This is a genomic window from Hymenobacter sp. DG01 (assembly GCF_006352025.1).
Taxonomy (GTDB): Bacteria; Bacteroidota; Bacteroidia; order Cytophagales; family Hymenobacteraceae; genus Hymenobacter.
Window position 1 is genome coordinate 1 of the sequence record NZ_CP040936.1, and the last position, 57,671, is coordinate 57,671.

General features: G+C 57.8%; 43 protein-coding genes. 21 read left to right on the forward strand and 22 right to left on the reverse strand.

Features of this window, described 5'->3' with window-relative positions:
• Entirely contained in the window at nt 1-1,500 is a 1,500-nt protein-coding gene (gene dnaA, locus FGZ14_RS00005; RefSeq protein WP_139919969.1) for a chromosomal replication initiator protein DnaA, read from the forward strand.
• Between the two features lie 209 nt (nt 1,501-1,709).
• Here the strand turns inward: dnaA and FGZ14_RS00010 are convergent, their stop codons facing one another.
• Together FGZ14_RS00010 and FGZ14_RS00015 are read right to left on the reverse strand one after the other, a co-directional pair.
• Entirely contained in the window at nt 1,710-2,192 is a 483-nt protein-coding gene (locus FGZ14_RS00010) for a hypothetical protein (RefSeq protein ID WP_139919970.1), read from the reverse strand.
• Nucleotides 2,193-2,340: 148 nt separating this feature from the next.
• Entirely contained in the window at nt 2,341-2,769 is a 429-nt protein-coding gene (locus FGZ14_RS00015) for an OsmC family peroxiredoxin (RefSeq protein WP_139919971.1), read from the reverse strand.
• 174 nt (nt 2,770-2,943) lie between these two features.
• Between FGZ14_RS00015 and FGZ14_RS00020 the strand changes: the two genes are divergently transcribed.
• From FGZ14_RS00020 to FGZ14_RS00050, 7 genes are all read left to right on the forward strand, one after another.
• Entirely contained in the window at nt 2,944-4,443 is a 1,500-nt protein-coding gene (locus FGZ14_RS00020; RefSeq protein ID WP_139919972.1) for a GH3 auxin-responsive promoter family protein, read from the forward strand.
• A 118-nt stretch (nt 4,444-4,561) separates the two neighbouring features.
• On the forward strand, nt 4,562-4,864 hold the full coding sequence (locus FGZ14_RS00025; protein ID WP_139919973.1) for a hypothetical protein: 303 nt from the start codon (nt 4,562-4,564) through the stop codon (nt 4,862-4,864).
• Nucleotides 4,865-4,944: 80 nt separating this feature from the next.
• Complete coding sequence (locus tag FGZ14_RS00030) at nt 4,945-5,304, forward strand: hypothetical protein (RefSeq protein ID WP_139919974.1); 360 nt, start codon at nt 4,945-4,947, stop codon at nt 5,302-5,304.
• A gap of 43 nt (nt 5,305-5,347) precedes the next feature.
• Nucleotides 5,348-5,806 (forward strand): 3-oxoacyl-ACP synthase, encoded by a 459-nt coding sequence (locus FGZ14_RS00035; RefSeq protein WP_139919975.1) that lies wholly within the window; start codon nt 5,348-5,350, stop codon nt 5,804-5,806.
• Between the two features lie 42 nt (nt 5,807-5,848).
• On the forward strand, nt 5,849-7,024 hold the full coding sequence (locus tag FGZ14_RS00040; RefSeq protein ID WP_139919976.1) for a 1-deoxy-D-xylulose-5-phosphate reductoisomerase: 1,176 nt from the start codon (nt 5,849-5,851) through the stop codon (nt 7,022-7,024).
• A 131-nt stretch (nt 7,025-7,155) separates the two neighbouring features.
• Complete coding sequence (gene rseP / locus FGZ14_RS00045; protein ID WP_139919977.1) at nt 7,156-8,502, forward strand: RIP metalloprotease RseP; 1,347 nt, start codon at nt 7,156-7,158, stop codon at nt 8,500-8,502.
• 106 nt (nt 8,503-8,608) lie between these two features.
• Entirely contained in the window at nt 8,609-9,124 is a 516-nt protein-coding gene (locus FGZ14_RS00050; RefSeq protein WP_139919978.1) for a DUF6702 family protein, read from the forward strand.
• 161 nt (nt 9,125-9,285) lie between these two features.
• Here FGZ14_RS00050 and FGZ14_RS00055 read toward each other — a convergent pair whose 3' ends face one another.
• Nucleotides 9,286-11,298, reverse strand: a complete 2,013-nt coding sequence (locus FGZ14_RS00055; RefSeq protein WP_257883294.1) for an OmpA family protein — start codon at nt 11,296-11,298, stop codon at nt 9,286-9,288.
• A 313-nt stretch (nt 11,299-11,611) separates the two neighbouring features.
• Between FGZ14_RS00055 and lon the strand changes: the two genes are divergently transcribed.
• The 4 genes from lon (at nt 11,612) to FGZ14_RS00075 (ending at nt 17,653) form a co-directional block, all read left to right on the forward strand.
• Entirely contained in the window at nt 11,612-14,068 is a 2,457-nt protein-coding gene (gene lon, locus FGZ14_RS00060; protein WP_139919979.1) for an endopeptidase La, read from the forward strand.
• A 120-nt stretch (nt 14,069-14,188) separates the two neighbouring features.
• Entirely contained in the window at nt 14,189-15,250 is a 1,062-nt protein-coding gene (gene porQ, locus FGZ14_RS00065; protein WP_139919980.1) for a type IX secretion system protein PorQ, read from the forward strand.
• A 143-nt stretch (nt 15,251-15,393) separates the two neighbouring features.
• A complete protein-coding gene (gene hslU, locus FGZ14_RS00070; RefSeq protein WP_139919981.1) occupies nt 15,394-16,803 on the forward strand; it encodes an ATP-dependent protease ATPase subunit HslU in 1,410 nt (469 codons plus the stop codon).
• A gap of 121 nt (nt 16,804-16,924) precedes the next feature.
• Entirely contained in the window at nt 16,925-17,653 is a 729-nt protein-coding gene (locus FGZ14_RS00075) for an SDR family NAD(P)-dependent oxidoreductase (RefSeq protein WP_139919982.1), read from the forward strand.
• A gap of 54 nt (nt 17,654-17,707) precedes the next feature.
• On the opposite strand, the gene FGZ14_RS00080 is transcribed toward FGZ14_RS00075, so the two are convergent.
• From FGZ14_RS00080 to FGZ14_RS00100, 5 genes are all read right to left on the reverse strand, one after another.
• Nucleotides 17,708-19,075, reverse strand: a complete 1,368-nt coding sequence (locus FGZ14_RS00080; RefSeq protein ID WP_139919983.1) for a RagB/SusD family nutrient uptake outer membrane protein — start codon at nt 19,073-19,075, stop codon at nt 17,708-17,710.
• A gap of 22 nt (nt 19,076-19,097) precedes the next feature.
• The gene (locus tag FGZ14_RS00085) at nt 19,098-22,175 is read right to left on the reverse strand and encodes a TonB-dependent receptor (protein ID WP_139919984.1); all 3,078 of its coding nucleotides are present in this window, start codon (nt 22,173-22,175) and stop codon (nt 19,098-19,100) included.
• A gap of 429 nt (nt 22,176-22,604) precedes the next feature.
• On the reverse strand, nt 22,605-23,186 hold the full coding sequence (locus FGZ14_RS00090) for a hypothetical protein (protein ID WP_139919985.1): 582 nt from the start codon (nt 23,184-23,186) through the stop codon (nt 22,605-22,607).
• Between the two features lie 51 nt (nt 23,187-23,237).
• The gene (locus FGZ14_RS00095) at nt 23,238-24,833 is read right to left on the reverse strand and encodes a SusD/RagB family nutrient-binding outer membrane lipoprotein (RefSeq protein WP_139919986.1); all 1,596 of its coding nucleotides are present in this window, start codon (nt 24,831-24,833) and stop codon (nt 23,238-23,240) included.
• Between the two features lie 46 nt (nt 24,834-24,879).
• The gene (locus FGZ14_RS00100; protein ID WP_139919987.1) at nt 24,880-28,113 is read right to left on the reverse strand and encodes a SusC/RagA family TonB-linked outer membrane protein; all 3,234 of its coding nucleotides are present in this window, start codon (nt 28,111-28,113) and stop codon (nt 24,880-24,882) included.
• 1,434 nt (nt 28,114-29,547) lie between these two features.
• Here FGZ14_RS00100 and FGZ14_RS00105 point away from each other — a divergent pair.
• On the forward strand, nt 29,548-32,556 hold the full coding sequence (locus FGZ14_RS00105) for a SusC/RagA family TonB-linked outer membrane protein (RefSeq protein ID WP_139919988.1): 3,009 nt from the start codon (nt 29,548-29,550) through the stop codon (nt 32,554-32,556).
• A gap of 63 nt (nt 32,557-32,619) precedes the next feature.
• Entirely contained in the window at nt 32,620-34,041 is a 1,422-nt protein-coding gene (locus FGZ14_RS00110; RefSeq protein ID WP_139919989.1) for a RagB/SusD family nutrient uptake outer membrane protein, read from the forward strand.
• Nucleotides 34,042-34,133: 92 nt separating this feature from the next.
• On the opposite strand, the gene prfB is transcribed toward FGZ14_RS00110, so the two are convergent.
• The 8 genes from prfB to FGZ14_RS00150 all read right to left on the reverse strand — a co-directional run bounded on the left by prfB (nt 34,134) and on the right by FGZ14_RS00150 (nt 42,874).
• Nucleotides 34,134-35,211 (reverse strand): peptide chain release factor 2 gene (prfB, locus tag FGZ14_RS00115; RefSeq protein ID WP_180754432.1). Its coding sequence is split into 2 segments (ribosomal slippage): nt 34,134-35,150 and nt 35,152-35,211, totalling 1,077 coding nucleotides; the frame shifts between segments, so codons are not numbered across the junction.
• A 163-nt stretch (nt 35,212-35,374) separates the two neighbouring features.
• Nucleotides 35,375-36,439, reverse strand: coding sequence for a branched-chain amino acid aminotransferase (locus FGZ14_RS00120; protein ID WP_139919992.1), 1,065 nt, complete (start codon nt 36,437-36,439; stop codon nt 35,375-35,377).
• Between the two features lie 165 nt (nt 36,440-36,604).
• Complete coding sequence (locus FGZ14_RS00125; protein ID WP_139919994.1) at nt 36,605-37,153, reverse strand: cob(I)yrinic acid a,c-diamide adenosyltransferase; 549 nt, start codon at nt 37,151-37,153, stop codon at nt 36,605-36,607.
• Between the two features lie 89 nt (nt 37,154-37,242).
• On the reverse strand, nt 37,243-37,962 hold the full coding sequence (locus FGZ14_RS00130; RefSeq protein ID WP_139919996.1) for an ABC transporter ATP-binding protein: 720 nt from the start codon (nt 37,960-37,962) through the stop codon (nt 37,243-37,245).
• A 16-nt stretch (nt 37,963-37,978) separates the two neighbouring features.
• Entirely contained in the window at nt 37,979-41,032 is a 3,054-nt protein-coding gene (locus FGZ14_RS00135) for a lipopolysaccharide assembly protein LapB (protein ID WP_139919998.1), read from the reverse strand.
• Nucleotides 41,033-41,038: 6 nt separating this feature from the next.
• Complete coding sequence (gene gatC, locus FGZ14_RS00140; RefSeq protein ID WP_139920000.1) at nt 41,039-41,326, reverse strand: Asp-tRNA(Asn)/Glu-tRNA(Gln) amidotransferase subunit GatC; 288 nt, start codon at nt 41,324-41,326, stop codon at nt 41,039-41,041.
• Nucleotides 41,327-41,416: 90 nt separating this feature from the next.
• A complete protein-coding gene (locus FGZ14_RS00145; protein ID WP_257883295.1) occupies nt 41,417-42,220 on the reverse strand; it encodes a 1-acyl-sn-glycerol-3-phosphate acyltransferase in 804 nt (267 codons plus the stop codon).
• An 81-nt stretch (nt 42,221-42,301) separates the two neighbouring features.
• Nucleotides 42,302-42,874, reverse strand: a complete 573-nt coding sequence (locus FGZ14_RS00150) for an NUDIX hydrolase (protein ID WP_139920002.1) — start codon at nt 42,872-42,874, stop codon at nt 42,302-42,304.
• A 427-nt stretch (nt 42,875-43,301) separates the two neighbouring features.
• Between FGZ14_RS00150 and FGZ14_RS00155 the strand changes: the two genes are divergently transcribed.
• Nucleotides 43,302-43,547, forward strand: coding sequence for a hypothetical protein (locus tag FGZ14_RS00155; RefSeq protein ID WP_139920004.1), 246 nt, complete (start codon nt 43,302-43,304; stop codon nt 43,545-43,547).
• A gap of 175 nt (nt 43,548-43,722) precedes the next feature.
• Nucleotides 43,723-44,295, forward strand: coding sequence for a ribonuclease HII (locus tag FGZ14_RS00160; protein ID WP_139920006.1), 573 nt, complete (start codon nt 43,723-43,725; stop codon nt 44,293-44,295).
• 298 nt (nt 44,296-44,593) lie between these two features.
• Here FGZ14_RS00160 and FGZ14_RS00165 read toward each other — a convergent pair whose 3' ends face one another.
• The 3 genes from FGZ14_RS00165 to FGZ14_RS00175 form a co-directional block, all read right to left on the reverse strand.
• Nucleotides 44,594-45,037 (reverse strand): response regulator, encoded by a 444-nt coding sequence (locus FGZ14_RS00165; RefSeq protein ID WP_139920008.1) that lies wholly within the window; start codon nt 45,035-45,037, stop codon nt 44,594-44,596.
• 86 nt (nt 45,038-45,123) lie between these two features.
• Nucleotides 45,124-46,629, reverse strand: coding sequence for an ATP-binding protein (locus FGZ14_RS00170; RefSeq protein ID WP_139920012.1), 1,506 nt, complete (start codon nt 46,627-46,629; stop codon nt 45,124-45,126).
• A gap of 31 nt (nt 46,630-46,660) precedes the next feature.
• The gene (locus tag FGZ14_RS00175) at nt 46,661-47,026 is read right to left on the reverse strand and encodes a CZB domain-containing protein (RefSeq protein WP_180754433.1); all 366 of its coding nucleotides are present in this window, start codon (nt 47,024-47,026) and stop codon (nt 46,661-46,663) included.
• A 234-nt stretch (nt 47,027-47,260) separates the two neighbouring features.
• Between FGZ14_RS00175 and gcvT the strand changes: the two genes are divergently transcribed.
• Nucleotides 47,261-48,367 carry a glycine cleavage system aminomethyltransferase GcvT gene (gene gcvT, locus FGZ14_RS00180; protein WP_139920016.1) on the forward strand — a complete coding sequence of 369 codons (1,107 nt, stop codon included), beginning with the start codon at nt 47,261-47,263 and terminating at the stop codon, nt 48,365-48,367.
• Nucleotides 48,368-48,508: 141 nt separating this feature from the next.
• Complete coding sequence (locus FGZ14_RS00185) at nt 48,509-49,225, forward strand: 2-phosphosulfolactate phosphatase (protein WP_139920018.1); 717 nt, start codon at nt 48,509-48,511, stop codon at nt 49,223-49,225.
• A 159-nt stretch (nt 49,226-49,384) separates the two neighbouring features.
• Here the strand turns inward: FGZ14_RS00185 and aceA are convergent, their stop codons facing one another.
• Together aceA and aceB are read right to left on the reverse strand one after the other, a co-directional pair.
• Entirely contained in the window at nt 49,385-50,665 is a 1,281-nt protein-coding gene (aceA, locus tag FGZ14_RS00190) for an isocitrate lyase (RefSeq protein ID WP_139920020.1), read from the reverse strand.
• A gap of 151 nt (nt 50,666-50,816) precedes the next feature.
• On the reverse strand, nt 50,817-52,448 hold the full coding sequence (aceB, locus tag FGZ14_RS00195; RefSeq protein WP_139920022.1) for a malate synthase A: 1,632 nt from the start codon (nt 52,446-52,448) through the stop codon (nt 50,817-50,819).
• A gap of 311 nt (nt 52,449-52,759) precedes the next feature.
• On the opposite strand from aceB, the gene FGZ14_RS00200 reads away from it, so the two are divergent.
• On the forward strand, nt 52,760-54,217 hold the full coding sequence (locus FGZ14_RS00200; protein ID WP_180754434.1) for a helix-turn-helix domain-containing protein: 1,458 nt from the start codon (nt 52,760-52,762) through the stop codon (nt 54,215-54,217).
• Between the two features lie 45 nt (nt 54,218-54,262).
• Complete coding sequence (gene mltG / locus FGZ14_RS00205) at nt 54,263-55,318, forward strand: endolytic transglycosylase MltG (protein WP_139920027.1); 1,056 nt, start codon at nt 54,263-54,265, stop codon at nt 55,316-55,318.
• A 142-nt stretch (nt 55,319-55,460) separates the two neighbouring features.
• Here mltG and FGZ14_RS00210 read toward each other — a convergent pair whose 3' ends face one another.
• Nucleotides 55,461-56,930: a hypothetical protein gene (locus FGZ14_RS00210; RefSeq protein WP_139920029.1), complete on the reverse strand. Its 1,470-nt coding sequence runs from the start codon at nt 56,928-56,930 to the stop codon at nt 55,461-55,463.
• Nucleotides 56,931-57,104: 174 nt separating this feature from the next.
• On the opposite strand from FGZ14_RS00210, the gene dtd reads away from it, so the two are divergent.
• Nucleotides 57,105-57,551 (forward strand): D-aminoacyl-tRNA deacylase, encoded by a 447-nt coding sequence (dtd, locus tag FGZ14_RS00215; protein ID WP_139920031.1) that lies wholly within the window; start codon nt 57,105-57,107, stop codon nt 57,549-57,551.
• Nucleotides 57,552-57,671 lie beyond the last annotated feature (120 nt).

The following is a 57,671-nucleotide window of genomic DNA, read 5'->3' on the forward strand; positions in this document are numbered from 1 at the left end:
ATGCTGAAGGATTGTCGAACCGTATGGGCCAACTGTCTTCGCGTCATCAAGGCAACCATTGGTGAGCAGAGCTTCCGGACGTGGTTTCAACCCATTGTGCCGGTGCAGCTCCACAATAACGTGTTGTTGATACAGGTGCCCAGCACCTATTTCTACGAGTTTCTGGAGGAGCACTACGTGGAGGAGCTGAAGCGCGCCATCCACCAGGAGCTGGGGCCTGAGGGCCGCCTGGAGTACAGCATTGTGGTGGACCAGGGCAACGCCCAGCAGAAGCCGCGCACGCTCAACCTGCCTACTACCCGCAAAACTGCCGGTCCGGCTACGGTAGCCACGCACGCGGCTACCTCTATGGCTGCCAGCGCCATGACCTCCTCGGCCCGCAATACAGCCGCCGCCTCGGTAGCGCCCGCCCCGGCTCCGCCTACCCTGCGCAACCCCTTCGAGGCCAGCAAAACCATTGAGCGCGACTACCTGAAGTCGCAGCTAAATACTACCTACACCTTCGAGAACTACATTGAGGGTGACTGTAACCGCCTGGCCCGCTCGGCGGGTTTGGCCGTGGCGAATAAGCCCGGTACTACCTCCTTCAACCCCTTGATGGTGTACGGGGGGGTAGGGCTGGGCAAGACCCACCTGGTGCAGGCCATCGGCAACCACATCAAGGCCACGAACACGGATAAGTTTGTGCTGTACGTGTCGGCGGAGAAGTTCACGAATCAGTTTATTGAAAGCCTGCGCTCCAATGCCGTGCAGGATTTTGCCAATTTCTACCTGCTGGTGGATATTCTGATTCTGGACGACGTGCAGTTCCTGTCGGGCAAGGACAAAACCCAGGAGATGTTCTTCCACATCTTCAACCACCTGCACCAGGCCGGCAAACAGATTGTGATGACCTCCGACCGGCCGCCCCGCGACCTGGTGGGCCTGGAAGACCGTTTGCTTTCCCGCTTCAAATGGGGCCTGACCGCCGACCTGCAAAGCCCCGACTTTGAGACGCGCATGGCCATCATCCAGAACAAAATGCAGCAGGATGGCATCGACATTCCGCCGCAGGTAGTGGAGTACCTGGCCCACTCGGTGAATACCAACGTGCGGGAGCTGGAAGGTGTGCTGATTTCGCTGGTGGCCCAGAGTAGCCTCAACCGTCGCGAGATTGACCTGGAAATGGCCAAGCAGGCGCTTCGCCACATCATTGAGGAGGTAGAAGCCGAAGTAAACCTCGACTTCATTCAGAAAACCTGCGCCGAATACTTTGGGGTGCCTCTGGATCTGCTGAAAGCCAAAACCCGCAAAAAAGAGGTGGTAACGGCCCGGCAGGTAGCCATGTACTTCGCCAAGGAGCACACCACGCACTCCCTGAAAAGCATCGGTCACCACTTCGGCGGCCGTGACCATAGCACCGTCATCCACTCCGTGCAAACGGTTTCGGACCTGATTGATTCTGACAAAGCCTTTCGGGGCACCATTGCGGAGCTGCGCAAGAAATTTGCCGGCAAGTAAGCAGGGTTTCCTACCCCCAACAAAAAGCCCAACCGTTAGTAGCGGTTGGGCTTTTTGTTGGGGGTAGGAGTAGTACGCTTAACATACGCTCCGGTCCGCCGGCGAAGCCGTTCGACCGGTTGTCTTTGTGCTGACTTCCGACCAATGAGGGTTACAGCCGATGCCAGGGGTAGGCGGACGCCAGAACGGCGTCGGACCGGATCGGACGCTTACGCCTGGGTGTCGCGCAGGTCGATGTTGTGTTTGGCGGCGAAAGCCCGTACCTGCTCGCGCATGAGGCGCTTGCGCTTGGCACCCTTCACCTGGCGCAGGCTCATGGCATAGGTACCGCCTTCTTTGAACAGCAAGCGCAGCTGCTGCGGAACCAGCTCCAGGCTGGCAATACCCTCGGCCGGGAAGGCCTGCTTCGGCCGGAACAGGCCGTCTTTGTGCACGATGTAGGCGGGCGTAAATTCCAGATAGCTCTGTGTCCCGAACACCGGCGCGTTGTGCACCAGCACGTAGCCCAGATAAATCAGGCTGAACACCAGGAATACATAGTGCAGAAAGTGCATGTCGCTGGCGCCTTCGCCCGTTACGATAAGCGCTACCGTGTAGCCAATCCAGAGCAAACCCAGGAAAAGCTGGCCTAGAAACGGAATGCGCTGGGTGTTGGCGGGCTGAAGACGAATGCGGGTAGAGTTGGGATGCATAAGGGCGTTGAAGTCGCTGAGACTGGCAAAAGTAAGCAGTTCAGCCTTCGTTGTTTGCTTTTCCGGGTTGGTTTTATGGTGGCGCCCGCCGGAGAGGGTAGGCGCCACCGCAAAACCAACCCGGCAATACAGATGGCCAGAGGCCTGTTTATTTTAGCGTAGCCGAGGCCAGCTCCATTTCCGGCACGGCGCTGAGCACCTGCGAAACGGGGCAGTTTTTCTTGGCAGTTTGAGCGTACTGCTGAAACTCTTCCTGCGAAAGGCCTTCTACCTCGCCCTCCGTGGTCAGGCTGATTTTCACGATTTTGGGTACCTCGCCAGAGGTGTCCAGCGTTACCTTCGACTCAGTGCGGATCTGTTTTACCTGCTTGCCGTCTTTGGTCAGGATGCTGGTCAGGAACATGGTATAGCAGCCGGCGTGGGCCGCTCCAATCAGCTCCTCTGGGTTGGTGCCTTTCTGCCCTTCAAAACGGGCGCCCACCGAGTACGGGGCCGATACCGTGCCGCTCTGGGTGCTGATGGTGCCGCTGCCTTTAATGTCGCCGTTCCATTCGGCGTTGCCACGCTGGTTGATCATGAGGTGAGGGAATGAAGAGTGAAGAAGTAAACTTGTGTGCTTCCTACGAAAATAAGCGGCCAAGGATAAGCTCGGGGGTAGCAAACCTGTGTTGCGGGAGCTAGTACCTTTGAGTTCTTCTTTAGTTAAAAGCAAACCCGTTCACGCTTCCACTACCTCTCTCCTCCAACGTTCATGGGCCTGAAATCTACCCTGAGCCGGCCCCTGGCCGCTTTTGTTGCCCGGCAGTACCGGCAATGGCAGCAAGACCCCATCGGCACTCAGCAGCGCCTGCTCCAGGGGCTGCTGGCCCAGGGGCAGCGCACGGCCTTCGGGCGCGACCATCACTTTGCCGGCATCCGTACGGCCCAGGATTTTGCCTGGCAGGTGCCCGTGCGCGACTACGAGGGTCTCAGCCCTTATTTTAACCGGGTGAAGGCCGGGGAGCCGGACGTTTTGTGGCCGGGCAAGCCGCTTTACCTGGCCAAAACCAGCGGTACTACCTCCGGCGCCAAATACATCCCGATAACCAACGACAGCATTCCGAACCACATCAACGGGGCCCGCGACGCGCTACTTCACTACGTGCACGCCACCGGCAAAAGCCGTTTCCTGGATGGCAAGCTGATTTTCCTGTCGGGCTCCCCGGAGCTGGAAACGGTGGCTGGTATTCACACTGGCCGGCTTTCGGGCATTGCCAACCACCACGTACCCGCCTACCTGCGCCGCAACCAGCTGCCCAGCTACCAGACCAACATCATTGAGGATTGGGAAACTAAGCTCGACCGCATCGTGGACGAAACCCTACCCCAGCCCATGTCCCTGATATCGGGGATTCCGCCTTGGGTGCAGATGTACTTTGATAGGATTGTGGCGCGCACGGGCCGGCCGGTAGGGGAGGTGTTTCCGCAGTTCGATTTGTTTGTGTACGGGGGCGTCAACTTCGAGCCCTACCGTAAAAAGCTGTTCGAAACCATCGGTCGGCCGGTGGACAGCATCGAGCTGTTTCCGGCCTCTGAGGGCTTTCTGGCGTTTCAGGACGAGCCCGGTAACCCCGGTTTACTCCTGCTGCTGGATGCGGGCATCTTCTTCGAGTTTATTCCGGCCGAGCGGTTTTTCGAGAAGAACCCGCCCCGCTGCACCCTGGCCGATGTGGAGCTGGACAAGAACTATGCCCTGGTGCTCAGCTCCAATGCTGGCCTCTGGGGCTACAGCATCGGCGACACGGTGCGCTTCACTCAGAAATATCCCTTTCGCGTCGTTGTGACGGGCCGCATTAAGCACTTCCTCTCGGCTTTCGGCGAGCATGTTATTGGCGAGGAGGTAGAGCAAACCCTGCGCGAGGCCATGCAGCAGCACCCCGAGGTAGAGGTAGTAGAATTCACAGTGGCCCCCCGCGTCAGCGACGACCCTGCCGTGCCTTCCCGCCACGAGTGGCTCATTGAGTTTGCCCGTCCGCCTCACGATGCTGCCGCCTTTGCCGCCGCCCTCGATGCCGGCCTGCGCCGCCGCAACGTCTATTACGACGACCTGCTGCGCGGCAACATCCTGGCCCCACTGCAACTCACGCCCCTGCCGGCTGGGGCATTCCAGCGCTACATGAAAAGCCTGGGCAAGCTCGGTGGCCAGAACAAAGTGCCCCGGTTGAGCAATGACAGGGGGGTAGCGGAAGGGTTGTTGCAGAGCCAGCTTTAGTAAGGTAAGTTGCCGCTAGCCTTATTTATAAGTATTCATCTACATCGCTAAACCCATGAAAAAAGCAGTTTCTGTAGTTGTAGCTAGTTTTTGTGCCGTAGTTGCTCTGGTCGCCTTCATGAGTGCAGGCTCCCCGGCACCGGCCGAAGGGCGCATGGAAGAATATGCGGTAGTGAGCGTGTATCAGTATGGCAAAAACAACTTTGTTAGCGTAACCATTGGCTCCAAGCCCAGCCAGGAGAAAGTCTATCAGAAGGAAAAGAACGTGGAACGCCACGACCTGGCACCCGTACTGGCCGAGTTAGAAAAGCTGAATGCGCAAGGCTTTGAGCTCCTGAACGGTACTGCCGCCATGCACAGTGTACATGGTGGCGGTGGTGAGCCTTTCTATTCCTTCATCATGAAGCGGCGCCTGAAATAAACCGCCCGGATGCTTTTCGCAACCAATCGGGTGAGGGTCTATTCTTACAAATACGGCTGCTTTGCCAGCGCCTTGCCTTGATGTCTGCAATACTGTTAGGAGTGTCTTGCGGCTTATTTATAGGACTGTTTCTCTGGATAAACAGAAAAACAGGGCAGGAAATATTGAAAGAAGGTTTCCACACCTGGGCAGTAGTAATAGAGTATAAGACCGAATTTGTACGGGTAGCCGGTAGCTGGACGTGGCTGGCATACCCGCAGGTGGACTATATATCGGAGAGGGGCCAGTTAAAGCACAGTCGGTTAAAATATGCGAGCAGTGAGAGGCTTTTACTAAGTATAGGAGATGAGATTGAGGTAGTATTGCACAAGGGCGAGCTTTACTTCAAGCCCCTATTCAGTCAAAGTCTATGGGAGCTTCTCGAAGGTGAGACGTTCTAAAGCTCCCGTAAGTCTAGTCTTTCTCAGTGCCCTTCGTCGCAAAATGATAAGTCAACTAACCAAACCCCACCTCCACGCCCTGTGCCTCGCCTACGTGCAAGAGCGCATCGAAGCCTGCCAAGCGGCCATTCAGGCGGCCCAGGAATCGGCTAACTCCGAAACCAAGAGCAGCGCCGGCGACAAGTACGAAACCGGCCGCGCCATGGCCCAGAACGAGCGGGACCGGAACGCCGTGCAGCTCCAGCAAGCCCTGCAACTCCAGGGCGAGGTTCAGCGCATCAACCCCGAGCTGCCCTGCGACACGGTGCGGCCCGGCGCCCTGGTTTCTACCAGCATGGGATGGTTCTACATCAGCATCAGCGCCGGCAAGCTCACCCTGGACGGGCAGGATTACTTTGCGGTATCGGCGGCGGCGCCCGTGGCAGCGGCGTTGGCCGGCAAGCGGGCCGGGGAGCAGGCGGCGTTCAACGGGAAGCCGGTCCGCATAGAAGCCATAGCCTAAACCGCATGCGAAGTTAAGTCCAGCTTCGCGCTACTTTTGTACATGTCCTTCCCTACCCCCAAGCGCGTTACCCTGCTCGGCTCCACCGGTTCCATCGGTACCCAGGCCCTTGATGTGATGCGCGCCCAGCCCGGCCAGTTCACCGTCACGGCCCTGTCGGCGCAGTCGAATGCCGATTTGCTGATTCAGCAGGCCCGCGAGTTCCGGCCCGCCGCCGTGGTTATCGGCGACGAATCCAAATACCCAACCGTAAAAGCCGCCCTGGCCAGCCAGCCCGAAACCGAAGTGCTGACCGGCGCAGCAGCCCTGGCCGACGTGGCCGGCCGCGAGGATTCCGATGTAGTGCTCACGGCCATGGTGGGCTACGCCGGGCTGCTGCCCACGGTGCGCGCTATCCGGGCCGGCAAAACCATTGCCCTGGCCAACAAAGAAACCCTGGTAGTAGCTGGCCAACTGATTACCGAGTTGGTGAAAGAACACGGGGTAGGGCTTTATCCCGTCGATTCCGAGCACTCGGCCATTTTTCAGTGCCTGGTAGGGGAGGAGCAGAACCCCATCGAAAAGATTATCCTCACGGCCTCGGGCGGACCGTTCCGGGGCCGCACCCGCGAGCAGCTGGCCCTCGTGACGAAGGCCCAGGCCCTCAAGCACCCCAACTGGGATATGGGCGCCAAAATCACCATCGACTCGGCTTCCCTGATGAACAAGGGGCTGGAAGTGATTGAAGCCAAGTGGCTGTTTGGCCTGCACGACGACCAGATTGAGGTAATCGTGCACCCTCAAAGCATTATCCACTCCCTGGTGCAGTTTGAAGATGGCTCCCTGAAGGCCCAGCTAGGCCTGCCCGACATGAAGCTGCCCATTCAGTACGCCCTGGGTTACCCCCAGCGCCTGCCTAGCCAATTCCCGCGCTTCCGCTTTCTCGACTATCCCCAGCTTACCTTCGAACAACCCGATATCGATACTTTCCGCAACCTGGCCCTGGCCTTTGAGGCCATGCGGCGCGGCGGCAACGCGCCTTGCGTGCTAAACGCTGCCAACGAAGTAGCCGTAGCCGCCTTCCTGCGCGACGAAATCGGGTTCCTGGAAATGTCGGAGGTGGTAGAAACCAGCCTCGCCAGGGTTTCGTACCTTGCCGCTCCTAGCTTGGAGGACTACGTACAAACCGACATCGAAACGCGCCGCATTGCCCAGGAGCTGATTGGGGCCCGCGCCTGACACCCTGGCCGGTCCGGGCACTACTCCCGGGTTCGGTGCGTTGTTTGTGTTCTGTTCTTGGGGCTGTATCTGGCTATTATGCCAGGCATCAGCCTGCCACTTACCTAATCACCTAAAATACCCTACCCCCTTTGGAAGGACTTATCATGGCCGGGCAGATGCTGCTGGGCCTTTCCATTCTGGTTGGTTTGCACGAGTTTGGACACTTCGCAGCCGCCAAATACTTTAAAATCCGCGTCGATAAGTTTTATATCTTCTTCGACTTCCTGTTTCCGTTGCCGGGCGTAATGAACTTCGCCCTGTTCAAGAAGAAAGTGGGCGAAACGGAGTATGGCCTGGGTTGGTTTCCGCTGGGCGGCTACGTGGCCATCCACGGCATGATTGACGAAACCCAGGATGCCGACAGCCTCGCGGCCGAGCCCCAGCCCAACGAGTTTCGGGCCAAGCCGGCCTGGCAGCGCCTGATTGTGATGCTGGGCGGCATCATCATGAACGTCATCACCGGCATCATCATCTTCACGCTCATCACCTTTAAGTATGGTGAAAGCTACCTGCCGGCCGCAGAGGCACGCTATGGGGTAGTTCCCAACGAGTTGGGCAAGGAAATTGGCTTCCGGACCGGGGATAAGATTGTCAAGATCAACGGCCAGCCCTTCGCGGAGTTCAACGATGTGTACAGCCCCGAAGTAGTACTGGGCAACAACGCCTATTACACCGTGGACCGGGGCGGGCAGCTGCTCGACATCAACGTGCCCAACAACTTTATGGACCGTTTGGCCGATGAAGGCCAGTCGGCTTTCGTGCTGCCCCTCGACCCCTTCGTGGTAGATCAGGTGGTAGGGAGCAGCCCCGCCGCTAAAGCCGGCCTGCAGCCCAACGACCGGATTCTGAAGGTGGGCAACCAGCCCATCCAATTCTTTCCGGAGCTGCAAAAAGCTCTGAAGGATAACGCCGGCAAAGCCACTCCGCTGCAAGTAGAACGCGGCGGCCAGCCCCTGACGCTCACGGTAAATGTGGATGAGGATGGTAAAATCGGCTTCCTGCCGAAGTCGTTGCTCAAGTTTGCTACCCGCCAATACGGGCTGGCGGAGTCGGTGCCGGTGGGTACCAAGCAGGCCTTTGGGGTAGTGACTACGCAAGTGAAGGCCTTCGCCAAGATTTTCCGCGGCGAGGCTTCCTTCCGCAAGTCCATTGGTGGCCCCATTGAAATTGCTCAGCAATATGGCGGCAAGTGGGACTGGTTCCGCTTCTGGACCCTGACTGGGATGCTGTCTATGGTGCTGGCTTTCATGAACCTGCTGCCCATTCCGGCCCTCGATGGTGGCCACGTTATTTTCCTGCTTTACGAAATGATTGCCGGCCGTAAGCCTTCCGATAAGTTTCTGGAAAACGCGCAGAAAGTGGGCATGCTCCTGATTCTGGGGCTGATGGCCTTCGTGCTTATCATTAACCCGCTGCTTAAGTCATTTGGGAAGTAAGCTTCGGCTTATTGAGTTTCAGAAGCCGTGCTGCCGCGAGGTGGCACGGCTTTTATTATAGATCTGGCACCTGCAACCATCTGGTTGTGTTTCACACCTTTTGCCTATGTTTTCTTCTTCCTTCTTCCGGCGCTTTGGGCTGGTAGCGGCCTTTCTGCTGCTGGCGCATCTGGTAGCCTGGGCGCACGCCTACCATGCCAGCATCATGGAGGTGCGCTTCAACCCCGGCAAGCAGCGCCTGGAAATGGCCCTGAAAATCTTTATCGACGACCTGGAGCAAGGGCTGTCCGTTGGCAAGACTACCCCCGTCCGTACCGACCAACTCTCGCGGGCCCAGCTTGATCCGCTGCTAATGGATCTGCTGCGCCGCTCGGTGCAGTTCAGTTCCCGGCCGGGGCAGGCATTGCCGTTTACGCTGGTGGGCCTGCAGAAAGAAAAGGACTCGTACTGGATTTACTTTACGGCGCCGCTGCCCACTACAGCCACCGGCGTGAGCCTGCGTCATCAGCTGCTGCTCGACCTGTTTCCCGACCAAATGAACATTGTCAACCTCGAAGCCAAGGGCAACAAGCAAAGCCTGCTTTTCCGCGACGGCGAAACGCAACAGCAGCTGAAGTGGTGAACGGTGTCATGGCGAGTGAAGTGAAGTCAGCCTTCCTCCGCGTGTGACAAGCCTGATAAAGTGAGAAGCCCTTGACGTATTGTAACGTCAAGGGCTTCTCACTTTATCAGGGGGTAGCGCTTTGTGAAGTAAGGATTAATTCACTGCTCGCTATTTTACTTCTACCAGCCGCTGCCACCGGCATCTTTCTGCTCGCTTTCCGGCTTGATGAGGCGGAACTCCACGCGGCGGTTAGTGCGGGCGTCTTCCTCCGTGACTTCGGCCTTGAGGGGTTGGGTGCTGCCGTAGCCCATACTCTCAATGCGGTTGGGCTTGAGTTTGCCTTTTTGCTCAATGTAGCGCCGGATGGCTTCGGCCCGGTCCTGCGAGAGGGTCATGTTAAAGTCCGGGTCGCCTTTGCTGTCGGTGTGGCCCGAGATGCTGAGCCGGAACGTGGGGTGGTCAACCAGAAACACGGCAATACGGTCCAGAATGGGATGCATGCTGGCCCGGATGTTGGCCTTATCCTGGTCGAACTCGATGTTCTTGAAAATCAGCGGCAGCTTGTAGTCGATGGAGTTGGTCATCAGCTTCATCACCGTGTCGCCCTGTAGCGCGAACTTCTTTTCCACGCTGAAAAAGTCGGGGCTCTGAATCAGCATCACGTAGTGGGAACCTTCAATCAGGTCGAAATCGAAGGAGCCGTCGTCGCGCAGATACTTGCTGGCTACCTCAATGCCGTTATCCGTGTCGATGATACTGACGATACCGTTCAGCGGCCGGCGGCTTACCGAGTCAATAAGGGAGCCCTCTACGTGCGTAGTCGCCAAGGGCTGGGCCTCCATGGGCAGCGGAAACGAGAAGAGGTCGAGGTTCTTCATTTCCTTTTCCTCGGAGCGGGCGTAGTACAGGTTTCTCGACTCAGAATCAATGGTAAAATAGTACTCCGAGCCCCTGCCATTTACGAGCGGCCCAATGTTGATGGGCTCCTGCCACCGGCCGCGTACCCGGTACGTCTTATAAATGTCGAAGTCGCCGAAGTTGAGCAGCTGCCCGCGGGAGCTGAAGTAAAGCACATGGTAGAGGGGGTGGTAGAAGGGGCTCACCTCACTCTCACGGGTATTCACCACCGGCCCCATGTTCTGCGCTTTGCCCCACTGCCCGTTCTTCTGCTTTACCGTGTACCAGATGTCCGAAAGGCCAAAGCCGCCCAGACGGTCGGAGGCGAAGTATAGCGTGTCCTCACCGGGGGAGAGGGTAGGCTGCGAGTCCCAGGCCGTGGAGTTGACGTTGCTACCGAGCGTTTTGGGCGCACTCCACTGACCATCCTTGAAGGTGGAAACGTACAGGTCGCAGTTGCCGTGGCAGGTAGGGCACTCGCAGCGGGCGAAGAATAGGGTTTTGCCATCCTTGCTAATGCAGGCTGAGCCCTCGTTGTAGGAAGAGTTAATGGGTTTGGGCAAAGGCTCAGCCTCCGTCCAGAGGCCGTTTTCGCGCCGGGAGGTGTACAGGTCCTCATCTACTACCCCGTGTATGCCGCGCATCTTGCGCTTGGAGGAGAAGATAAGCTGGTCAGCATCAGCATTGAGGGTAGGGCCGTAGTCCTCCACTTTGGAGTTGATGGCATCGCCCATGCTGGTGTACACGCCCTTAGGCGGCCGGAAAGCGGCAATGTTCTTTCGGTACTCTACAATGTCGTAGTACGTTTTGAGGGGCACGTACAGGTCAGCCGTTTTCTGCTCCAGCGAGTCGTAGTAGAGCTGCACCTTCTTCAGGTCGTGGCGGCGGTGCTTGAGGGCCAGGCGGTAATAGGCCTTGGCCCGGTCTTCGTTGCCGGCCTTTTCCCAGAGCTGGCCCAGACGCCAGAGCAAGCCGGTGTCCTTATAGAAGTTCTCGATTCCGAACCGGCTCACGTACACATCCAGCAGGTTACGGGCGGCATTCCAGTTCTTGCGTTTCTCGGCCCGCTGAATTTCCCGCAGCGCCTTCTTATCCTCGAAATAGGCCAGGCGGTTGATATTCGGGAAGTCGGGGGTAGCGTCGGTGCGGGCCCGGGCGCTCCGGATAACTTTGGCGCTTAGCTTCCGTTGCGCGTTGGGTAGGCTACTTTTCTGCTGGGCCTTTACCACAGCAGGTAACATCAGTGCCAGCAGCAGCAACGGTCCAGAAAGCACGAAACGGAAAAAGCGAAGCATAGCAATGATAAAGCACGGGGGCCGTGGGAGTCGGCAAGCATCAAAAATAGGAATTTTTGGATGCAGGCGTATATAGTGCGGCTGCCGGAGTCGGCGCCCGGCCCTGGCAATCCTACGGAGGAGCTCTGCCGATGTGGCCGGCTGGGTTGGTGGCACGGCGCTTGCCGAAATTCATACCTTCGAACAACTCCCTACGTTTAAGCCTAAGCTTATCCCACGCTTCTGTCATTCTGACACGCAGCGTTGCTTTTCTGTCTCTCCCCGCATGAGTCAATATAATTCACCCAAGTCACCACTCTCTTCCTTACTGCTGATGGCTGAAGATTCTGAAGAAATGGTGTCCATTGTGGCTGCCGACCCCGATCAGACGCTCAGCGCCGATGAATCGCCGGAGGTGCTGCCGCTGCTGCCCGTACGCAATACGGTGCTGTTTCCGGGGGTAGTGCTGCCCGTAACGGTTACCCGTAAGAAAAGCATCCGGCTGGTGCGCAAGGCCTACCGCGGCAACAAGATTGTGGGGGTAGTGGCCCAGAAGAACGGGCAGAGCGACGACCCTACTCTGCAGGATCTGTATCAGGTGGGTACCATGGCCAAAATCTTGAAGCTGCTGGTGCTGCCCGACGGCAATACCACCATCATCATTCAGGGCCAGTCGCGCTTCCGCATTGAGGCCGAGGTGCAGAGCACGCCCTACCTCACGGCGCGGGTAAGCTACTCGCCTGAGGCTTTCCCCAACAAGCAATCCAAGGAAGTAAAGGCCCTGGTATCGTCGTTGAAGGAAGCGGCGGCCAAGATGCTGAAGCTGAACCCCGAGATTCCGCAGGAAGCGCAGGTGGCCCTGGATAATATTGAGTCGCCCTCTTTCTTAACCCACTTCCTCTCGTCCAACATCAACGTGGAGGTAGGAATTAAGCAGCAGCTGCTGGAAATAAACGACGGCGTGGAGCGCGGCACTCAGCTGCTGGAGCTGATGCTGAAGGAAATTCAGCTGCTGGAAATCAAGCGCGAAATCCACACCAAGGTCCACACCGATATCGACCAGCAACAGCGCGACTATTTCCTGCGCCAGCAGATTAAAGTGCTGCAGGATGAGCTGGGCTTCGATGGCCCTGACCAGGAAGTGGAAAAGCTGCGCCAGCGTGCCAAAGACAAAAAATGGCCCGAGGCAGTAGCCAAGCACTTTACCAAGGAGCTGGACAAACTCACCCGCATCAACCCCCAGGCTGCCGAGTACCCGGTAAGCCTGAATTACGTGGAGTTTCTTCTGGACTTGCCCTGGGGCGAATACACCAAGGACAACTTCAACCTGAAGCGGACTCAGAAAATCCTCGACCAGGACCACTACGGCATGGAAAAGGTGAAGGCGCGCATCATTGAGTACCTCGCCGTGCTCAAGCTGAAGCAAGATTTGAAAGCTCCGATTCTGTGCTTGTATGGCCCTCCGGGGGTAGGAAAAACTTCCCTGGGCCGCTCCATCGCCAAGGCGCTGGGCCGGCAGTACGTGCGCATGAGCCTGGGCGGCGTGCGCGACGAGGCCGAAATTCGGGGGCACCGCAAAACCTACGTGGGGGCCATGCCCGGCCGCATCATCTCCCAGATCAAGAAGGCGGGCGCCTCCAACCCGGTTATCGTGCTCGACGAAATTGATAAGCTGGCTTCCGACTTCCGCGGTGACCCCTCGTCGGCGCTGCTGGAAGTGCTGGATCCCGAGCAAAACTCCACCTTCACCGACAACTACCTGGAGGTAGAATATGACCTGTCGCGGGTACTGTTCATTGCCACGGCCAACTCCCTGGAAACCATTCAGCCTGCCCTGCGCGACCGGATGGAAATCATTGACCTGACGGGCTACACGCTGGAGGAGAAAACCCAGATTGCCAAAAAGCACCTCTGGCCCAAGTTGCTGCAGGAGCACGGCCTTGGCCTGAAGGATGCCGGCATCAGCACCTCAGCCCTGCAGCGCGTGATTGATGACTACACCCGCGAGAGTGGAGTGCGCAGCCTGGAGCGCAAGCTGGGCGCGGTGGTGCGCAACGTGGCCAAGAGCAAAGCCATGAATGAAGCCTTCCCTTCGATCCTGGAGCCCAAGGATATTCACCGCATCCTTGGGGCCGCCATCTTCGACCGGGACCAGTACCAGGATAACGAAACCGCCGGGGTAGTAACAGGACTGGCCTGGACAAGCGTGGGCGGCGACATTCTCTTTGTTGAGAGCCTGCTGAGCCGGGGTAGGGGCAAGCTCACCCTGTCAGGCCAGCTCGGCGACGTGATGAAGGAATCGGCCGTGACGGCCCTGAGCTACCTGCGCAGCCGGGCCGAGGAGTTGGATATCGATTACCGCCTCTTCGACCAGTACGACCTGCACATTCACTTCCCCGAAGGAGCCGTGCCCAAGGATGGGCCCAGCGCAGGCATTGCCATCTTTACCAGTATTGCTTCGGTATTTACCCAGCGCAAAATCCGTAGCCATCTGGCCATGACGGGCGAAATTACGCTCCGTGGCAAGGTGCTGCCGGTAGGCGGAATCAAGGAAAAGATTCTGGCTGCTAAGCGGGCCGGCGTCCGCGACATTATTCTGTGCCCCAAGAATAAGAAGGACATCGACGAAATTTCGGCCGATTATCTCAAGGATTTGACCATCCACTACGCCGACCGCGTGGATGATGTGCTGCGGGTGGCGTTGCTGGAAGAAAAAGTAGCCCACCCCATCAAGCTGGTGGTGCGCGACGAGGCGCCAATGCCAGCAGCCCCGAGTGTAGAAGTTAGTTAAGGCTGTCCAATTCCCTACCCCTTTGGCGTAAACGAGGGGGTAGGGAATTCTCCCTTTGGGCACGCAATAAAGCGGCGGAAGCAGGCGTCTTATCAGGCAACCTGCTTTATCTTTCCCCCGATGATTCGACCTTTACGCCCCCGCCTTTTTCTGCTCTCTTTTCTGGTGCTGGGCCTGGGTGGTCTTACCCCGGCGGTGGCCCAGATTGGCGGGCAGCAGGCGTTTTCTTTTCTCAACCTGCCCACCAGCGCCAAGCTGGCCGGGCTGGGTGGCGTGAACGTTTCTTCGCGCGACGCCGATGGCACCATGCTCTACGGCAACCCGGCCCTGCTGAATGCCGATATGGATGGCCGGCTGGCCCTGGGCTACGTCGATTATCTGGCCGATATCAAGCAAAGCACGGCCGTGTACGTGTTCAATACCAAGAAGGCAGGCCGCTTTGGGGTCGGGCTTACCTACCTGAGCTACGGCAACTTCGAGCAGTTTGACGCGGCGGGCAATTCACTGGGGCAGTTTTCAGTGAACGAGTACGCCCTGAGTATCGCCGATTCCTATACCAGCGGGGCCTTTACCATTGGTGGCACCCTGAAACTGGCAGGCTCGGGCATCGCCGGCAACCACTCCTTTGCGGCGCTGGCCGATGTAGGTGGGTTGTTCAAGCACCCGGAGCAGGACTTTACCGTAGGCTTGGTAGTGCGCAACGCCGGTATTCAGCTGAAGCCCTACGATGGCGCCGACCGGGAGCCCATGCCCCTTGATGTGGAGCTGGGCACTTCGTTTAAGCCTGAGCACCTGCCGCTGCGTTTTTCCTTCACGGCCCACCACCTGCAGCGCCTCGACATCGTGTACCTCGACCCTAACCAGCGGGGCCAGCTAGATGAGAACGGCGAGGAAATCAAACCTAAGAAGAGCCTGGGCGACAAGATTGCCCGGCATTTTGTGGTAGGCGGGGAGCTGCTGCTCAGCAAAAACCTGAACCTGCGCGTTGGCTACAACCACCTGCAGCGCCGGGAACTGCGCCTGGAAAATACCTCGGGCGGTGCGGGCTTCTCCTTTGGGGTAATGCTGCGCGTCAGCCAGTTTCAGCTCGACTATACCCACGCCGGCTACCATGCTTCGGGTGGGGCCAACTACTTCACTATTGCCCGCAACCTCGATTCCTTGTTTAAAAAATCACAGTAACTACCCTCTTTTCCTACCCCCTGGCTCGTAGCTAATCTGGCAGGCCTCCTGCTTTGGCTTTTGCCGTAACTACCTGTTCTTCCTTCCGCCGGGCTTCGGAAGTCGCACCGCTTCGTTATCCGGCTTGTTTACCCCTGATTCTTATGCTTGACTCCGCTGAGTTTCTCACCCCGGCCCAGATTGTGGCTGAGCTCGATAAGTACATCATTGGCCAGCACGAGGCCAAGCGCCATGTGGCCATTGCCCTGCGCAACCGGTGGCGCCGCCTGCATGCTCCCGGCGAGATGCAGCGCGAAATCGTGCCTAACAACATCCTGATGATTGGCTCCACCGGCGTCGGCAAAACGGAAATTGCCCGCCGTCTGGCCAGCATTTCGGGTGCTCCGTTCACGAAAGTGGAAGCTTCCAAGTTTACTGAGGTAGGCTACGTAGGCCGCGATGTGGAAAGCATGGTGCGCGACCTGGTGGAGCAGTCGGTGAACATGGTGAAACAGCGCCGCAAGGAGGAAGTGAAGGTGCAGGCGGCCCAGGCCGTGGAAGATGTTATCCTTGACATCCTGATTCCGCCGGTTACTACCTCCGCTGCGGCTCCCAAGCCTGCCTTAGGTTTCCCCACTACCGCCAGCGAGATGCCTGATTCCGACCACGAGCTGAATGAGCGCACCCGGGAACGGTTCCGGGAAAAGATTCGGAACGGAGAAATGGATGAGCGCAAAATCGAAATCCGGGTGCAGCAGAACAGCAGCCCGGGCATCGGCGTAATCGGTGGTCCGGCCGGTATGGATGAGGCCAGCATGGCCGGCATCCAGGACATGCTCGGCTCCATGCTCCCTAAAAAGACTCGCAAGCGCAAGGTAACGGTTGCCGAGGCCCGCAAAATCCTGCTCGATGAGGAAGCGGCCAAGCTCATCGATATGGATGAGGTAAAGGATGAAGCCATTCGGCACGCTGAAAATGCGGGCATCATCTTCATTGACGAAATCGACAAAGTGGCCAGTCGTAGCGGCAAGGGGGGCGGTGGCCCTGATGTAAGCCGGGAAGGCGTGCAGCGCGACCTGCTGCCCATCGTGGAAGGCTCAGCTGTCAGCACCAAGTATGGCATTATCCACACCGACCATATCCTGTTTATTGCGGCCGGTGCCTTTCACGTGGCCAAGCCCTCTGACTTGATTCCGGAGCTGCAGGGTCGCTTCCCCATTCGGGTGGAGCTGCAGAGCCTGAGCAAGGACGACTTCTTCCGCATCCTGAAAGACCCCAAAAACGCCCTGACCAAGCAGTACGAGGCCTTGCTGCAGGCCGAAGGGGTAGCCTTGTCGTTCGAAGATTCCGCCCTGGAGCGGCTGGCTGAAATTGCCTTCGAGGTCAACAGCGAGGTAGAAAACATCGGGGCCCGGCGTCTGCACACGGTCATGAGCCGCCTGCTCAATGACATCCTGTTCGATGTGCCGGACAAAATCGGCCCAAATGCGCAGATTTTGGTCAACCGCGACATGGTAGAAGACCGTCTCCGCGACATGGTCCGCAACCGCGACCTAAGCCAGTATATCCTATGAAGAGGGGGTAGGGCAGTACTATTCCACTGACCTAAACAGAGAAAAGAGGCTGCAACGGTAGCCTCTTTTTCGTTTTAGACCGTACTTTTTACCGGTCTCTCATCTCCCTCACCCATTCACCATGCACTATTACATCATCACCGGAGCCAGCCGCGGACTGGGCAAAGCCCTGGCGGAAGCTGTGCTGCGCCTGCCCGATACGAAGGTTGTCGGCGTTTCGCGCCACGCCACTATCGAGCACGAGCAGTACGCTCATCAGCCCCTGGACCTGTCCGATATGCTGGCCGTGCAAAACAACCTGCACAAAGTATTCCCGCAGTGGCCCGATGCTGAAAGCATCACCCTTATCAACAACGCCGCCGTGCTCGGCGAAATCGGCTACCTGGGTGAGCATCAGAACGAGCACTTCGAGTTCGTGTTTGATGTGAATATTGTGGCTCCTGCCATGTTCATGAACACGTTCCTGAGCGCCTATGGCGGGCTGTCAGTGCCGCGTACCATCCTCAACATCAGCAGCGGTGCCGCCCAGCGGGCCGTTGACGGCTGGGGCGCCTATTCGGCCTCCAAAGCCGCCCTCGATGCGCTGTCCTGCACCGCCCAGAAAGAGCAGGATCTGCGCGGCAGCGGCATCCGTATCCGTAGTCTCTCCCCCGGCATCCTCGATACGGCCATGCAGGAGCACATCCGCACCGCCGATGAGCACAGCTTCAGTGAAGCCGTCCGGTTTGCTGGCTTTCACCAGGAAGGAAGGCTGGCCCAGCCAGAGGAGGTAGCAGAAAAAATTATTGGATGGCTGCGGCACCCCGCCTCAGCCGATGAAAAGGTGGTGTTGCGTATAGACTCCCTATAAAAAAAGCCCCGGCTAGTAAGGCCGGGGCTTTTTATTGCTATAAGCAGGGGTAGGCTAGTAGCCGGGGTTCTGCTTCATATTCGGGTTGTTCTGAATTTCCCGGAACGGAATCGGGAACAGCAACCGAGTGGGGTCTGTGATGCCCAGTACCGTCTGGGCCCGGTTGGTGCGGATAAGATCAAACCACCGGTGTCCTTCCAGAGCCAACTCTACCCGGCGCTCCTGGTAAATGGCGTTTAACAGGGTAGTCTGGGTTAAACCGGTTGCCAGAAGTGCCGGCAAGCCTGCCCGGGTACGTACCCGATTCAACAAGGTCAGCGCGCCCGGAAGGTCCTGCAACTGGGCCTTAGCCTCAGCCCCTGTTAGCAGAACCTCGGCAAAACGGAATATTTTGTAATTGTCGGTTCCAGTGCCAGGGTCTTTGTATTTGATACCGGTACCGGCAACTACCGCGCGGTTGGAGATGACAACAGTGCCGTCGGAGATAGTAGCGTTACGGCGCGTATCGCCCGTTTCGTAGGCTGTCAGAAGCGTAGTGGCAGGGCCGTTCGGGTTTACCTCGTTACGGCCACCATTGGCAGTGGGCAGATTGAAGAAAGCAAACTGGCTCTGGGTATTCGCGTCAAACTGCAGTTCCAGAATCGACTCAGTAGTATTCTCCGAGGTGAAGTTGGTGGCGTAGCTGGGAGTGAGCTGAAAGCGGTTGCTGTTAATGATTTGATCAGCCGCCGTTTCGGCTTCCTTCCACTTGCCGGCATACAGTTGTACCCGGGCAATTAGGGCCTGGGCCGCTGATTTGGTAGCCCGTCCGGTGCCTGTGTCAGGCAGGTTAGGCAGGGCCTGGTTCAGGTCGGCCAGCACCTGCGTATATACCTGCTCTTTGGTGCTGCGTGCTACAAAAAGCGAGTTATCAGGCGTTGACGTCGGGGTAAGGATGAGAGCGGCATCGCCCCAGAAACGGGTCACATCGAAGTGGCAGTAAGCACGGATGAACAGTGCTTCGGCAATGATGCTGTTCTTCTCCGCGTCGGCCAGGCCGGTCACATTCGGCGTGTTGGCAATAACGTTATTGGCCCGGTTGATGGTCCGGTAAATAGCGTAGTAAACGTTCGTGAGCGTAGCATTACTCGAAATGATATTTCGAGTTTTTACTTCCGCCAACTGCGGAAACGTGCCGGTGTGAGCTAGGTTGTCGGCGGCCAGGTCAGCCAGCAGGGGGTAGTACAGACCCAAGTAGTCGGAGCTGGTCATGGCACCGTACACCCCAATGATTGCGCCGCGGGCACCAGCAGCGTCGGTGAATACATCCGTACGGTCAACGGAAGTCTGCGGGGTAGGATCCAGGAAATCGGAGCAACTGCTGGCGCCAAAAGTCAGCAAACCCAGAGTAGCGAGCGTGAAAAGCTTGGAACGAAAGTTCATATTAACGAAGTCTCAAGAAAGTTTAGATACCCAGGTTTACACCAATCTGCACGGTACGGGCTTGGGGGAAAGTCAGGAAGTCAGTGCCCAAAGAGGTGTTGCTACCGCTGAAGGTGTTGATTTCCGGATCAAGACCGGAGTAGTTGGTGAAGGTGAGTAGGTTTTGACCTGAAACATATACCCGGGCGTTTTGCAGGTGCAGCACGCGGGTAGCACCGGCCGGGAGGTTATAGCCCAGAGTCAGGGTTTTCAAGCGGGCATAAGAGCCATCCTCCAAGAAGCGGTCGGAGGTGCGGCGGTTATTGTTTGGGTCACCCCAGGCCGCCCGGGGGTAGGTAGTGCTGGGGTTAGCCGCGGTCCAGCGCTCCCGGGTGGAGGCCAACTGACCAAACTGGGCGTTCATACCCTCTGCGAAAGCACGGGTGTTGTTGAATATTTTATTGCCGTACTGGAACTGGAAGAAGAAGCCCAAGTCAAAGCCTTTGAAGGACAGTTGGTTATTGAGGCCGCCGAAGAATTTCGGTTGAGCCGTACCAATAATCTTCTGGTCGTCGCCGGTGATTACACCGTCATTATTCAGGTCTTTGAAGCGGATGTCGCCCGGAGCAGAGCCTTGCTGATACACGGCCGTAGAGCGGCCGGTTTTGGCGCGGGCAGCTTCGGTATCAGCTGTAATTTCACCCTGCGTCTGGTAAATCCGGTCCACTACGTAACCGTAGAAAGAGCCCAAAGAGTGCCCTACCCGTACCTGGTTTGCAAAGCCCGAAAGGAAGGGTGCATTATTTACCAGCTTGGTTACTTCGTTGCGAATAAAGGAAATGTTGGCGCTGGTAGTCCAGGTGAAATTGTCCTTGGTGAAGTTCTGGGTTGTGAGTTCAAACTCAAGGCCTTTGTTTTCCAGCGCGCCTACGTTCTGAGTTACCGAGAGGAAGCCAGAAGTGAGGGGCAGCGGACGGTTCAGCAGCAGGTCATTCGACTCCCGGCGGAAGGCGTTGGCTGAAAGCAGGATGCGGTTGTTAACGAAGCCCAGGTCCAGACCCACGTTGATTTCGTGCTGCTTCTCCCAGCTCAGGTCATTTACGCCGATTTGGGTGGGCACCAGACCGGAAATCTGGTTGTAGTTGGCCAGGTTGCCGGAGCCTACACCATAAAGGTTGCGGGAGGCAAAGTTGCCAATCTCGAAGTTACCCGTCTGACCATAGCCGGCCCGCAGCTTCAACTCACTAATAGCTGTTTTCGGGAAGAAGGCCTCCTCCGAAATGCGCCAGCTACCCGAAACGGCCGGGAAGTAGCCCCACTTATTGTCTACCCCGAAGCGCGAGGAACCGTCGCGGCGCACGGAGGCAGCCAGAATGTAGCGGCCTTTGTAGTCGTAGTTCGCGCGAGCGAAGTAAGAAAGCAGGGTCCAGAGAGTACCATCCGACGAGGCCTCCGTACGAACGGAACCGGCCGCCAGGCGGGTGATTTTGTTGGTAGCAAAGCCACTAACCGTGGTTTGGATACCTTCCTGCTCTGATTTCTGGGCGCTCTGGCCGAGCAGCAGCGTCACGTTATGATCCCCGAAGGATTTGTTGTAGGTAAGGGTGTTTTCCGTCAGCCAGCTGATATCGTAACGGCTGTTGGAGTTACCCAGGCCATTGCTGCCAGAGCCCTGCAGAAGGGTGCTGGGTACAAAACGGTCTTCCTTCAGGTTCAGGTAGTCAGCGCCAAGCGAGGTCCGGAAGCGCAGGTCCTTAAGAATGTCCAGTTCGGCGAAGACGTTACCAATCAAACGGTTGTTACGTGCCTGCTGCAGGGGTAGGGTAGCAGCGGCAAGCGGGTTTTCAACCGATGAATATGGGTCGCGGGCGAAAGTGCCATCCGCATTATAGATAGGAGTCTGAGTACCCAGCAGAATGGCCGAGCTAAGTACGCCGTAGATGTTGTTATCGTTCTGAATACGGTTGTTCAGCGAGCGGGAGCCTGTGAGGTTCAGGCCAATACGGGCACGGTCCGATATCTTGTTATCGATATTCACACGTACGCTACCGCGCTTGAAGTCAGAACCCCGCACAATACCTTCCTGATCGAAGTAGGTGCCCGAAACGAGGAAGCGGGTGCGGGCATCGCCGCCGGAAGCCGTCAGAGTATAGTTACCAATCTTGGCGGTGCGGAATACTTCATCCTGCCAGTTGGTGCTGGCGCCGGTGAAAAGCGCCTGCGTGGAGGTTGGGTTAGCCGCTACGTAGCGAGGCGCAAGGCCTACGTTTACGCGTGCCTCATTGATTAGGTCCTGTGATTCCTGACCGTTCAGAACGTCCAGCTGCTTAATGCGCTGCTGTACACCCTGGTAAACATCCAGGCTGATTTTAGTTTTGCCCGTCTGGCCACGCTTGGTTGTTACCAGTACTACCCCGTTGGCAGCCCGCGAACCATAGATAGCGGCGGCAGCGGCATCCTTCAGTACCTGAATGGAGGCAATGTCGTTGGGGTTAATATCGGACAGCGCGTTCAACTGCTGGTTACCAACGGCAATGTTGGAGTAGCTGCCGCTGTTAATCGGTACGCCGTCAATTACGTACAGCGGGTCGCTGCTGGCCGAAATGGAGTTATTACCCCGGATACGAACAGCAATACCGCCACCCGGCGTACCGGAGCTAGCCGATACCTGCACCCCCGCAGCCCGGCCTTGCAGCACTTGGTCGAGGCCTGCTACAGGCTGATCCTCGAACTGCTTGGCATCGATGGAGGCAATGGCGCCCGTAACCAAAGCCTTGGATTGTTGTCCGTAGCCTGTTACTACTACTTCGCTGAGCTGCTTGCTGTCTGGTGCCAGCCCCACAGTTATGCTGCCATCCCGAATCGGTTGCTCAAGGGTCAGGAACCCTACGGAGCTAAAGGAAAGGGTAGTGGCGGTAGCCGGAGCGTTCAGCGTGAAGGTACCATCCGAGTTGGTTGAAACGCCAGTGGTAGTTCCTTTCACTAATACGGTTACACCGGGCAGCCCTTCTCCCGTTGTACGGTCCGTTACCCGTCCAGAAACAGTACGAGTTTGTGCATATACTTGCGTTGCCGTTAAAGCAAGTGCAGGCAGAGCAGCTAATAGTAGTTTTTCATGTATGCACTAGGTGTGTTGAAGATGTTTCGCTTTAGAAGCAGTTCAATTGAATTATTGCCAAAATAAAGAGATAAAAATTATGAATCTATTCGCTGAGCAAAAAACAGGTGCTCAATTATACTGTTTCTCGGCCAAGTGCAGGATTTCTTAGATAAATAGAAGTCTTTTGCCGCTAAAGTGCTCAACCGAAAGCTGCAAATGATGTGTAGTTGCTCCAGACACGGCATGCGGCAAAGAAATTTGTGCTGGGTACTAAACGCATATTGATGCCTAGCTGCGTCTGGCCGTCTGTGGCATATATGTGTTATCAATCACTGGCGCATCCGCGGCATCAGTTAAGAAACCACTGTTACACGCCAGCATATGATGGAAAGGGCAACAAAAAAGCCCCAGCCAAATGGCTGGGGCTTTTTTGTTGCTCAGGATGTTCGACTACTGAACGATGGTAACAATACCAGCGTAAGGAGCAGAAGCCTGAATGCCGGATACGATACCGCCCGACAGGGGAGTGTAAACAATCCGACGGCCATCCTTCAGTACCAGTTCATAAGTAAAGAGGAAGCCTTCGTTTGCCTCCAGCGAAGCGCGGGTCAGGGCAACACGGGCACCCGTTTGGGTGGCACCCGAAGCACGGGTCAGGCCAGTTATGAGGTCGTTGATAGACACCTCGATGCTGCCTGAAGACGGTGCTACAGTACGCAGCAGAACGCGCGGTCCTGTGCCGATGGCACGGGTCACCCCGGCAGCCGGCTTGTTGTAGCCGCGGAAGGAGCGGTACACTTCAATGGCTTCGATCTTGCTGGCGTCGCCTCCTTTTACCTCAATGTTGAAGGTAGTAGTCGGGTTACCCGTTCCTTGCACGTCAGCCAGCTTGAAAGTGTTCTGCGTGGTCAGGTTGGTGAAAACCAAGGGAAACTCCTCAGTTTTCGGGAAAGGTAGATTATCCTCGTCGCGGCAAGCCGAAACGCTCAGGGCCGAAGCCGCCAGCAACAAGGCATAAAGAAATTTTTTCATGGAGGGTTGAATTGAAAATGGCTGAATCAAAGAACGCGGAGGATGCTTTGATTACCGGTCCCAGAAAATTTTCTCCGTCGTAATGTTCGGCTGCGTCTTAGGCGCGTTGGCGTTTGTCAGCAGGTCGTTCAGGCGGTACGGCAGACGAACCGGGAACTCGGTGCCGGTCAGTACAGTCTGCGGATCGGAGTCGTCGGTGCTGGGGTTTACCGGAGCAGCCGGGAAGCCAGTGCGGCGGTAGTCCGTGTACACGTCAATGCCATAGCCATAGCTGGCGATGTACTTCTCCGTCATGATGACGTTAAGCTTGGCATTGTTGTCAGTGGCCGCATCGTAGCGAGCCAGAGCGGCCGTAACGTAAGCCGTAACAGCAGTTTCCGCAATCGGGGTGCTGCCGTCAATGGTTGCCACCGCGTTTACTTTATTGAACGCAGCCGTAACCCCGTCGCGGAATGCAGTGCGGGCGCTGGTGGGGTTGTTCAGCACCGTCAGGTACAGTTCAGCCTCCGTAAACTTGCGGGCAAAGAAGGTCAGGAAGCGCTGGGCCACGTTGCCCTTAGCCGAAGCAGCCGTAGCACCGGTACCCGTAGCAAAACCAGCTCCGTTGTCGAAGCGTCCGCCAATGGGGTACAGACCCTGCAGGGTACGAATGTTGGTGGTGTTGACGCTGGCCTGAGGACCCTGGCTGCCAAAGCGCAGCGAGATGAAACGACCATCCTGATAATCAGCGGTGGTCTGAGCAGCGTCAGAGTTTACCTGGTTGAAGAAGTAGTAAGGAATACGAGGGTCCTTATTCCCCTTCATCAGGTTGTAGAAGTACACGTTGACGAAGTTCTCCCGGCTCGAAGAAGCGTAGTCGCCCAGGAAGCCGGGGTGACGGTTCTCAGGTGTGCCACCCGCCGTGCCATACTTGAACTCGAAGTCGTCAGCTGCCCCGATTAGATCATTGGAGTTGGTCAGCAGCGGCTGCACGTCAGCTGATACGTTCCGCGTCAGACGGATCTGGTTGTAGAGCTTCAGCTTCAGCGTGTTGCCCAGACGCACCCACTTGTCGCGGTTACCAGCGTAAATCAGGTCCTCGGTGGAGTTAGGGTTACGGCTGGAGTCTGTGCGCTTCAGGTTGGCAATACCCTCATCAATCAGACGGAACAAGTCGGTGTAGATAGCCTCGTCATCGTCGAACTTAGGAGCCGGGAACTCAGAGCCTTTCAGAGCTTCGCTGTAAGGAATGTCGCCCCACACGTCCACCATTTCGCTGAACATGTAAGCCTTCTGAATCTGAGCAATACCCACAAACGTCCAAGCACCCTGGGTGGTAGCCTGGTTCAGCATCTGCTCGTTGTTTTCGAGCGCCGACGTGTAGAGGCCCAGCCACTGGTTGTTGAAATCGTTAGCTCCCAGGCTGTAGGCTCCAATACGGAAGTTGTTGAGTTGCTGCACCAGGGCCGAAGTCGGCTGGCTCAGACCTGCTACGCTGTGGCCGAGGTAAAGCGACATAGCCGCCTGGCTGGTAGGCATCAACAGCGTAATCGGAACCGTGGTAGGGTTGATTGGGTCAGTGTTGACGTCCAGAAACTTGTCGCAGCTCGTCGTGCCCAGCAACAAAGCTGTTGCGGCTACGGCGGCTGGAATCTTGGTTATCTTCATGAGAAAAGTCGAGAATGAAATTACTGCCTAGAAGTGCGCCTGCTGCTTAGAAGTTCACGCGCAGGTTTACGCCGTAGCGCCGAGCAGTAGGAGCGTTGGTGTACTCAAAGCCCTGAGCGTTCGAAGCACCCCCGTACGTGTTGGTTTCCGGGTCGAAGTTGGTGTACTTCGGCACGTTTGGCGAGAACCACCACAGGTTGCGACCCGACAGGCTCAGCGTTACACCGCGGAACGGGGTTTTCTGCAGCAGGGTAGCCGGTAGGGTGTAACCCAGCGTTACTTCGCGCAGACGAACGGTAGTAGCGTCGTAGATAGAGAACTCAGCCGGACCGCTCAGTGCTGCCGAACCGGCACCGAAGTAGTAGTCGTTCAGCGAAATGGCCGTGTTGTTCGGGATGCTCGAGCCATCGGCATTCTTCAGCGGCAGCTGGGTGTTGGCGTTGCCGTACACCCCGTCAATTACTACTGTTTTCTCCCGGTCTTCGGTGTCCTTGGTTACACCACGGCCCAGCAGGGTAGCAACCGTAGTCGAGTACACATCACCGCCCTTACGGAAGTCCACCACCGATTCGAAGGTGAAGCCTTTGTACGTGAAGGTGTTGGTGAAGCCCAGCAGGTAGTCGGGGTTCGGGTTGCCGATAACGTCCGTCGTGGTGGTCGGAATCATGGTACCCGTGGACGGGTTGATCAGGACTTTCCCGGTTTCGGGGTCGCGGGCAGCCTTGGTACCGTAAATCATGCCGTAGGGCTGGCCGGCTTTGTGGATGGCCTGCACCCCGCCGCTGAAGTAGTTAGCGGCAACGGCTACCTGCTCAACGCCTTCCGTCAGCTTCTCCACGATGTTGCGGTTGCGGGTGAAGGTAGTGAAGCTGGTCCAGCGGAATCCACCGGCATCCACCGGAATCAGGGTCAGTGAGCCTTCGATACCTTTGTTGGAGATTTCACCGAAGTTGGTTACCAGTGCCGTGAAACCTGTGGCGTAGGGCAGCGGAACGTTGGCAATCTGGGCCGTAGAACGCTTATCGTAGTACGTAGCGCTCAGGACGATCCGGTCCTTGAAGAAGTTCAAGTCGGTGCCTACTTCTAGTTCCTTCGAGAACTCCGGGGTCAGAGCCGGGTTGCCGATAGTGCCGCTGATAGCAGCGCCGGAAACCGGGGTAGTACCGCCAGTGGGCGTGAAGGGGAAACCGAAGCCTGCGGCGTTGTTACCGAAGGTGGGGTTCAGAGCGAAGCGGCTGTTAAGCTGGTAGGGGCTGGCGTCCTTACCGGCTTTAGCATAACCAGCCCGCAGTTTGCCCATGTTCAGAATGTCGGACTGCATGCCCAGCGCTTCCGTGAAGATGATGGAAGTGCTGATGCTCGGGTAGAAGAAGCTGCGGTTGTTTTTGGCCAGGGTAGAGGTCCATTCGTTACGAGCCGTAGCGTTGACGTACACGATGTCCTTATAGCCCAGCGTTACGTCACCGAAAACCCCGAAAATACGACGCTTCGTAAAGCCTGAACCAAACTGGCTCTGCGTTTTGGTGTTCTGGATGTCGTCAATATCAAACAACAGATACTGCGAGCCAATAACCGAAGTGGACTGGTACTGACGCTGGTTGACGTTGTGGCCCAGAATAGCTTTCAGGCTGAAGTCTTCCGTCAGGTTCTGGTTAACTGTCAGCAGGGTGGTAGCTTCCAGTTCGGTGTTGGTGATGGCGTCCTGGATAATTTCGCCGGTGCCGCTGGCACCTACCGAGCCCGGACGGATGAAGGAACGACGGTTGTCGTTGTAAGTGTTCAAGCCACCCACAAAGCTCAGGTTCAGCCACTTCAAGATATCGTAGCTGGCGTTGGCGCTGGTAGAAAGACGGTCAACGCGGGAGGTGTAGCCGTTGTATTCCGTTGACCAGTAGGGGTTATCTGCCTGGCCCGTCAGCCAGCCCAGTACCGGACCACGCGTGAGCGGGTTGATATAGGGCAGGCCCGTCAGGTCAAGGCTGCGCGGGATGAACAGCAGGCGGCCCATTACCGAGGCGTTGCCAATGGCGTTGTTAGCCCCGAGCTGCGGACCACGCTGATCCGAGTTGGTGTAAGTAATGTTCGCCCCGATGCGCAACTTGTTGAAGTTACCCGAGCCACCAGCGCTGAGGCTGGTACGGTTGAACTTGCTTTCCGGAATCATGCCTTCCTGCTCCGAGCGGGACAGAACCGTCGAGAAGGTAGCATTGTCGCTGGCCGCAGTTACGTTAACCGAGTTTTCGAACAGCTTACCCGTGTTAAAGAAGTCTTTAACGTTGTTTTCGAAGGCCTGGTACGGATAGCGGGCTCCCTGGAACTCGGGGAAAGCCGCGATGCCGCTCAACGGGTGCAGAACATCAGCGGGCGCCTGGGCGCTGCCGAAAGCCGGACCCCATGAACCGTTGGCTGCTGACTGGGCGAAGTTAGCCCCCGCACCGTATTTGTTCTGATACTCGGGCAGGCTGGCAATCTTCTCAATAGAATAAGAAGAGTTGTAGCCAACCCGGATACCCTTGTCGGCCTTGCCACGGCTACCGGTTTTGGTAGTAATAAGGATAACGCCGTTGGCGCCACGGTTACCGTAGAGAGCAGCGGCCGCCATGCCTTTCAGCACGTTAATCGACTCAATGTTGTTCGGGTCAATATCGGCGGCGCGGTTTGAGTAGGAGGAGCCGCGTACCAGCGTGTTGTCCGAAGCCGTGACATCGTTATTATAAGGTACACCGTCCACTACAAACAGGGGCTGGTTGTTACCGTTAAGCGACGTGTTACCACGAATTACAATACGAGTAGAAGAGCCCGGAGCTCCGCTCGAACCCACGATGTTAACGCCGGCCACCTTGCCCTGCAGGGTGCGCAGTACATCAGGCTCCGACTTTTGAACCACCTGCTGGCTCTGAATTTCAGATACTGCGTAACCAATAGCACGCGACTCGCGCTGGATGCCCAGAGCGGTTACTACTACCTCGCTCAGCTGTTTGGTATCAGCAGCAAGCCCTACATTGATTTGCGTATCGGTACCAATGGGGCGCTCTACCGTGATGAACCCAATGGAGCTGAAAACCAAAGTGCCGTCTCCGGCAGGTACAGTCAGTGTGTACGTACCGTCGGAGTTGGTTGAAATACCGTTGTTGCTACCCTTCAGCAGCACGGTTACCCCCGGCAAGCCTTCGCCTGTCGTGCGGTCCGTTACTCGGCCGGAAACACTCCGAGTTTGGGCTACCCCCTGAACGACACTTAGTGCCGCCAAAGGCAGACCCATGAGTAAGGATTTTCTCATGGAAAAGAAAAAAGATAAAGGTGAAAAAGCGCGGTTTTACGAACAAGTACCGTTCCGCGCTTAAAAATAAGCAGAGTTTATTGAAATAAGCATCCTAAAAATCTTTTGATGCTATTAATAATGTCAAAAACACCTTCTGTCTTCGTTGTATGCCATAAAGCTCACTCAACGGTAGTCTGAAGGGTGTAAATCAGATATATAGAATTGTTACCATAAGTTGTATGTCATTGATTATTCATCTAGTATAACACTTGCTTAATTGATATAGTTATATTAAATACCTTATTTTGTTATGTTATTTTCAATATATAAGCCAAATAGTTATGACGACAGTTTTTTAGGGAGTATTTTCATTCTGCCTGTTCATGAAATTTATTATCTATAATATATGATTTTTCTTATAATAGCTTATGCCTAATAGCCTTTCTCTCTCTAGGTGGGCTTGTTAAAGAGCTGCACCTGACGTTAGATAATTGCTCTTGTTGGCCATACAAACCAAAATGCCTTAGGTAAGCTTAAGTGTTGTATTATACTAGGCTTAGCTCAATTATTGAATAATATCTTTTGCATTTGTAACAATTATATATATAATAGGATTTTATAGCTTGTATTGCACATTGAGAATAGCCTTACATACTGCCCTCTATCTGTATTATAAGAATGTATCATCTACATAGCTACACTAACCAGTATCATTACCCCAACAGCTACTCTTATTTGATATTGATTATTTTACATATATAATAAGCATTGTTATATATTTAGGCTTATCTGCATTTTATGACGTGGGCATGATTACTAATAGCTTTCGATCTGTAACAAAGGTTGACTTAGGGGGATACTCAAACAGAAGTAGAGACAACTATTTATGACAGTAGAATGGTGATATGCTGGCATCAATGTCTCGAGTCACTCCCACTGTGCCTTGAAGCAAGTGTTTAGCTCTACCGGCCAGATTTTTCCAAGATGTAGGCAACCCTGAAATCATAAGGGGCTTAGGAACCAGTTACATCACTATAGGTATTCTGGATTCAGAAGAGCATACAAAGACCTACTCGCAACTGCCTATTGAATGCCATCTAGCGCCAACGACCAGAGGCAACTTCACATCTCAATGCCTTTGGTTTAGAAGGCTGGTGAGGCACATTGAATCTATCAGAGTTGAGTGGATTGCCTTTAGATCAAGCAAGTTTGGGCCTGCTGTTCGCTGTTGCTCAGAAAAGCGTGAGACGGGCAGCGGTTTTGCCTAGTAGAAGAAGGATGCTTGGTTCCTGGGCCCTGATAAGGCTGGAGTAAGGCCTATAGATAGGGCAGTATATCTCAACCCTTCAGACTAGTTGCATTTTTAATGGATAAAGCGAATTCTTGTCAGGTTGGCAAAAAACAATTCGTTTATTTACGGCATCGTAAGTTCATTCTAACATTTTCACTCACATGCGCAAAACAATACTTTCTGCGCTTCTGAGCGCGCCCATCCTGTTGCAGCAGGCCGCCGCCCAGAACCGCGAAATCTCCGGGCGTGTTACTGATGCCGCTAATGGCCAGGGACTTCCGGGGGTTACTGTACTAGTAAAAGGCACCACCGTTGGCGCGTCAACCAATGCAGATGGTGGATTTACTATCAGTGTACCTGCTTCGGCCACTACACTGGTTTTTAGCTCAGTTGGCTACTCCAGCATCGAGCGTGCTATTGGTACGAGCTCTACGTTCAACGTGAGCCTGGGCTCCAGCACCCGCAATCTGGATGAGGTAGTTGTAACGGGTCTGGCAACATCGGTTAAGCGTTCAAACCTGGCCAACGCCGTTTCCACGGTTAGTGCCAAGGAACTGGTGGGCAGCACACGCCCCGTAACCGTAGATGCTGCGTTGAGCGGCAAAGTAGTGGGCGCGAATATTGCCTCCACTAGCGGTGCTCCGGGCGGTGGTGTTTCCATTCAGCTACGCGGTATTTCTACCATCTCTGGTAGCTCACAGCCCCTTTACATCATTGACGGGGTGTACGCCGTGTCGGATGAGGTAGGAAACGGGGCCGGTGCGGCCGCCTTTACAGGTGCCTCTTCAGGTACTACCCGTACTACCCAGGACAACGGTACCAACCGTATTTCGGATTTGAACCCGAACGACATTGAATCGATTGAAATTCTGAAAGGCCCCAGCGCTGCGGCTATTTATGGTACTCGCGCAAGTGCTGGTGTTATTATCATTAAAACCAAGCGTGGAGCTGCTGGCCAGACGCGCGTGAGCGTATCGCAGGATATAGGTTTTGCCAAGGCCCGTAACCTGCTCGGTCAGGAAGGCTGGACGCCCGAGAAAATTGACAAGTTCTACTCCGGGGCGTCGGCTACTGCTGAGAAGGCCAAACTCGCGGCTGCTCAGGCCAGCGGTAAGCTCTACGATTACGAAAAGGAGGTATTTGGCAACACTGCCTTCCTGCGTAATACTAACGTAAGCGTATCGGGCGGTACTGACCGTACCAAATTCTACGTGTCGGGCTCCACGACCAAAGAAGGTGGTATCGTAAAGAACACCGACTACCAGCGTAACTCTATCCGCGCCAACGTAGACCAGAAAATCGGCAAACTGCTGGATATTGGTATTAGCTCTGGCTACTTCAACTCCAGCAACCGCCGCGGCTTCTCCGGTAACGACAACAACGGGATTAGCTTAGGCTACAACCTGGCCCAGATTCCGAACTACGCGGAGTTGCACAAGGATCCGGTTACTGGCCTGTACCCCGACTCTGATTATTCCGGTGACAACCCGCTAGCTGTTGTGGAGCGGGCTATCAACGAGGAAAAAACCAACCGGGTAACGCAGGCCGGTAACGCTACCCTGCACTTTATCGAGAAAGAGAATTCCTCGCTGCGTTTCGCTGCGCAGGGTGGTATTGACTACTCCAGCAGCAACGCGCTGCTCGCGCTTCCTCTCGATTTGCAGTCCCAGCGTAGCTCGGCTAACCCGGGGGTAGTGCGCGTAGCCAAAAACGAATTCTTCAACTACAACCTGCAAGGCTTCCTGATCTACGACTATCGGATTGGTCAGAATCTGAGCCTGACCTCGCAGGTAGGTCTGGTGCGTCTGGGGCTGCGTTCTAACCTCAGCTTCCAGCAGGGGCAGAACTTGGTACCTGGTCCGCTGCTGCCCAACCGTGGCTCGGTAATTACCCAAGATGTGCAGCTGACCGACCAGACGGACGTAGGCTACGTAGCGCAGCAGTCAGCTAACTTCCGCGACCAGGTAGAACTGACCGCCGGCGTTCGTTTCGATAAGTCGAGCCGTAACGGTGACCCCAACAAGCTCTATGCTTTCCCGAAAGGCTCCGTTGCCGTTAACCTCGCTAAGTGGGACTTCTGGTCGGTAAGCGCCGTGAACCTGCTGAAACTGCGTGCCGCATACGGTGAAACCGGTGGACCGGCCTTCTTCGGTGGTCTTTACTCGCCGCTAACCGGTATCAGCATTGGCAACCGTCCGGGCTTTGTTCCCTCAACTGTAGTGGGTAACCCCGAAATCGGTCCGGAGCGTGCTACCGAGCTGGAGTTTGGGGTTGATGTTGGCTTGCTGGATGGTCGTATCAACTTTGAAGCGACGGCTTACAACAAGAAAATCAAGGACATTGTCAACACCTACGTGACGGCTCCTGGTACCGGGGTGCAGTCAGTGCGCGCCTACCCGGTAGGTGACCTGCGCAACCGTGGTTTGGAACTGACACTGGGCATTATTCCGGTTCGTTCGGAAAACTTCACCTGGACCACTAATAACCTGTTCTGGCTGAACCGCTCCGAAGTAACCCGGATTATTGTTCCGGCCTTCTCGGCCAGCAGCGGCTTCGGTTCAACTTTCGGACAAACCTTCTTTGCCCTGGGCGAGTCGCCGTCGCGTTGGTACGGTACCCCCGTCAGCGCCACCGACAACCCGAACAATCCGAGCTTCCTGACTCGTTACGGTGATGCGCAGCCGCGCTTCCAGATGACCTTCCAGAACACCTTCACCATCTTCAAAAACCTGGAAGCCTCGTTCCTCGTGGCATGGAAAAAGGATAGCTACACCAGCAACCTGACCCGCACTCAGAAGGATGCTTTCGGTACCAGCGAAGACTGGAGCGAGGACAGCGGCCAAACCGTCGATGGCGTTCGTTTGACCAAGGGTGAGTACCGCCAGACGCAAAATGCCTCGTTGTTTATCGAGAACAGCGGTTATGTACGTCTGCGTGAAGCTTCTATTTACTACTCGCTGCCCGCCAGCGTACGGACCAGCCTGTTCAAGGATTACGTGAAGAACATCCGGGTAGGCGTTTCGGGTAACAACCTGCTGACGTTCACGAACTACTCCGGCTACGACCCCGAGGTTTCTAACTTCGGTCAGACGGCTACTTCTGCCCAGGTGGATGTGCTTACCTACCCGGCTACCCGCCGCATGTTCTTCCACTTGAACCTTGACTTCTAGACCGGTGTTCAGTGCGCTGAAACACCCCTTCTGGTTGTTCTAATCTTCTTTGATTCAACACTCATGTACACTTCTCTTAAAAACATACCGCGGACGGTAGTATTAGCCTGCTCGCTGGCTGTGCTGCTACCCAGCGCCAGCTGCGACCTGGTGGATATTGACCAGGTGACGGACCCCACCAACCCTAGCTTGGACGACGTTACGGCTAATGCCTCGCTGGCTCAGCTGAATGCCTTGGCAGTAGGGGTAGAGGCTTCTTTGCGCCTCGGACACGTTAACAACGGCGCCAACAACAACTTGATTGGTGAGTTGGGGCGTGAGATTGTTATTCTGGCTAACAACGAAAACCGCTGGTACACGGAAATTCTGGGTACCCGTACCAACCTAGACAATAACGCGTTTTATAGCGCGGCCGCTTACAACGGTTTCGCACGGGTAGTGCGGGCATCCAAAGTATTCCTAGGTTCGGCTCAGGCCACGGCCGTTATCAATGCAGAGCAGAAGCAGGCAATTGCCGGTTTCAGCCATACCTACGAGGCATTGGGTAAGCTGCACATGCTGAACCTGATGGGTGAAAATGGTATCCGCATTGATGTAGACAACTACCTGAAGCCTGGTAAATTCACCGAGGGTAGTGCTCCTGCTCTGACGCATATCCGTCAGTTGCTGGACCAGGCAGCTACGGAATTGGCTGCTGGTGGTACCGCCTTCCCCTTCCAGCTTTCCTCGGGCTTTAACGGCTTTAACACGCCGGCTACTTTCCTGAAGTTCAACCGCGCCCTGGCTGCCCGCGTTGCTCTCTATCAGAACGATAATGCTGGCGCGCTGGCTGCCCTGGCTCAATCATTCTACGATCCGGCAGGTAGCCTGACCATCGGGCCGAAGATTGTGTTTGCTCCTTCTGTAGCAAACGATGCAGGCAACCCCTACTTCCAGGTAGCCAATGGCACGCAAAACCAGCTGGCTGTTGTGCCGTCAAACTTTGTGACGGAAGCAGAGCCCGGCGACCTGCGTTTGGCAAAAGCTCCCTTGCGTACAGGTACCGCCCGTACATTGGGTGGTATTACCAGCACGTACGAGGCCCGCGCTTTCCCCACTCAAACCACTCCGCTGGACATCATTCGCAACGAGGAGCTGATCCTGATTGCGGCTGAAGCTAAAGCGAAGACCAACAACCTGACGGGCGCGCTGAGCGACATCAACGTGATTCGCACGAAAGCCGGTGGGCTCCCTGCTCTTACCGCTACCAGCCTAGCCGACCAGGGTGCTTACATCAACGAGATTCTGAAGCAGCGCCGCTACTCCCTGTTCTACGAAGGCCACTTCTGGGTTGACCTGCGTCGTCTGAACAAGCTGAACCCCACGCCGGCTCCGGGCATTACGCTGGCCTTCGCGTCGGGTAGCGCACCTACCGGTACGTTCCGCCTGTTTGACCGTCTGCCCCGTCCCTTCGCTGAGGTACAGTGGGATGTTGCTAATCCCTAACCTGCTTTTACCAGCAAAAAAAGAGGCTGCTCAATTGAGCAGCCTCTTTTTTTGCTGGTAATAACCTACTCAGTATCCAATAGTAAAGGCACCTAATTCTGCATCAGGTAGCCCTTAATGTATTCTTCCAAATCCCCATCCAACACGTTCTGCACATCGGTGCGCTCGATGCCCGTGCGCAGGTCTTTGATGAGCTTGTAGGGATGCAGCACGTAGTTGCGAATCTGGGAGCCGAAGTCGATTCGCTTTTTGCCCGCTTCCACGGCGGCGCGTGCTTCGTTACGCTTATCCAGCTCCAACTGATACAGGCGCGACCTTAGCATGCGCAGGGCGTGCTCCTTGTTCATGAGCTGGCTGCGCTCGATCTGGCACTCAATCACGATACCCGAGGGAGCGTGCTTAAGACGCACGGCGGTTTCTACCTTGTTTACGTTCTGGCCACCCGCTCCGCCTGCCCGGTACGTATCCCAGGTGATGTCGGCGGGATTGATTTGAATGTTGATGGTATCGTCCACCACCGGGTAGGCAAAAACTGAGGCAAACGACGTGTGCCGACGGCCGCTGCTGTCGAAGGGAGAAATGCGTACCAGCCGGTGTACCCCGATTTCGCTTTTCAAGTAGCCGTAGGCAAAGGCGCCATCAATTTCCAGCGAAGCCGATTTGATACCGGCTCCCTCACCGGGCTGATAACTCACCTGGCGCACGGTAAAACCCTGCTTCTCGCCCCACATGATGTACATGCGCATGAGCATTTCGGCCCAATCCTGGCTTTCAGTACCACCCGCGCCGGGGTTTATTTCCAGAATGGCGGAGAGCTGGTCTTCCTCATCAGAGAGCATGCGCTTGAACTCCAGGCGCTCTACAGCCTGCTCGGCTGCGTTGAACTCACGCTGTATCTCGGCTTCCTCAACCTCGCCTTCCCGGTAAAAGTCGTAGAGCACCTCGATGTCGCTTACCAGCTTCTCTACAGCCTCGTAGTCGTCGGTCCAGACCTTAACCGCCTTGATTTCCTTCATGACGGCTTCCGCCTTTTTTGAGTCATCCCAGAAGCCGGGTGCCGTGGTCTGCTGCTCCGTTTCTATTACCTGGGCTTTGCGGGCATCGTAGTCAAAGATACCTCCTCAGGGCCTCAGCGCGGCCCTTCAATTCCTTCACCTGGTCGTGGGTCATGGAAAAAAGAATGAATGATAAAACCAGTATTGCGTCCGACGTGGCGCATTACAGATCAAAGGTCAGCATAAATCAGGTAGGCGCGCCTGCTAAAACGATATAAACGACAGCGGACGGCGCTGGGGGCGCCGTCCGCTGGAAGTGATGGGGTAGGGGAGGAACGTTAGATACGCACCATCCACTCGTGTACGTCAGGGGCTTCGCCGCTCCGGATAGCTGCCAGGGCTGCAGATACGCGGTGCGAGAAAGCGTCGGCGGTTGGGGTGGGAAGGGTGTAATCCTGACCCTGGTAACCAATAACGGCAATTGGCGCAATGGTAGCGGCAGTGCCTACCCCGAATGCTTCCTGCAAGGTGCCATTGGCCTGCGCTTCCAGAATTTCCAGGGCCGAAACTTTACGTTCCTCTACCGGCATACCCCAGTCGCGGGCCAGCTGAAGCACGCTACGGCGGGTGATGCCATCCAGGATAGATGTGCTCAGGGCCGGCGTAACCAAACGGTTATCAATAACGAACACCGCGTTCATGGTGCCGGATTCTTCCACGTATTTGTGCTCAGAGGCGTCCGTCCAGATCAACTGGTTGTAGCCTTCCTGTTGAGCCAGCTTGGTGGGGTACATGGCCGCACCGTAGTTACCTGCATTCTTAGCGAAGCCGGCGCCGCCCTCAGCTGAGCGCACATACTTTTCCTCGAAGCGCACACGCAAAGGCTTGTTATAGTACAGGCCTACTGGGCAGGTAATAATCATGAAGCGGTAGGAGTCGGATGGGCGTACGCCCAGCATACCATCGGTGGCAAACATGAAGGGGCGAATGTAGAGGGCGCTACCCGGAAAGTTCGGTACCCATTTGGCATCCAGCCGGATCAGCTGGCTCAGGCCCTGCATGAACAGCTCCTCAGGCACGGCGGGCATGCACATGCGCTCGGCCGAGAGATTTAGGCGGTTCAGGTTATCGTAAGGACGGAAAATGAAAATTTCGTCCTGCTGATTCTTATATGCCTTCATGCCCTCAAAAATAGCCTGCCCATAGTGCAAAGCAGAGTTGGCCGGGCTCACGGGCATATCGGCGTAGGGAATGATCTGTGGCTCCTGCCACTCGCCGTTTTGGTAGTCTACTACCAGCATATGATCGGAAAAGGTCTTTCCGAATTCGAGCTGGTCGAAATCTATTTCGGCAAGACGCGATGCGGTAGTCCGCTGCGTAGGAATAGTGAGGGTAGCGAGCATGAGAGGTGGGGTGGGAAAAGGTAACAACTGTGCAGCTACTTGCCTGGGTGGAGGGGAGCCCGAGGGGTAGCCGCGGTGGGGTGGGTAGGAAAGGAACGAGAACGTGAGTAAGTAAAGGTGCAGAATTTCTTCCGAACACTTGTTAGTAAGGAAGGGTGCCGCTGCCTACATGCGGGGCTCCCACTTTACTTCTTCGGCATTCAGCTCATGCGCCATCTGGCGGCTGAGTACGAAAAGAAAATCGGAGAGGCGGTTGAGGTACATAATTACCAGGTCGGCCACGAAGGAGTCTTCGCGCAGCTGAATTACCAGCCGCTCGGCCCGCCGGCATACGCACCGGGCTACGTGGGCAAATGATACCGACTGGTGTCCGCCCGGCAATACAAAAACCCGCAACTCGGGCAGGCCTTCATTCATGCGGTCCATTTCGCGCTCCAGCAGGGTAATGTCCTCGGCCTGGAGGTCCGGAATTTTCATTCTGGATTTTTCCGGATCGGAAGCCAGTGAGGCCCCTATGGTAAAAAGACGATCCTGAATTTCTTTGAGCAAGCCGCGGCGGGAGGCATTTACATCCTGGTCGCGCACCAGACCCACGTAGGAGTTCAACTCATCTACCGTACCGTAGCAGTCTATGCGGAGGCTGGATTTGGGCACGCGCGTGCCGCCAATGAGCGAGGTCAGGCCCTGGTCGCCGGTTTTGGTATAGATTTTCAACAGAGAGGCAAAAACAGTAGAACAGAAAGTCCAACTACTAACAACCGGCCCAAAATGTTAGCCCGCGCAGGCAAATGAAGTTCCGGTAGCTACTGGTTGGCTAGCTGATGGGTTGCCACATCGTTGTTAACCACGTCTGATTCCACCAGGCCGTCGCGCAGGCGCACAATGCGGTGGGCGTGGCGGGCAATGTCCTCCTCGTGCGTTACCATGATAATAGTGTTCCCACGCACGTACAGCGCTTCAAACAACTCCATGATTTCGTGGCTGGTGCGGGTGTCGAGGGCACCGGTGGGTTCGTCGGCGAGAATGATGCTGGGGTTGTTGACCAAGGCCCGGGCAATGGCTACGCGCTGGCGCTGGCCGCCACTCAGCTCATTGGGCTTGTGCATGGAGCGCTCGGCCAGTCCTACGCTGCGTAGGGCCTCATGGGCCATGTCCTGCCGCTCACTTTTACCATAGCCCGCATAAATCAGGGGTAGGGCTACGTTATCAAGCGCCGTGGCCCGGGGCAGCAGGTTAAACGACTGGAACACAAAGCCGATTTCCCGGTTCCGTACGTCGGCCAGCTGGTTGTCCGTCATGTTGCTGACGTCCTTGCCATTCAGAATATAGCGGCCGCCGGAAGGAGTGTCCAGGCAGCCCACGATATTCATGAGCGTGGACTTGCCCGAGCCGGAAGGCCCCATGAAAGCAACGTACTCACCCCGCTGAATGGTAATGGACACCGATTGCAGGGCATGAATTTCCTCCGTTCCCATACGGTAAACTTTGGAAATATCAGTGGTTTCGATAACGGGATACAGCATAACCAGTGTGGCCAGGTTAGTTCCAGGGGGTACCCGAGGAGGCATAAGCCGCCCGCCGGGCCGCGTACTCTGTACGAAAGGTAACGTAATCTGCCGGGGAAAGCAACGCACCCAAGTGAGCTAGGGGCGCCTCCGCGTACTCGGTGAGGCCCACCGGCACGGCTGCCAGCACGTAAGCCTTAAGCAGGACCACCGACTCAGGGTTGTACTCGATGCCCCGCAACAGCGTGTTATAGGCCGCTGAAAAGTTGCGCTGACGGGTGTAGAAATCAGCGGCGGCTACTACCCCATTCTCTACGAAGGGGGCCTCCCGAACCAGTTGGGCGTACAGTTGTGCGGCTGATTTTGGCTGCTTGTCGGCTTCGGCCAGTGCTGCTCGGAAATAAAGGCGGTAAAATTGGTCAAATCCCTCAAAACGGCCTTGCGCGATGAGCTGCCGAAGGGCGAGCCACTGTTTTTCCCGGGTGTACAGCTCGCCACGCAGCACGTTCCAACGCGAGGCGGCCGGTGCATTAACCGGTGGCGCAAAATCCGTTAGGGCCTGGCGGGCCGCAGCCAGTTGCCCGGCCTGCATTGCGCGGGGCAGCTGAGCCAGCAGCGCCTCCGTGCGTAAGGCCGGCGCCGATAAGCTCCGAGCGGTTTGGATTAAGTCAGTGGCGGGTAGTTCGTCGCCACGAACAACCAGATATTGTACCTGTAGCGAATCGGGAGCCTGTTGGTAAAACGTACGAAAATCCGGGTCGAGCACTGCCAGTAGCCGGCGGGCAGGAGGAATGGAGGCCAGGTCAGCGCCTACCGCGGCTTGACGGGCTACGCGGCGCGCTGAATCGGGCTGGTTGGTCAGCGCCAGGGCATAGGCCGCCGGGAGGGCTGCCGTGGAGGAGCCATTTTGCCGGGCTTCCGCTAAGCGAAGAGCCGCCGGCGCCGGTAGGTGTTGGTCGAGCAGCCAGAGGCCTTGTAGCTGCTGGTAGTACGCGGTAGCGGGGCCCGAGCCGGTTGCCAGCGGCAGAATGGTTGTTTGGGCCGCCACCGGCCGGCCACCATAGTGCTGGGTAAAAGCCCGCAGGAAATTCAGCTGATCGAGGTAGGCACCATTTTCCGGCCGGGCCGCCAAGTGGGGCAACAGAGCCAGTAGCGTAGTGTCGCGGCGCAGGGCCCGGTTCAGGCCATCGTGGTAGAGGCGGGCAAAGCCAGCGGTTGTCAGGGCCGTTGCTGTATCGGGTAGAGCAACAGTGCCCGCGGGCTGGCCCGTGAAGCGAGCCAGCAATAGGGCGTTGCTGCGCAGGGCGTCGTCGGTGGTGCTCAGGCCCTGCGGCATAAGCGTATTGGCCGCAGCCCATTGCTGCTGCCGGATTAGGTAGGCAAGGCGGTTAGCCAGCAGCACTGCATCGGTGGGGGCTGCTGCTTCGGCCCGCTCCTGATATACCTTCACCGAATCGGTAAGGGCAGAGCGAGTGTAGAGCTGGGCCAGGTCGCCGTTGAGGCGGGCGCTTCGGGGGGCGGCCTTCAGCGCGTCGCGCAGCACATTGAGGCGGTCGAAAAAGTCGCGGGGCTCGTTGTAGAGGGCCGCCAAGCGGAGCGAGATTCTTTCGGATGGACGACGGCTCAGGGCCCGGCGCAGAATATTGATTTCGTTCTGGCGCTGCTGACGGAAGCGGTACAGCGCCGCCCGGCCCAGGCTGGCCTTGTGATTGTGCTGGTCCAGCACATCACTCTCGGCATAGTAGCGTTCGGCCAGCAGCGCCTGCGAAAGGTCATCGGGGGTAAGCTCGCTTTGTAAGCGGGCTAGGTCGCCCAGGTTGTTGTAGTAGCCCGCTTTTACCTGGTTGGCGATGATAAACTGGTTGCGCAACAGCACCAGGCCCAGCAGCCCAAGGCCCAAGCCGTACATGGCATAGAACGGAAAGCGCCGGGGCTCATACACCACGCGGTGCACCGGCAGCTTCTGGCGCAGCAAGGGGGCAAAGTTCAGCAGCACGTACAGCAGAAAAGCACCGCCCACGCACAGCAGCGCCAAGGCTGTGAAGTCGCGGGCAGCCAGCAGCAGCGGGTCGTTGGCGGTAGCCAGCGCGTACCCGAGGGCAGCCGCGCCCAGCAGTACCAGCGCCAGATACAGTAGCTGCATGCCGGAGTGGTAGGGCACCCAGGCCTGGTAGGTGGTAGCCCGGCGCCGGAGCCTCAGCCAGCCAATGACCACGGCCGGCAGCAGCAGCACCAGCGGATCAAGGTGCCAGCCAGGGGCTATTTCTACCTCCCCATTGTTCCAGTAGTAAAGCAGCAGCGTGCCCAGATACAAGCCACTGGCCAGCACGAAGGGTAGCACGCCAAAGCGTGCCGCCGGCGTATCGGCCTGGGTGTTTAGCCATAGCAGGCCATGCACATTCTCGAAGGCCACCCACACCACCACCAGTGCAAAAGCTACCGCGCCACTTACTGTAAAGAAGCCGCTCAGGTGCAGGGCCGTTACCTCGGCCGGGGCCGGGCTCTGCGTAAACAATAAGGCTCCTAAACCAGCTACCAGAAGTCCGAAGAGCAGCAGGCGTTTCAGCAGGCTGGTTTCCGGATGGAAGGCGTGGAAATAGTAGGCGGGTAACCCCAGCGCGGCTAATGCCAGCACCAGAAAGTACTGCTGCCCGGCATCAAATACATTCAGTAAGTCCGCATTCAAGGACATCAACAGGAAGATGACCAGGGCCATGCCAGCCACAAAGGCGGGCCGGGCCAGGCGGCTGATAACGGCCAGAAAATAGGCCAGGGCTACCCCCAGCAAACCTACCAAGGCAAACGCCGCTTCCGAGCGCAGAAAGGGCCCGGCCACATCGTAGGTTTGCGTGACCAGGTAGGTATTAGCCTGCACGGGTAGTGCTTCCAAGCCAATGCGCACGGTAGCCACGGTAGTAGGCACCGGGGTTAGCTGTGCTACCGGCTGCACCGGCAGGACGGCATCTTCGGCAGTGAAATAGTGCCAGCCCGCTGCTGCCACAGCCAGCACGGCGCATAGCGCAAGAAGCAAAAGCGGGCCGTGCCACTGGCGCGGGCGCGGCGAAACGGTGGAGGAAGCAGCAGGCACCAACAGTTAGTCCAGCACTTTAGGTACGCGGAAGTAGTCGGAGTCTTTGCGCGGGGCGTTGCGCAGGCCATCCTGGTGGCTTACCGTGTTTTGCGGCTCGTCGGGGCGCAACACGTTAATTTCCTGGGACAGGTGTACCAGCGGCTCTACGTCGGTGGTATCCAGCTGGCGGAGCTGATCCACCCAGTCCAGAATCTTGTTCAGGTCGCCGAGCATCTGCTGCTCTTTGGTGGCGTCAAACTCAAGGCGGGCCAGGTGGGCCAGGCCGCGAAGGGTAGCAAGGTCGGTGCTCACAGGATAAAAGAAAGTGAGAGGTAAAGATGAGAAATTGAAGCCGGGAAAGCAGGGTATTGGCTGAAAGAGGCCAGAGCGCCGGGCGAGGGGTCAGGCCCGCACCAGGGGTTCCGGTTCCGCCGGCCGCCAGGTGCTGGCCTCCGGAATGCCCCCGGCCTCGGGCCGCAGGGCGCTGGCAATAAGGTCGTAGGCCTGCTGTTTCAGGGCTGGGGCATCGGCGGTGGTGAGACCAGTGGTTGGAATAGGTTCGTGCACGATGATGGCCAGGCGGGAGTAGCGCACCCGCAGGCCGCTAACATCGGGCATAAACCGGTGGTTCAGGGGCATGGTAATGGGCACCACGGGCACCCCAGCCGCAATGGCCAGCTGAAAGGCTCCATCCTTGAAGGGTTCCAGCTGCTGGCCGGGAGTTTTGGAAATAGCGCCTTCCGGGAAGATAACCACGGAGCGGCCCGCTTCCAGCGTGCGGCGGGCCTGCACCATCGCGCGGCCCCGACTCACAGCACTTTCGCGGTCCACGGTAATGTAGGCCCGCCCGAAGATGGGACCCCACACCGGCACCTGCGCCAGCGAGCTTTTACCCATAATATTAAGCCAGCCAGGAATGGTGCGGAACAGCAGGGGAATATCAATGTAGGAGCTGTGGTTGGCTACGTACACGCAAGGTTGGCCAACCGGCAGCCGATGGGCGCCTACGGTTTCTACCGGCATGCCCCACATCCGAATGAAAAGCTTGCTCCAGTATCGGTTGAGAGCATGCAGGTAGCGGTGCCAGGCAGGGCGCTGGCTTAGGGCCCACTGCAGCGGATACGTCAGCACGAACGGCATTACAAACCAGAACGTAGCCCAGGTGGTGTACAATCGGTGGCCGATAAAGCGGAGTAAGCGCGACATGGGTGCAAAAGTACGGGGAATGTCAGAAGGGGCCTATGTCCAGCTGGCTGGCCGGTGGCTGTCGGGCCAGGCCGACTGCCGCTACACGCCCAGCAGCCGGGCGGCTTTCAGCAGGCCGGCCACACTAATGGCGTCCGTGATGCGGCTCTCCATTACCAGCTCCACCGCCTGGGCCAGGGGGAGCTTCCAGAGGCGCAGATCCTCGGTTTCTTCGGGTTCCACGTCGCCCTGGGTTAGCTCCTGGGCCAGAAACACGAAGCCTTCTTCATCCGTGACGGAGTTGGACGTGTGCAGGCGCATGATGTTGGTCCAGCGGGCAGCCAGCAGACCGGTTTCTTCGCGCAGCTCCCGCTGCGCCGATTCCAGGATATCCAGCTCCACGGGGCCGCCACCCATCGGAATTTCCCAGCTGTACTCGCTCAGGGCGTAACGGTACTGGCCCACCAGCCAGGTGTTGCCTTCCGCGTCAACCGGAATGATGCCCAGGGCTTTATTCTTCATGGACACTACCCCATAAATACCCGGGTTGCCGGCGGGGTTGATGATTTGGTCTTCCCGCACCCGAATCCAGGGATTCTGGTACTTGATTTCCGAGTTCAGGCGCTGCCAGGGGTTATGGTTTTCGTCAACGTGCGGAGCGGAGGTAGGGGTCATGCCGGGTATAGAAGAAGATAGATGACGGCCGCAAAGGTAGGGCCCGGCGCGTTTTTAACCGGACGCCGCTGCTCTCACCGGGCAGAATACACAGTTTGCCGGGCATGAGCGGCCATTAAGCCAATAACCCAGCACAGGGCCTTGGGGCTAGCTTACCTTTGACTCAGTAATAAAGCAGCGCGCGTAGGGTTTATGGAAAGGAAGGCTCGTACCGCGAAGTGTTGACCACCGACAAAAGGAGTAGGGTGGATGAATGATATTTGTCGGTCAACGCGACGGAAAAAGCCGCTGCCTCAGGCAGCGGCTTTTTTATTTGCCTTGGGGCTGGGGCCCGAATCCTGTAAGCCGGTAAGGCTAACCTCAGCCTTCGGGCATGCGTAGGAAACCGTAATCGGCCGTTCATTTCCCGACCGATGCTTTCCTTTTTATGGCTAACCAACCGAAAAACCAAGCATCTCAGCCGCAAGCCGGCGACCCGCTATTCAATCTCAAGCACGCCCAGGCCGAGTCGGAACTGGCCGAAAAAACCGGTGGCCTCGGACCCATTACTAACGTGTACATCACCACGGACGAAGATGATTCCATCGATGAAGGTCCCCGCGACAAACAGGGCTTCCGCCGCGGTGAGTCGGCCGGACCGGATGCAGGCTCCACGGCCGGCAGTCATAAATAAAATCAGGTGCGCGCCAGACGTGCACACGTGAGCATCGTTGCTCTGGAAAAGCCTCCGCGGGCGCTTCGGCCCTCGCGGAGGCTTTTTTATGTTCGGCCAGGTCACTGGAAATTGTGCCTACCCCCGACCGGAGCCTAAGGCTAAAGCCGGTAAGTGCTGCGTATTTTCGCGCCGTATGTTACTAGTATCTCACACCGGCGAGCCGCTGGAAGCTGGTCTCGATGAAGCCGGCCGCGGCTGTTTGGCCGGCCCGGTATTTGCCGCCGCCGTTATTCTGCCCCCGGATTTTGCCCCGCGCTACCTCAACGATTCCAAGCAAATGACGGCCAAGCGCCGCGAGCAGGTGCGCCTCGAAATCTGCCAGGAAGCAATTTCCTGGGCCGTAGCCGAAGCCTCGCCCCAGGAAATTGCCAGCCTCAACATTGCCCAGGCCAGCTATCTGGCCATGCACCGTGCCGCCGAGCAGCTGCAACCGCGTCCTACCCACCTGCTGGTAGATGGCAACCGCTTTCGGGCCCACGCCATTCCGCACACCTGCATCATCGGGGGTGATGCGGTGTACCGGTCCATTGCTGCCGCTTCGGTGCTAGCCAAAACTTTCCGCGATGAGCGGATGCGGGAGCTGGCCCAGAAGTACCCGGCGTATGGCTGGGAGCAAAACGCCGGCTACCCCACTGCCGCCCACCGTACCGCCATCCGCAACTTCGGGCCCACCGAACACCACCGCATGGGCTTTCGGCTGCTTTGAAGAGTGGTGGAATGGTGAATTGGTGATTTGACACTTTACAAGTGCTGATGGGGTAGGCCCAATGGTACGGGCCATTAGCCGTGCCGCTTCTGACCTTTCAAACGCCCCGTAGGGGTGGCATATTGGTAGTAATCCATGGGCCATACTGTGTAAAAAGCCCCAGCGGGGCGCCACCACTCGTTCAACGAGTAGTGGCGCCCCGCTGGGGCTTTGAGCTATCAGGAGGGGTAGGGCCTGCTACTGGTCGGTCATCTTCTAGGGTTACCTAGGCCGCAGGTGCACTATGACTACCTCTTCTTTACTCCTTCAAGCGCAGCAAATCCAGGAAAAGGCTAAAGCCATCCACGGTGGTGCCGCCCTCCCCGAAGCTGTCGAAGCTCAGGGGCTTGATGATGTAGCCGCTCACGGCCAGGTCCTGGGCCTTCAGGCGGTCAGTTTCCAGATCAGAGGTTGTTGTGATGAACACGTTGAGGCCTACGAACTCCGGGTCGGAGCGCAGGGTAGAAAGCAACTCCAGCCCGTTCATGCGCGGCATGTTCAGATCGAGCATTACCACGCTGGGCTTCGGAATGGCGGGTTGACCGCCCTCGCCGCGCAGCATGTTCAGGGCCTCGCGGCCGTTGCGGGCAATGTAGAGGGGCACGTCCACATTATGCTTGCGCAGCTCGCGCTGCACATTCATAATGTCTAGTTGGTCGTCCTCGACAAGTAAGATGCTGGGTTGTTCGGAAGCAGAAGCCATAGAAAGAAGAGCAGGATAGGTGCCTGATGGCAGCTGTTTTTATACGGCAAGTAACGCACAATGGAGGAAATGGCTGGGCCAGAAACTTAGGCCTCGGAGCGGCGGGCGCGCTCTTTAGGCCAGGTGAAGATGAAAGTCGCCCCCTGACCCTCAATGGATTCAACGCGGATGGTGCCGCCCTGGCGCTCCACAATTTTCTTGACAATAGCCAGCCCTACCCCCGTGCTTTCCAGCGTGTCGCGCTCCGTCAGGGTCTGGAAAATGACAAAAATCCGCTCGTGGTATTCCGGCGCGATGCCAGGGCCATCGTCGGCGACGGAAAAGGTGTAGAACTGAGGGCCTTCCACGCAGCCAATGCGCACGGTGCCCTGCTCGGGCTGGTGATGATACTTGAGGGCGTTGCTGATGAGGTTGGTGAACACCTGCTGCAGCTGTACGCGGTTGGTATGCAGGGTGGGCAGGTAAAAGGGCAATTCTACCTCAAAGCCGGCCGGCAGATCCAGCGAGTCAATGATTTCGCGCAGCAGCTGGCGCACAAACACAGGTTCATCGGCCTGGGGCGTGCGGCCTACACGGGCCAGATCCAGGATGCCGGTAATCAGGCTTTCCATGCGCCGGACCCGGGTGCGCATCAGCTTCAGGAACTCGCGGATGTGCTCGGGCAAGTCTTGGCCCATATCCTCCTCAATCCACCGCGAGGCAGTTTCAATGCCCCGCAGCGGGGCCTTCAGGTCGTGGGATACCACGTAGGCGAACTGGTCCAGCTCCTGGTTGCGTTTCTCCAGCTGCTGAATGTTGGCGTTGATGGTATCGGTCATGGTATTGAGCGAATCGGCCAGCTCTGTTAGCTCATCCTGCTCCTGGTCGCGCACCTGGGCCGTGTAGTTGCCGGCCGCAATGCGCTGGGCCTGACTAACCATGCCCCCAATGCGGCGTGAGAGCTGGCGCACGAGGTAGGAGGCGTACAGCAGCCCCAGGAAAATGGTAGCCAGCGTAATGCTTACCGACAGTATCCGGGTTTCCCGGATACTGTCGCGCAGCTTAATGCGCTGCTTGATCCGGATGTCGGTTTCTACCTTCTCGAAGGCCGCAAACAGCACCCTGATCTGATCCATGAGGTTTTTGCCCGTCAGGTCAGTGGATAGGTTGCGGTGTTCCAGGTCGTTGAGGCCGGTTTGGCTGGGGTTGCGGCGCAGGGCCTCGCGCTTCTCGCTGATGAGCAGGTGCGAAAAGGCGGTCCACTGCTGAAACAGCTGCTGCGCCCGCACCATGCGCTCGTACTGGGGCGTGCCTACGGTCAGGTCGTTGCGCAGCTCCGCGAAGCGGCCCAGCAGGTTCCGCTCGCCGGCGTAGTAGGGGTCGAGCACGATTTCGTTGCCGATGAGCAGGTAGCCCCGAAACCCGGTTTCCATGTCGATGATGTTGCGCAGCAGGGTGGTGGCCTCACCCGTGATGCGCGTGGAGCGCTCTACGCGCTGGGAGTTGCGCAGTACGGCCCGGGAAAGCTGATAGTTAATGGCTACTACCCCGGCGAAGAGCACGGAGATGGCCACAAAGCCAGCAAATAGTTTGGTAGAGATTTTCAGCTTCATGCAGAACGACGGCGGCGGGGACCGGGCTTGCTTACCGGCTCCCGCGGAGTTTCTGCTCCATGGTACGCAGCAGATTGGTAATATGGTCGGCTATGGTGTTCATTTCGGCCAGCCCCGTAATGGCCTCCTCCTTCTGCCCGTTCTGGTGCAGATCCATGAGGCGGTTGGCTACTTGGTGCATCCGAACATGGACGCGGTCCAGTTCCCGGGTTTCGGGCAGGTGCCCGTAGTCCGGCAGGGCTTTGTCAGTAATCCATTGCCCGAAGCTGCAGGCTTGCGGGTCGCGGATGGGCGCCTCACTCGTACCGCTGCCGTAGAGAAAGGACCGAAGTTTCGACTTAAACAGCAGATGCTTGACAAGCGCTGATTCGAAGTCCTGTTTGAGGTCGTTGGTCATGGAAAATAGAAAAGCAGCGCGGGCAATAAATGGGCCGGCAAAATAAGGGCCGCCACCTGAAGGTACGCCGAACAGAGTTTCTGGCATGAGCCAGACGACAAAGTTAGCGCAATCCGGCGGTGCTACCGGGCATAATTGGCTACTTTCGCCCTGGCAAGGGCCCCTCGATTTTCCGGCCCCCGCCGGGGCATCAGTTCCCGACCCCGATATTCCTACCCCATCCTCCACCCCACGATGTCTGAAACGCTCAAAACCGTTCCGCTCAATGATGTGCACCAGCAGCTAGGTGCCAAAATGGTGCCTTTCGCGGGCTATAACATGCCCGTGCGCTACTCCTCCGACCTCGACGAGCACCACACCGTGCGGCGCGCCGTGGGCATTTTCGACGTGTCGCACATGGGCGAGTTCCGGGTGCGCGGCCCCCAGGCCCTACCCCTCATCCAGCGCGTAACCTCCAACGACGCCAGCAAGCTCACGCCCGGTAAAGCCCAGTACAGCTGCCTGCCCAACCAGGAAGGCGGCATCGTGGACGATTTGCTGGTGTACATGCTGGGTGAGGAAGACTACTTGCTGGTGGTCAATGCCTCGAACATCGAGAAGGACTGGAACTGGATTCAGCAGTTCAACCAGGACGGCGCCGAGATGCAGAACGTATCGGACGACATTAGCCTGTTCGCGGTGCAGGGCCCCAAGGCCATTGCCGCCCTGCAGCCCCTCACCGATGCCGACCTGAGCAGCATTCCGTACTACTCCTTCGTGCAGGGCACCTTCGCTGGCGCGCCCGACGTCATCATCTCGGCCACGGGCTACACCGGGGCGGGCGGCTTCGAGCTGTACGTACCCAACGAGCACGCCCAGCAAGTGTGGGAGAAAATTATGGAAGCCGGTCAGCCCCACGGCCTCAAGCCCATTGGCCTGGGTGCCCGCGACACGCTGCGCCTGGAAATGGGCTACTGCCTCTACGGCAACGACATCACCGACGAAACCTCGCCCCTGGAAGCCGGCTTGGGCTGGATTACTAAGTTCACCAAGGATTTCACCAACGCCGACAACCTGAAAAAGCAGAAGGAAGCCGGTGTGGAACGCAAGCTGGTGGGCTTCCTGATGGACGGCCCCGGCATTCCGCGCGGCCACTACGAGCTGGTAAACGAAGCCGGCGAGAAAATCGGGGACGTCACCAGTGGTACCCAGTCGCCGAGCCTGAGCAAGGGCATTGGCCTAGGTTACGTGAAAACTGAGCTGAGCGCGCCGGGTAGCAAGATTTTCGTGCAGGTACGCGGCAAGCAGCTGCCCGCTACGGTTGTGAAGCTGCCCTTCGTGAAAGGCACCGAGGAAGCGTAATCAATTCCTAATTGATAGTTGCCAGTTGCCAGTAGAAATACGGCAACTGGCATTTCCTTTTTATTGCTCAACAAGTAGCAGTTCTGCGTCTGCGCCTTGCTACTTCTCTTCAACCGGCAACTACCTGCCGGCGACCGAATCATGCCTACTCTCGACATCTGTTTTTCGCCTGAGTTGCTACCCCTCTTCAACCTGCAAGGCCGGGTAGCAGTGGTGGTTGATATTCTGCGGGCCACGTCCTCCATTGTCACGGCGCTGGCCCAGGGCGTAACCCACCTGGTGCCGTTCAGTGAGCTGGACGATTGCCGGGCCATGGCCGCCCAGGGTTACCTGACTGCCGCTGAGCGCGACGGCCGGCAGGCCGAGAGCGTGGACCTGGGCAACTCACCCTTTGGCTACCTCGATGGGGTAGTACCCGTGCGCGGCCGCGCCGTGGCCATCACCACCACCAACGGCACCCGCGCCCTGCACCTTTCCGCCGCCGCCGATGAAATTGTGGTGGGCGCTTTCCTAAACATCGGGGCTGTAGCAGATTATCTGCGGCAGCTGGGCAAAGATGTGGTGGTAGTCTGCGCCGGCTGGAAGGGCAATTTCTGCCTCGAAGACACCCTGTTCGGAGGAGCCCTGGCCGCCCGTCTGCAAGCCGAGTTCAACGCCACTGGCTCCGATTCCACCCTGGCTGCCCTCGACCTCTGGCAGGCTGCCCAACCTGATGCCGCCGCCTACCTGCTCAAGTCCTCGCATGTGCGCCGCCTGAACCACCTGGAGGCTCATAAGGACATGGAGTTCTGCATACGACAGGATGAGTATGGCGTAGTGCCGGTGTTTCGGGAGGGTAAAATTCAATCACGGATTTAGACGGATTTACCGGATTGCACAAATTTTAACTACGATTCCAAGAAACAGCAAAGGCGCCTCATCAAGGCGCCTTTGCTGTTTCTTGGAATCGTCCTTCCAGACGAGTTGAGTTTGGCTATAATAACCCGTGCAGTCTGATAAATCCGTCTAAATCCGTGATTAGAACTGGGCCTGCTCCGTGCTGCCGACCAGAGCGGCGGTGCTGGTTTGCCCGGCCGTTACCACGTTCTGCACGGCGTCGAAGTAGCCGGTACCTACAAACGCCTGGTGCTTTACGGCCTTGAAACCTTGTTTCTGAAGGGCAAACTCCCGCTCCTGCAGCTCCGAGTAGCCGGCCATGCCCCGGTCGCGGTAGGCGGAGGCCAGCTCGAACATGCTGGTGTTGAGGGCGTGAAAACCGGCCAGCGTAATAAACTGGAATTTGTAGCCCATAGCCGCCAGCTCCTCCCGGAAGGTTTCCATCTGCTCCCGGCTGAGCCGGGCGGCCCAGTTAAAGGACGGTGAGCAGTTGTAGGCCAGCAGCTTTCCGGGAAATTGAGCATGAATACCTTCGGCGAAGCGGCGGGCCTGCTCCAGGTCGGGCGTGGAGGTTTCCATCCAGATCAGGTCGGCGTAGGGGGCGTAGGCCAGGCCGCGGGCTATGCCGGCTTCCACCCCGCAGCGCACCCGATAAAACCCCTCGGAGGTGCGCTCGGCCTCCTGCAGAATAAAGGGCTGGTCGCGCGGGTCCACTTCGGAGGTAAGCAGGTCGGCGGCGTCGGCATCGGTGCGGGCCACCAGCAGGGTAGGCACACCCAGCACATCAGCGGCCAGGCGGGCGGCCACCAGCTTGTTGATGGCTTCCTGGGTCGGCACGAGCACTTTGCCGCCCAGGTGTCCGCACTTCTTGGCTGAAGAAAGCTGATCTTCAAAATGTACGCCCGCCGCCCCGGCCTCAATCATCATCTTCATCAGCTCAAACGCATTCAGGTTGCCCCCGAAGCCCGCTTCCGCGTCGGCCACGATGGGCACCAGCCAGTGCACCGAGCCCTCACCCGACACGCTCTGAATCTGGTCGGCGCGCAGCAGGGCGTTGTTGATGCGGCGCACCACGTTGGGCACCGAGTCGGCGGGGTAGAGGCTTTGGTCGGGGTACATGTGGCCGGCCCCGTTGGCATCGGCCGCCACCTGCCAGCCCGAGAGGTAGATGGCCGACAGCCCCGCCTGCACCTCCTGCACGGCCTGGTTGCCGGTCAGGGCCCCCAGTCCGGCCACGTATTCCTGCGTGTGCAGCAGGCGCCACAGCCGCTCGGCGCCCTGCCGGGCCAGGGTGTACTCAATGTGTACCGAGCCGCGCAGCTTCAGCACGTCTTCGGCCGAGTAGGGCCGCCGGATGCCCTGCCAGCGCGGGTTGGTGGCCCATTCCTGTTCCAGTACGGTAATGCGTTCCTGCTTGTTCATGGGGGTAGGGGTTAGCGGTGAAAAGTGGAAAGTGAAGGCAAGGCTCTGCCCGGCCGACTGCGCAAGCGGCTTTCAGGGTTGAGCCACAAGAAGGGGGTAGGGCTGACGAAGTAGCTGGTAGGAAGCGGGTCCCGTTCCCTACGAAATGCTGTTAGGTCAGCTGCTCGTAGGCAGGCACGGTCAGGAATTCGATGAAATACTTGCTGGTGACCAGCTGATCGAACAGGCGGGCTGCTTCCGCGTAGCGGCCGGCAGCGTAGCGCTGTTCACCCACCAGGGCCTTGATCTTATCCAGCTGGCCCGGCACCAGGGAGCGGTACAGCTCCAGCGTGAGGGGGCGGCCATCCTGCAGGGTAGTGCCGGGCGTGTGCAGCCACTGCCACACCTGGGCCCGACTGATTTCGGCGGTGGCGGCGTCTTCCATCAGGTTGTAAATCGGTACGCAGCCGTTGCCGCCCAGCCACGACTCGAGGTACTGAATGGCTACGTCGATATTGAGCTTAAGGCCTTCCTCTGTGATATTACCAGCGGGGGCGCGGACCAGATCAGCCGCTGTTACGTGCACGTCGTCGCACTTCTTATCAATCTGGTTGGGCTGGGGCATCAGGTCATTAAACACATCCAGGGCCACTGGCACTAAGCTAGGGTGGGCCACCCAGGTACCGTCGTGGCCGGCGCGGGCCTCCCTGATTTTATCTTGGCGGACTTTCTCCAGGGCTGCTTCATTGGCTTCTGGGTCGTTCTTGATGGGAATCTGGGCAGCCATACCGCCCATGGCGTGCACCCCGCGGCGGTGGCAGGTCTGGATGACGAGCTCGGAGTAAGCCGCCATAAACGGCACCGTCATAGTTACCTCGGCGCGGTTGGGCAGGCGAAACTCCGGCTTCAACCCCAGCCGCTTGATGTAGCTAAAGATGTAGTCCCAGCGCCCGCAGTTCAGCCCGGCCGAGTGCTCGCGTAGCTCCCACAGAATCTCGTTCAGCTCGAAAGCGGCGGGCAAGGTTTCAATGAGGACGGTAGCCTTAATGGTGCACTTGGGCATTTTCATCGACCATTGTGCAAACCCGAATACATCGTTCCAGAGGCGGGCCTCCAGGTGGCTTTCGATTTTGGGCAGGTAGAAGTAGGGGCCGCTGCCCCGGGCGCACAGCTCGTGGGCATTGTGGTAGTAGTACAGCCCGAAGTCGAACAGCGCGGCACTAACCGGCTCGCCATCCACCAGCAGGTGTTTTTCCAGCAGGTGCCAGCCCCGGGGGCGCACCATCAATACGGCCGTTTCCTCGTTCAGCCGGTACTCCTTCTGCGGGGTCGAAAGCGAAATGGTGCGGCGCACGGCATCGCGCAGGTTGCGCTGGCCCTCCACCACGTTGGCCCAGGTAGGTGAGCTGGAGTCCTCCAGATCAGCCATAAACACCTTCGCCCCTGAATTCAAGCCGTTGATAATCATTTTGCGCTCCACGGGCCCGGTAATTTCTACCCGGCGGTCGAGCAGGTCGGCGGGCAGGGGTGCTACCGTCCAGGGCTTTTCCCGAATCAGGCGGGTTTCGGGCAGAAAGTCAGGCAACTGGCCAGCCTCAAATGCGCGTTGCCGCTCCGTACGCCGCTGCAGCAGAGCCCGCCGGGTGCCATCGAAGCGCCGGTGCAGCTCAGCCACGAAAGCCAGGGCCGAGGGCGTCAGGATTTCAGCGTACTCCGGGGAATAAGCTCCCACAATTTTCACGCGCTCCGGCACAAGGTAGGTGGGCGGTGAGGCAAGCGTCTGCGGTTCGGCGATGAATGACATGGGCGTAGCGGTTTGACAATGAACGGAAAGGAACAACCTCCGAGGAGTATGTCAAACATACAAAAGCGAATTTTACCAATCAAGCGAAAATTCGCTAATTTCTTAAAGTCCGTCTATACGGCTAGCTTTGCAGGTTTTTGAGGTACAATGTGCTTGCTCCGGGACCAAACCGGGGCGGGTCTTGGGCTGGAGGTCACAAGCAGGCTTCCGGCTGCCCGGGCAGGTAGGCGCTAGCTGACTGTTCTGGCGCTTTTTGCCGCACATTTTTTAATGTATTCACAGGTATGCTGAGTCACGGCCAAGTTGTCCGGTTGATTTTTGGACTGAAACTGCGGGAACTGCGCCAGGAGCGCGGCTATACCCCCGCGGAGCTGGCCCGTGCCTGCGACGTTTCAGTTTCCTACCTCAATGAGATTGAGAAGGGCAAGAAGTATCCCAAGGCCGATAAGATTCTGAGCCTGAGCAAGGTGCTGGGCGTCAGCTACGACCAGCTGACCTCTCTGACCCTGAGCCGGCGCCTGGAGCCCATTTCCGAGCTGCTGCAATCGGATCTGCTCAAGGAGTTTCCGTTGGATATGTTCGGGCTGGACCCGCTGCGCATTGTAGAACTTATTGCCGATGCGCCGGCCAAGATGAACGCATTCATCAGCACCCTCTTTGAAATTGCGCGCAACTATGAAATGCGGCAGGAGCACTTCTTCCTGGCCGCCCTGCGCTCTTTCCAGGAGATGCACGACAACTACTTTGAGGAGCTGGAGCAGGATGTGCGCACGTTTATGGTCGAGCACAAGCTGCCCGCCGCCGCCCCCCTCGACCGTCGCCAGCTGGAGCGCGTGCTGGTGGAAAAGTACGGCTACACCATTGACCGCACCGGCCTGGACGAATACGCCCACCTGGGCCGTTTGCGCTCCGTATTTCAGCCCAAAACCCGTCGGCTGCTGCTCCGCCCCGGCATGAGTGGGGCCCAGGAAGGGTTTGTGCTGGGCCGGGAGGTAGCATTTAACTACCTGAATCTGCGCGAGCGGCCTTACGTGAATGCCTCCTTCCCGGTGCGCTCCTTTGAAGAGGTGCTCAACAATTTCAAGGCCTCGTACTTTGCCGGCGCGCTCCTGATGGAAGAGGAAATGCTGGTGCGCGACCTCACCCGCTTCTTCACAACCAAAAAGTGGGAGCCGGCCTTGCTGCTGGAGCTGCTGGCCAAGTATGATGTGTCGCCGGAGATGTTCATGCAGCGCATCACCAACCTGCTGCCCCGCCACTTCGGCATCCAGAGCCTGTTTTTCCTGCGTTTCGACCAGGCCAACGCCTCGGCCGGCTACAAGCTGACCAAGGAGCTGCACCTCTCGCGCCTGCACAACCCCCACGGCAACGAGCTGCACGAGCACTACTGCCGCCGCTGGATTTCCCTGCGCATGCTGGCCGAGCTGCGCCAGCAGCCTGCCACCACGGCCCCAAACTACACACTGGGTGCTCAACGCTCCTGCTACCCCAACCACGATGAGTACCTCTGCCTGACCGTGGCCCGGGCCGGCGCGGCCAACGAGCCCGCCGTGAGTGTAACCGTAGGGCTGCTCTGCGATGATAACCTGCGCCAGAAAATCCGTTTCCTCGATGACGCGGTTATTCCGCAGAAGGAGGTAAATGAAACCTGCGAGCGGTGCACCATCCCGAACTGCGAGGTGCGGGCCGCCGCCCCCGTGGAAGTGGAGCGACGCCAGCGCCAGCAGGAGCTGGAAGCCGCCGTGGCCGCCCTGGTAAACGGGGGGTAGGGGCGTTTATGCCTGAGTCAACACCCTGACCTTTTCTGATTTCGTTTGACTACTGCTCCCCGCTCTGCTTTTCGTCGCCTACTGTGGCCGCTTCTGGTATTGCTGTTGCTGCTGCTTGGGGGCCTGGGCGCGGCCTGGTACGTGCTCTGGAAACCCAATGTGCGTCCCTCGGCGTTCGGGCCCGCCTACCTCTACATACGCACCGGAACCGGCTACGCGGCTGTGCTGGACTCATTGCGGAAAGGTGAGCTGCTCCACGACTTCGGCACGTTTGAGCAGGTAGCCCGCTGGCGCGACTACCCCCGGCAGGTGCAGCCCGGCCGCTACCTCTTAAAGCCTGGCCTGAGTAACGCTGCGCTGCTGACCTTGCTGGCTCAGGGCGAGCAAGATACGGTAGCGTTTACCCTCGATGCCTTCAAATACAAGCCCCAACTGGCCCGGCAGGTGGCCCGCCAGCTCGAAACCGACTCGGTGCCGCTGCGGCAGCTGCTGCAGAATAACGCCTACCTCCGGCGCCGCTATCAGCTGGATACTACCACCATCCTGACACTGTTTCTGCCGGGACCGTACCGGCTGCTCTGGAACACTTCGGCCCCTCAGTTTCTGGACTCAGCTGCCGCTATGCACCGCCGCTTCTGGACTACGGAGCGCCGCCGCCGCGCCGATTCGCTGGGCCTCTCGCCCGTAGAGGTGCATGTGCTGGCCAGCATCGTGCAGCGCGAAACGGCCAAGAAGGAAGACAAGCCCCTGATTGCGGGCACCTACCTTAACCGTCTCCGCCGGGGTATGCGCCTGCAGGCCGACCCAACCCTGCTCTGGGCCATTGGTAACTTTGGGGTAAGACGGGTGCTGAACCGGGATAAGCTGGTGGACTCGCCCTACAATACCTACAAGCACAAAGGCCTGCCGCCCGGCCCTATCACCTCGGCCAACCGCCAGAGCCTGGACGCCGTCCTCAAACCCGCCCGCCACGACTACCTCTTCTTCTGTGCCCGCCCCGGCGGCAGCGGCTACTCCGATTTTGCCGCCACCTTCACGGAGCATAAGAAAAACGCCCGCCGCTATCAGCAGTGGCTCGATAGTCTGGGAGTGAAGAGGTGAAACTGCGGAATAGCGGTTTCGGGGAGTTGCTCCGCCGGCGCTTCAGACAGTGGGAGGGGGTAGGGTTTCTATAGAATACCCCTCTGATGAAGCTGCGTGCATTCTAGGCTGTGAGAGGGTAAAGTTTACCTCCATCCCATTTTTACCACTGCACCACCCGGAGCTGCACGGAATCCTGGCGGGCGGCGCGCTGGCGGGCCAAGGTCTGCTCGTAGCCGAGGCCGGTAAATTCGGAGTGCTCCAGAAAAAGCAGGGGAGAGGTAAGCAGCGGCTCGGGCCAGCTGGCTATGGCGGGCAGTCGGCGCAACGAGTCGAAAGCGGCTACGTTGGTGACGCGCCAGTACCCATCGAGTAGCAGGTAGCGGTAACCATGTCGGCGCAAGGAGCCTGCTTGGCGGTCTGAAAACACGGGTTTCACCGTATCAGCCGCGGAGCGAAAGGGCGCCAGCCCGATACCTACCGTGCTGATGACGGGTCCGGCCCTGTGTGCCTGCAGCCAGGCCGCTACCGCCGGGTAGCTGGTAGGCGTATACGCATAGATTTCCTGCTGAATTCGTCTGATGTTCAGTCCCACGGCCCCGAGAACTACCACCACCAGCGCGGCCACCGGCAGCCGCCGCAGCCACAGAAAGGCCAGGGCATACCACAGACCGTAGGCCCACAGCAGCCCGCGGGGCGCCTTTATGAGCAACGACATGCCCGCCAGCAGGCACCAGCCCCACACCGCCAGATACAGCTCCAGCGGCAGCGGAGTGCCCCGCCGCAGCCGGGGCAGCGCTGCCAGCGGCCCCAGCAGCCCCAGCCACACTACCCCCGACTCGAAGTCCCAGAGGTAGCGCAGGTAGTAGAGCCCGTCGGGCCGGATGGTGGCCGCCCGTCCGGCCGCGTTGGCCGCCTCTGGGAAGGCTACCTTGTAGTAAATAGCGGGCCACAGATACCAGGGCAGTCCGGCTAGTACGCCTACGGTGCCCAGCACGAGGTAGGGCGCCGCCAGCAGTCCAGCCACCCGCCACCAGTGGCCGTGGCGCCAGAGTAGCCCATCGGCCCGCCACCACTCCAGCACCGCCAGAATAGGCAGCGTCAACAGAAACTTATAGTTGAACCCCAGCCCTAGCACCAGCCAGCCAGTAGCCCGGTATAACGTGGCTGCGCTTGGAAGCTGTAGGCGTCGGTAGTAGGCCCGCAGCAGGCCGGCAAAGCACAGCAGGCTCCAGGAGCTCATGGTAAAGTCGCGGCCCGAAAAGGTCAGGAACAGGCTGGTGCCCGCCAGCAGAGTCAGCAGGCCGGTTTGCCAGCCGGGCAGCCGGGTTTTGCGGGCAATAAAAGCCACCAGCAAGCCCAGCGCGGCCACGGCCACCAGCGCGTTCAGGTGCTGGAATACGCGGTAGTCAGTAGTCAGCCAGGCTACTGGCGCGTACACCAACGAAAACACCGGGCTGCCATGATGAAACAGGTGCTGCAGCTGCCCGCGGCTTACCTCCTGCACAATCTGCCAGTTGCGCACCGAGTCGTAGTCGGGCAGGGCCGCCCCGGCTAGTCCGTACAGCCGCACGGCTGCCACGAGCAGCAAGGCCGGCAGCAGCCATAGGAGTAGTGTGCGGGATACGGGCAAACTGAAAGGAATTAAAACCTTGGCCCTACCCCCTTAAGAACAGAGCAACGGCAATATTAGGTTTTCGACATTGAAATAGTGCGAATTGCCACTTGTAGCAACGTACTTGCGGACTAGGTTGCTACCCCTGCAGGTAGCGCAAACCCCATTCACTTCCATCAGACCCTTGTAAGTATGCGCATTGTAGTGCAGCGAGTTCGGCAGGCCAGTGTTACGGTGGCGGGCCGCATTACCGGCCAGATAGGCCCCGGCTTACTGGTGCTGGCCGGTTTTGCCCCTACTGATGACACCCCCACCCTTACTTGGATGGCCCGTAAGCTGGTGCAGATGCGCATCTTCTCCGATGAAGAAGGCAAAATGAACTGCTCCGTTCAGGATATTGCGGGCGAGGTGCTGGTTGTAAGTCAGTTTACGCTGCTGGCCGATGCCCGTAAGGGCAACCGGCCCAGCTACATTGGTGCGGCACCCCCACCCGTGGCTATTCCCTTGTATGAAGAGTTTGTGCGGCTGGTTGCCGCCGAGCTGGGCCGCCCCGTGGCAACCGGAGAGTTCGGCGCCGACATGCAGGTGGCACTACTCAACGACGGCCCGGTAACCATTGTGCTCGACTCAAAGGAGTAAGGGAGCAACGAAGTAGCTGGGTAATCGGGCCTGCCCCTCAGCGCCCGACCTGCCCCGGCTCCCGTACCTTCATCAAAGTTTGTATTCATAGTTCCTTTGCATCATTACTGCGTTACTCTC

Excerpts from the sequence above, each read along its gene's own strand:
- dnaA (WP_139919969.1), top strand. The coding sequence starts at position 1 with ATGCTGAAGGATTGTCGAACCGTATGGGCCAACTGTCTTCGCGTCATC.
- FGZ14_RS00010 (WP_139919970.1), bottom strand. The coding sequence starts at position 2,192 with ATGCATCCCAACTCTACCCGCATTCGTCTTCAGCCCGCCAACACCCAG.
- FGZ14_RS00015 (WP_139919971.1), bottom strand. The coding sequence starts at position 2,769 with ATGATCAACCAGCGTGGCAACGCCGAATGGAACGGCGACATTAAAGGC.
- FGZ14_RS00020 (WP_139919972.1), top strand. The coding sequence starts at position 2,944 with ATGGGCCTGAAATCTACCCTGAGCCGGCCCCTGGCCGCTTTTGTTGCC.
- FGZ14_RS00025 (WP_139919973.1), top strand. The coding sequence starts at position 4,562 with ATGAGTGCAGGCTCCCCGGCACCGGCCGAAGGGCGCATGGAAGAATAT.
- FGZ14_RS00030 (WP_139919974.1), top strand. The coding sequence starts at position 4,945 with ATGTCTGCAATACTGTTAGGAGTGTCTTGCGGCTTATTTATAGGACTG.
- FGZ14_RS00035 (WP_139919975.1), top strand. The coding sequence starts at position 5,348 with ATGATAAGTCAACTAACCAAACCCCACCTCCACGCCCTGTGCCTCGCC.
- FGZ14_RS00040 (WP_139919976.1), top strand. The coding sequence starts at position 5,849 with ATGTCCTTCCCTACCCCCAAGCGCGTTACCCTGCTCGGCTCCACCGGT.
- FGZ14_RS00050 (WP_139919978.1), top strand. The coding sequence starts at position 8,609 with ATGTTTTCTTCTTCCTTCTTCCGGCGCTTTGGGCTGGTAGCGGCCTTT.
- FGZ14_RS00055 (WP_257883294.1), bottom strand. The coding sequence starts at position 11,298 with ATGCTTCGCTTTTTCCGTTTCGTGCTTTCTGGACCGTTGCTGCTGCTG.
- lon (WP_139919979.1), top strand. The coding sequence starts at position 11,612 with ATGGCTGAAGATTCTGAAGAAATGGTGTCCATTGTGGCTGCCGACCCC.
- porQ (WP_139919980.1), top strand. The coding sequence starts at position 14,189 with ATGATTCGACCTTTACGCCCCCGCCTTTTTCTGCTCTCTTTTCTGGTG.
- hslU (WP_139919981.1), top strand. The coding sequence starts at position 15,394 with ATGCTTGACTCCGCTGAGTTTCTCACCCCGGCCCAGATTGTGGCTGAG.
- FGZ14_RS00075 (WP_139919982.1), top strand. The coding sequence starts at position 16,925 with ATGCACTATTACATCATCACCGGAGCCAGCCGCGGACTGGGCAAAGCC.
- FGZ14_RS00080 (WP_139919983.1), bottom strand. The coding sequence starts at position 19,075 with ATGAACTTTCGTTCCAAGCTTTTCACGCTCGCTACTCTGGGTTTGCTG.
- FGZ14_RS00090 (WP_139919985.1), bottom strand. The coding sequence starts at position 23,186 with ATGAAAAAATTTCTTTATGCCTTGTTGCTGGCGGCTTCGGCCCTGAGC.
- FGZ14_RS00095 (WP_139919986.1), bottom strand. The coding sequence starts at position 24,833 with ATGAAGATAACCAAGATTCCAGCCGCCGTAGCCGCAACAGCTTTGTTG.
- FGZ14_RS00100 (WP_139919987.1), bottom strand. The coding sequence starts at position 28,113 with ATGAGAAAATCCTTACTCATGGGTCTGCCTTTGGCGGCACTAAGTGTC.
- FGZ14_RS00105 (WP_139919988.1), top strand. The coding sequence starts at position 29,548 with ATGCGCAAAACAATACTTTCTGCGCTTCTGAGCGCGCCCATCCTGTTG.
- FGZ14_RS00110 (WP_139919989.1), top strand. The coding sequence starts at position 32,620 with ATGTACACTTCTCTTAAAAACATACCGCGGACGGTAGTATTAGCCTGC.
- FGZ14_RS00120 (WP_139919992.1), bottom strand. The coding sequence starts at position 36,439 with ATGCTCGCTACCCTCACTATTCCTACGCAGCGGACTACCGCATCGCGT.
- FGZ14_RS00130 (WP_139919996.1), bottom strand. The coding sequence starts at position 37,962 with ATGCTGTATCCCGTTATCGAAACCACTGATATTTCCAAAGTTTACCGT.
- FGZ14_RS00145 (WP_257883295.1), bottom strand. The coding sequence starts at position 42,220 with ATGTCGCGCTTACTCCGCTTTATCGGCCACCGATTGTACACCACCTGG.
- FGZ14_RS00150 (WP_139920002.1), bottom strand. The coding sequence starts at position 42,874 with ATGACCCCTACCTCCGCTCCGCACGTTGACGAAAACCATAACCCCTGG.
- FGZ14_RS00155 (WP_139920004.1), top strand. The coding sequence starts at position 43,302 with ATGGCTAACCAACCGAAAAACCAAGCATCTCAGCCGCAAGCCGGCGAC.
- FGZ14_RS00160 (WP_139920006.1), top strand. The coding sequence starts at position 43,723 with ATGTTACTAGTATCTCACACCGGCGAGCCGCTGGAAGCTGGTCTCGAT.
- FGZ14_RS00165 (WP_139920008.1), bottom strand. The coding sequence starts at position 45,037 with ATGGCTTCTGCTTCCGAACAACCCAGCATCTTACTTGTCGAGGACGAC.
- FGZ14_RS00170 (WP_139920012.1), bottom strand. The coding sequence starts at position 46,629 with ATGAAGCTGAAAATCTCTACCAAACTATTTGCTGGCTTTGTGGCCATC.
- FGZ14_RS00175 (WP_180754433.1), bottom strand. The coding sequence starts at position 47,026 with ATGACCAACGACCTCAAACAGGACTTCGAATCAGCGCTTGTCAAGCAT.
- gcvT (WP_139920016.1), top strand. The coding sequence starts at position 47,261 with ATGTCTGAAACGCTCAAAACCGTTCCGCTCAATGATGTGCACCAGCAG.
- FGZ14_RS00185 (WP_139920018.1), top strand. The coding sequence starts at position 48,509 with ATGCCTACTCTCGACATCTGTTTTTCGCCTGAGTTGCTACCCCTCTTC.
- aceA (WP_139920020.1), bottom strand. The coding sequence starts at position 50,665 with ATGAACAAGCAGGAACGCATTACCGTACTGGAACAGGAATGGGCCACC.
- aceB (WP_139920022.1), bottom strand. The coding sequence starts at position 52,448 with ATGTCATTCATCGCCGAACCGCAGACGCTTGCCTCACCGCCCACCTAC.
- dtd (WP_139920031.1), top strand. The coding sequence starts at position 57,105 with ATGCGCATTGTAGTGCAGCGAGTTCGGCAGGCCAGTGTTACGGTGGCG.